This window comes from Botrimarina hoheduenensis (assembly GCF_007859815.1).
Taxonomy (GTDB): Bacteria; Planctomycetota; Planctomycetia; order Pirellulales; family Lacipirellulaceae; genus Botrimarina; species Botrimarina hoheduenensis.
In genome coordinates this window covers 57672-115342 of the sequence record NZ_SJPH01000010.1, presented here as the reverse complement: position 1 = coordinate 115342, position 57671 = coordinate 57672, and the positions used below count along the sequence as shown (strand labels likewise).

General features: G+C 62.2%; 38 protein-coding genes (2 of these 38 cut by a window edge). 24 read left to right on the top strand and 14 right to left on the bottom strand.

Annotated features, from left to right (window positions below; genetic code table 11):
• Nucleotides 1-794 carry the 3' portion of a glycosyltransferase family protein gene (locus Pla111_RS15830; protein ID WP_146575428.1) on the top strand. The gene continues 292 nt to the left of window position 1, outside the view, so only the last 794 of its 1086 coding nucleotides appear in the window; the start codon falls outside the window, past its left edge; the stop codon is at nt 792-794.
• 62 nt (nt 795-856) lie between these two features.
• Entirely contained in the window at nt 857-1300 is a 444-nt protein-coding gene (locus tag Pla111_RS15825; protein ID WP_146575427.1) for a hypothetical protein, read from the top strand.
• A gap of 248 nt (nt 1301-1548) precedes the next feature.
• Here Pla111_RS15825 and acnA read toward each other — a convergent pair whose 3' ends face one another.
• The gene (acnA, locus tag Pla111_RS15820; RefSeq protein WP_146575426.1) at nt 1549-4260 is read right to left on the bottom strand and encodes an aconitate hydratase AcnA; all 2712 of its coding nucleotides are present in this window, start codon (nt 4258-4260) and stop codon (nt 1549-1551) included.
• A 242-nt stretch (nt 4261-4502) separates the two neighbouring features.
• On the opposite strand from acnA, the gene Pla111_RS15815 reads away from it, so the two are divergent.
• A complete protein-coding gene (locus Pla111_RS15815) occupies nt 4503-5165 on the top strand; it encodes a tellurite resistance TerB family protein (protein WP_146575425.1) in 663 nt (220 codons plus the stop codon).
• Between the two features lie 27 nt (nt 5166-5192).
• On the opposite strand, the gene Pla111_RS15810 is transcribed toward Pla111_RS15815, so the two are convergent.
• Genes Pla111_RS15810 through Pla111_RS15800 form a run of 3 tightly spaced genes read right to left on the bottom strand, consistent with a single transcriptional unit; the run spans nt 5193 to nt 9797 of the window.
• Complete coding sequence (locus tag Pla111_RS15810) at nt 5193-6779, bottom strand: glycoside hydrolase family 3 protein (protein WP_146575424.1); 1587 nt, start codon at nt 6777-6779, stop codon at nt 5193-5195.
• Nucleotides 6776-8179 carry an MFS transporter gene (locus Pla111_RS15805; RefSeq protein WP_197525085.1) on the bottom strand — a complete coding sequence of 468 codons (1404 nt, stop codon included), beginning with the start codon at nt 8177-8179 and terminating at the stop codon, nt 6776-6778. The genes Pla111_RS15810 and Pla111_RS15805 overlap by 4 nt, the downstream gene beginning before the upstream one ends.
• A gap of 19 nt (nt 8180-8198) precedes the next feature.
• A complete protein-coding gene (locus Pla111_RS15800; protein ID WP_146575422.1) occupies nt 8199-9797 on the bottom strand; it encodes a glycoside hydrolase family 10 protein in 1599 nt (532 codons plus the stop codon).
• A 563-nt stretch (nt 9798-10360) separates the two neighbouring features.
• Between Pla111_RS15800 and Pla111_RS15795 the strand changes: the two genes are divergently transcribed.
• From Pla111_RS15795 to Pla111_RS15760, 8 genes are all read left to right on the top strand, one after another.
• Nucleotides 10361-11713 carry an ammonium transporter gene (locus Pla111_RS15795; RefSeq protein ID WP_146575461.1) on the top strand — a complete coding sequence of 451 codons (1353 nt, stop codon included), beginning with the start codon at nt 10361-10363 and terminating at the stop codon, nt 11711-11713.
• An 856-nt stretch (nt 11714-12569) separates the two neighbouring features.
• Nucleotides 12570-12908: a P-II family nitrogen regulator gene (locus Pla111_RS15790; protein ID WP_146575421.1), complete on the top strand. Its 339-nt coding sequence runs from the start codon at nt 12570-12572 to the stop codon at nt 12906-12908.
• Nucleotides 12909-12994: 86 nt separating this feature from the next.
• Nucleotides 12995-13873 (top strand): 16S rRNA (adenine(1518)-N(6)/adenine(1519)-N(6))-dimethyltransferase RsmA, encoded by an 879-nt coding sequence (gene rsmA / locus Pla111_RS15785; RefSeq protein ID WP_231931096.1) that lies wholly within the window; start codon nt 12995-12997, stop codon nt 13871-13873.
• Nucleotides 13874-14054: 181 nt separating this feature from the next.
• Complete coding sequence (locus Pla111_RS15780) at nt 14055-14282, top strand: hypothetical protein (RefSeq protein WP_146575419.1); 228 nt, start codon at nt 14055-14057, stop codon at nt 14280-14282.
• Nucleotides 14283-14896: 614 nt separating this feature from the next.
• A complete protein-coding gene (gene hisB, locus Pla111_RS15775; RefSeq protein ID WP_146575418.1) occupies nt 14897-15490 on the top strand; it encodes an imidazoleglycerol-phosphate dehydratase HisB in 594 nt (197 codons plus the stop codon).
• Between the two features lie 479 nt (nt 15491-15969).
• Nucleotides 15970-16932: a DUF6807 domain-containing protein gene (locus tag Pla111_RS15770; RefSeq protein ID WP_197525084.1), complete on the top strand. Its 963-nt coding sequence runs from the start codon at nt 15970-15972 to the stop codon at nt 16930-16932.
• Nucleotides 16933-17067: 135 nt separating this feature from the next.
• The gene (locus tag Pla111_RS15765) at nt 17068-18516 is read left to right on the top strand and encodes a Gfo/Idh/MocA family protein (protein ID WP_146575416.1); all 1449 of its coding nucleotides are present in this window, start codon (nt 17068-17070) and stop codon (nt 18514-18516) included.
• Nucleotides 18517-18673: 157 nt separating this feature from the next.
• Nucleotides 18674-20332: a cytochrome c peroxidase gene (locus tag Pla111_RS15760; RefSeq protein ID WP_146575415.1), complete on the top strand. Its 1659-nt coding sequence runs from the start codon at nt 18674-18676 to the stop codon at nt 20330-20332.
• On the opposite strand, the gene Pla111_RS15755 is transcribed toward Pla111_RS15760, so the two are convergent.
• Together Pla111_RS15755 and Pla111_RS15750 are read right to left on the bottom strand one after the other, a co-directional pair.
• Nucleotides 20280-20894 carry an inorganic pyrophosphatase gene (locus Pla111_RS15755; RefSeq protein ID WP_146575414.1) on the bottom strand — a complete coding sequence of 205 codons (615 nt, stop codon included), beginning with the start codon at nt 20892-20894 and terminating at the stop codon, nt 20280-20282. The genes Pla111_RS15760 and Pla111_RS15755 overlap by 53 nt on opposite strands.
• 90 nt (nt 20895-20984) lie before the next feature.
• Complete coding sequence (locus Pla111_RS15750; protein WP_146575413.1) at nt 20985-22313, bottom strand: 6-phosphofructokinase; 1329 nt, start codon at nt 22311-22313, stop codon at nt 20985-20987.
• A gap of 431 nt (nt 22314-22744) precedes the next feature.
• Between Pla111_RS15750 and Pla111_RS15745 the strand changes: the two genes are divergently transcribed.
• The 7 genes from Pla111_RS15745 to Pla111_RS15715 all read left to right on the top strand — a co-directional run bounded on the left by Pla111_RS15745 (nt 22745) and on the right by Pla111_RS15715 (nt 36291).
• Nucleotides 22745-24220 (top strand): circularly permuted type 2 ATP-grasp protein, encoded by a 1476-nt coding sequence (locus tag Pla111_RS15745; RefSeq protein ID WP_146575412.1) that lies wholly within the window; start codon nt 22745-22747, stop codon nt 24218-24220.
• A gap of 96 nt (nt 24221-24316) precedes the next feature.
• The gene (locus tag Pla111_RS15740) at nt 24317-25309 is read left to right on the top strand and encodes an alpha-E domain-containing protein (RefSeq protein WP_146575411.1); all 993 of its coding nucleotides are present in this window, start codon (nt 24317-24319) and stop codon (nt 25307-25309) included.
• A gap of 150 nt (nt 25310-25459) precedes the next feature.
• Nucleotides 25460-28900, top strand: coding sequence for a transglutaminase family protein (locus tag Pla111_RS15735; RefSeq protein ID WP_146575410.1), 3441 nt, complete (start codon nt 25460-25462; stop codon nt 28898-28900).
• Between the two features lie 52 nt (nt 28901-28952).
• Complete coding sequence (locus Pla111_RS15730) at nt 28953-31532, top strand: circularly permuted type 2 ATP-grasp protein (RefSeq protein WP_146575409.1); 2580 nt, start codon at nt 28953-28955, stop codon at nt 31530-31532.
• A 39-nt stretch (nt 31533-31571) separates the two neighbouring features.
• Entirely contained in the window at nt 31572-32465 is an 894-nt protein-coding gene (locus Pla111_RS15725; RefSeq protein ID WP_146575408.1) for a transglutaminase family protein, read from the top strand.
• A gap of 204 nt (nt 32466-32669) precedes the next feature.
• Complete coding sequence (locus Pla111_RS15720) at nt 32670-34745, top strand: Ig domain-containing protein (protein WP_146575407.1); 2076 nt, start codon at nt 32670-32672, stop codon at nt 34743-34745.
• A 259-nt stretch (nt 34746-35004) separates the two neighbouring features.
• Nucleotides 35005-36291, top strand: a complete 1287-nt coding sequence (locus tag Pla111_RS15715) for an Lpg1974 family pore-forming outer membrane protein (protein ID WP_146575406.1) — start codon at nt 35005-35007, stop codon at nt 36289-36291.
• A 7-nt stretch (nt 36292-36298) separates the two neighbouring features.
• On the opposite strand, the gene Pla111_RS15710 is transcribed toward Pla111_RS15715, so the two are convergent.
• Both Pla111_RS15710 and Pla111_RS15705 read right to left on the bottom strand, forming a co-directional pair.
• Nucleotides 36299-38011 (bottom strand): DUF1559 domain-containing protein, encoded by a 1713-nt coding sequence (locus Pla111_RS15710; protein WP_146575405.1) that lies wholly within the window; start codon nt 38009-38011, stop codon nt 36299-36301.
• A gap of 115 nt (nt 38012-38126) precedes the next feature.
• Complete coding sequence (locus Pla111_RS15705) at nt 38127-41501, bottom strand: peptidylprolyl isomerase (protein ID WP_146575404.1); 3375 nt, start codon at nt 41499-41501, stop codon at nt 38127-38129.
• A gap of 289 nt (nt 41502-41790) precedes the next feature.
• On the opposite strand from Pla111_RS15705, the gene Pla111_RS15700 reads away from it, so the two are divergent.
• The 4 genes from Pla111_RS15700 (at nt 41791) to Pla111_RS15685 (ending at nt 45922) form a co-directional block, all read left to right on the top strand.
• Nucleotides 41791-42273: a dihydrofolate reductase gene (locus Pla111_RS15700; protein WP_146575403.1), complete on the top strand. Its 483-nt coding sequence runs from the start codon at nt 41791-41793 to the stop codon at nt 42271-42273.
• Nucleotides 42274-42423: 150 nt separating this feature from the next.
• Nucleotides 42424-43878, top strand: a complete 1455-nt coding sequence (zwf, locus tag Pla111_RS15695; RefSeq protein ID WP_146575402.1) for a glucose-6-phosphate dehydrogenase — start codon at nt 42424-42426, stop codon at nt 43876-43878.
• Nucleotides 43879-44005: 127 nt separating this feature from the next.
• Complete coding sequence (locus tag Pla111_RS15690) at nt 44006-44611, top strand: riboflavin synthase (RefSeq protein ID WP_146575401.1); 606 nt, start codon at nt 44006-44008, stop codon at nt 44609-44611.
• A 78-nt stretch (nt 44612-44689) separates the two neighbouring features.
• Entirely contained in the window at nt 44690-45922 is a 1233-nt protein-coding gene (locus Pla111_RS15685; RefSeq protein ID WP_146575400.1) for an amidohydrolase family protein, read from the top strand.
• Between the two features lie 149 nt (nt 45923-46071).
• On the opposite strand, the gene Pla111_RS15680 is transcribed toward Pla111_RS15685, so the two are convergent.
• From Pla111_RS15680 to Pla111_RS15655, 6 genes are all read right to left on the bottom strand, one after another.
• Complete coding sequence (locus Pla111_RS15680) at nt 46072-47280, bottom strand: type III PLP-dependent enzyme (protein WP_146575399.1); 1209 nt, start codon at nt 47278-47280, stop codon at nt 46072-46074.
• A gap of 329 nt (nt 47281-47609) precedes the next feature.
• Complete coding sequence (locus tag Pla111_RS15675; protein WP_146575398.1) at nt 47610-49526, bottom strand: DUF4914 family protein; 1917 nt, start codon at nt 49524-49526, stop codon at nt 47610-47612.
• 150 nt (nt 49527-49676) lie between these two features.
• Nucleotides 49677-51119, bottom strand: a complete 1443-nt coding sequence (gnd, locus tag Pla111_RS15670; RefSeq protein WP_146575397.1) for a decarboxylating NADP(+)-dependent phosphogluconate dehydrogenase — start codon at nt 51117-51119, stop codon at nt 49677-49679.
• Between the two features lie 71 nt (nt 51120-51190).
• Nucleotides 51191-53053 (bottom strand): hypothetical protein, encoded by a 1863-nt coding sequence (locus Pla111_RS15665; protein WP_146575396.1) that lies wholly within the window; start codon nt 53051-53053, stop codon nt 51191-51193.
• Nucleotides 53054-53096: 43 nt separating this feature from the next.
• The gene (locus Pla111_RS15660; RefSeq protein ID WP_146575395.1) at nt 53097-54764 is read right to left on the bottom strand and encodes a hypothetical protein; all 1668 of its coding nucleotides are present in this window, start codon (nt 54762-54764) and stop codon (nt 53097-53099) included.
• Nucleotides 54765-54913: 149 nt separating this feature from the next.
• Entirely contained in the window at nt 54914-55915 is a 1002-nt protein-coding gene (locus tag Pla111_RS15655) for a PEP-CTERM sorting domain-containing protein (protein ID WP_197525083.1), read from the bottom strand.
• A 677-nt stretch (nt 55916-56592) separates the two neighbouring features.
• Between Pla111_RS15655 and Pla111_RS17720 the strand changes: the two genes are divergently transcribed.
• Nucleotides 56593-57462 carry a type II secretion system protein gene (locus tag Pla111_RS17720; protein WP_197525082.1) on the top strand — a complete coding sequence of 290 codons (870 nt, stop codon included), beginning with the start codon at nt 56593-56595 and terminating at the stop codon, nt 57460-57462.
• Nucleotides 57463-57653: 191 nt separating this feature from the next.
• On the top strand, nt 57654-57671 hold the start of the coding sequence (locus tag Pla111_RS15645; RefSeq protein ID WP_146575393.1) for a hypothetical protein. It continues 2343 nt past the right edge of the window; only the first 18 of its 2361 coding nucleotides appear in the window; the start codon lies at nt 57654-57656; its stop codon lies off the right edge, out of view.

The following is a 57671-nucleotide window of genomic DNA, read 5'->3' as shown; positions in this document are numbered from 1 at the left end:
TTCGTTCCGAGCTGCCGGCGCTGGCGATCTGCGACTTCGAGCCGCTGCTGCCGCGCGCCGCGCGCCGCGCCGGCGTGCCGCTGGTGAGCCTCGACCATCAGCACTTCATGTCGACCTACGACCTGACGTCGTTGCCGGCTCGGCTTCAGCGGTGGGCATGGCGAATGAGTTGGGCAACCTGGGCCTTCGGCATCAACGCGCAAACAACCGTGGTTTCGGCGTTTTACCAACCCCCTTTGCGAAGGGGCTACGAGCACGTGGTGCAGGTTTCTACCCTGCTGCGCGATGCGGTTCGGCACCGCACGCCCACGTTCGAAGGGCCTTTGCTCTCGTATCTGCGGCGGGCCACACCGCCCCGGGTGATCGAAACGCTCGCCGCGCTTCCACGCCCCGTCCGCATCTACGGTTTGGGCGAACGCCCGCCGCAAGGGGCCGCCACGTTTCATGCGATCGACGAGACCACTTTCGTTGATGATTTGGCGTCGTGCGAGGCGTTGATCTCCGCTGCCGGGAATCAACTTCTGGGCGAGGCCTTGCACCTTGGCAAACCGATCCTGGCGCTGCCCGAGCGGAATCACCATGAGCAGTGCATCAACGCCTGTTTCTTGGAGCAACTCGGCGGCGGCGAGTGGAGCCACATCGAAAGCGTTACTTCCGCCGCGATCAACGGCTTTCTGGAGCGTATCCCGGCACATCGGGAACGGATCCAAACGGACGCCCGCAGCTACGACGGGCTCCCCAAAGCGGTCGAGGCGGTCGAGCAAGCCCTGGCCAACGCCACTCGGCGTTCCTAAGTTACCCCCGAGTTGTCACCCTCAGCACGCCTGCTGACTGCCTTACGAGGAAGCTACCGACAATGGTGCCCGCGCTGCTCTACGCTCAGCTCTTCGCGACGCTCTACATGACAGGCGTGATCTGGTTCGTGCAGCTGGTGCACTATCCGATGTTCGCCAACGTGCCCGCGGACAGCTTTGTCGAGTATGAGCGGATTCATCAGGCGCGCACCTTTTGGGTCGTGGGCCCGCCGATGCTGGTGGAACTCTTTACCGCCGTGGCGATGCTGGCCATGCGTCCGCCCGGCGTGCCGGCATGGGTTCCGCTGGTGGGCCTTGCGCTTCTGCTACTAGTCGATGGCTCGACGGCACTCTTCTTCGGCCCGCAGCACGGCCGCCTCTCCGCCGGCTTCGACGCGACGCTGCACCGCCAGCTGGTCGCCGGGAACTGGCTCCGCACGTTCGGCTGGACAGCGCGCGGCGTGCTGCTGGTGTGGTGCGCCTGGCGGATGGGGCCAGCCACCTAACATCGATTAATTTTCTTGAGGCAGCGATTCAGAACCGAAGGTTTCCAAGTGAAAATTCACTGCCGATCGTGCATCGGCAAGGGCTGCTTCTTCTGTGTCGCCTTGCCCTATCACGACGCTATTAAGTCCGAGAGGGCATGCGATGAAGCCGTCGGTAGGTGCTTTTTAAAGCTGATTCGTTCGTGCGGAGCGTGATTCTATTGCGTACCCCGGTACACGTTTGCTAGCTTCTGGTGTTTCTGGCTGCCTTAGGCGAGCAGCTTCCGCAGCACGAACGCCAGAATGCCGCCGTGGCGGTAGTAGTCCAGCTCCACCGGCGTGTCGATCCGCACCGTCATCGGGATCTCTTTCGCCTTGCCATCGGCCGAGGTCGCCTTGACCGTGATCGTTTGCCGCGGCTTGAGGGCGTCGGTCAGCTCGGGGATGTCGAACGTCTCTTCGCCCGTCAGGCCGAGCGATTCACGCGTCGCGCCGCCCTGGAACTCCAGCGGCAGCACGCCCATCATCACCAGATTGCTGCGGTGAATGCGCTCGTAGCTGGCGGCCAGCACGGCGCGGACGCCCAGCAGATAAGTTCCCTTGGCAGCCCAGTCGCGGCTAGAGCCCGTGCCGTACTCGGCACCGGCGATCACCACCAGCGGCGTGCCGTCGGCCTGGTACTTCATCGAGGCGTCGTAAATGGGCATCACCTCGCCGGTCTTCAGGTAGCGGGTCACGCCTCCTTCGGTGCCGGGTGCCAGGTGATTGCGGATACGGATGTTGGCGAACGTGCCGCGGGTCATCACCCGGTCGTTACCACGCCGTGAGCCATAGCTATTGAAGTCCTGCGGGATAACGCCCGCCTTTTGTAGGAAAAGACCTGCCGGCGAGTCTTTAGCGATCGCACCGGCCGGCGAGATGTGGTCGGTAGTTGTCGAATCGCCCAGCACCGCCAGACAGCGGGCACCCTTGAGCGGTGCGATCGGTGCAACCTCTGGAGTGATCGATGCCAGGAATGGAGGCTCTTGGATGTAGGTGCTGGTTTGCTCCCACTCAAAGAGCTCGCCCTCGGTGATGTCGATCGCGTTCCACTTTTCGTTCTTGTTCCAGACACCGCCGTACTGGTTTTCAAACATCTCGGGCAGCACCGAGGCATCGACCGCGGCCTGCACTTCTTCGTTGGTCGGCCAGATCTCTTTGAGCATCACCGGTTTGCCCGCCGGGTCGTGCCCGATCGGTTCGGTGGTCAGATCGATATCGGTGGTGCCGGCCAAAGCGTAAGCGACCACTAGCGGCGGGCTCGCCAGGTAGTTGGCCTTCACGTGAGGGTTGATGCGACCCTCGAAGTTGCGATTGCCCGACAGCACTCCCGAGACGATGAGATCGGCCTCGGTCACTGCTGCGGCAACGGGTTCGGGGAGCGGACCGCTGTTGCCGATGCACGTCGTACAGCCGTATCCGACGGTATAGAAGCCGACCGCCTCGAGCGCCTTGTCGAGACCCGCTTTCTCAAGGTAGTCGGTCACCACACGCGAACCCGGGGCGAGGCTCGTCTTGACGTACGGCTTGGCCTTGAGCCCTTTGGCAGCCGCTTTCTGTGCCACCAGTCCCGCGGCGATCATCACGCTCGGGTTGCTCGTGTTGGTGCAACTGGTGATGGCGGCGATCGTCACGGCACCGTGGGTGATCTCGCTCGAGTGGCCGTTGTCCTGGACCTTAGCCGAGCGCTTGAGGGCTTCGTCCGAAAGCCCGAAGCCTTGCGGCCCGACCGGTGCGGCAAGGGCCTCGTTGAAGGCCTGCTTCATGTGAGTCAGCGGCACGCGGTCTTGCGGACGCTTGGGGCCGGCCAGCGACGGGACCACGGTCGAGAGGTCGAGCTCAAGCACCTTGGTAAATGTCGGCTCGGGGGCGTCTTCCGTGCGGAAGAGCTGCTGCTCTTTGCAATAGGTTTCGACCAGCTTGATCTCGTCCGCGGTGCGGCCCGTTTGGGCCAGATACTTGAGCGTCACGTTGTCGACGGGGAAGAAGCCCATCGTGGCACCGTACTCGGGGCTCATGTTGGCAATGGTAGCCCGGTCGGCGAGGCTCATTGTCGAAACGCCCGAGCCGAAGAACTCGACGAACTTGCCGACGACTTTCTCTTTGCGGAGCACCTCGGTGACGGTTAGCACCAGGTCGGTGGCGGTGGCCCCCGCCGGCAGCTTGCCGATGAGTCGCATGCCGACCACCTCGGGCATGAGCATATAGATTGGCTGGCCGAGCATGACCCCTTCCGCCTCGATACCGCCCACGCCCCAGCCGACGACCCCCAGGCCATCGATCATGGTGGTGTGGCTATCGGTGCCCACGAGCGAGTCGGGAATGGCAACCGGGCCCTGCTGATCCTCACGGACAAAGACGCACTTGGCGAGGTACTCGAGGTTCACTTGGTGAACGATGCCGGTCCCCGGAGGAACCACGCGGAAGTTGTCAAAGGCCTGCTGTCCCCAGCGAAGGAACTCGTAGCGCTCTTTGTTGCGCGAAAATTCTAGCTCGATGTTCAAGTCGAGCGCCGAATCGCCCAGGAAGTGATCTACCTGCACCGAGTGGTCGATAACCAGATCGACCGGAACGAGCGGGTTGATCTTGGCCGGATCACCACCGAGCCGCTGCATCGCCGAACGCATCGCCGCCAGATCGACAACACACGGCACTCCGGTGAAGTCTTGCAGCACCACCCGCGCGGGCGTGAAGGGCACCTCGACCGGCTTGGTACCTTTGCTGTCGGCCCACGCGGCGAGCGCCTTCACGTCGTCCTGGGTGACGATATAGCCATCGCAGTTGCGTAGCACGCTCTCCAGCAGCACGCGGATCGAGTAGGGCAGCGCGGCGACCTTCGTCAGCCCCAATTGTTCGAGCTTGCTGAGCCGGTAGATACCAAGCTTGCCCTCGGGTGCTTGAAACGTATCGCGGGCAGAGAACGGATCGAAGACAGTGGCCATGGCAAGAACAGATTGCGGAAAACTGGTAGGAATCGGAATCGGCGTAAGCCCCGTCATGGTAGCCGATTGCGTCGTGTGACGGGAGACCGGCAGCGGGTGCCGGCCGCTAGGAAAACGCCGCTCGGCTGGCTCGTCTCGAACCTTCTGAGAGCTCTACCGCGCCAATTGTTTTGTCGAGCCCCGCCGCTGCGGTAAACTTGCGGCCTCTTCGAACTCGGTTACGTCTCACGGTAGGGGTCTCCATGGACGCGATTCAGTTGCTCGGCACGCTGCTTGGGGGCCAGCAGGTGGTCTCACCGAGCGGTCAGCGGGTTTTGCGAAACAACCATCCGGCCTTCCGCACGGCACCCGCCCCGGCACCCCGCGCCGCGGGCGGTTTGAGCGGTGTCCTCGGAGGGGCGGCGACGCAGTACGGGACTAGGCAGCGGCGTGCTCCCGTTGCGCAGCCCCGGGCAGGACACGCGCACCCGGATCATGCTCACCAGGGGCACGGCGGTTTCAACGCGGGCCACTGCGACGATGACTTCGGCGGCTTCGGCTACCAGGACGCTCATGAGCGTGCGCTGCTGCTGATCCGTGCGATGATTTACGCCGCCCGTGCCGATGGCCGCATCGACGATTGCGAAGAAGCCGAGATCACGCGGCGCTTCGGCCCCCATCTCTCGTCGCAAGAGGTCCGCTTTGTCCACGGCGAGATCCGTCGGCCGATCACTCCGTGCGACTTTGCACGCGAGATCCCCCGCGGTCTAGAAGAAGAGGTGTACGCCGCCTCGCTGATTGCGATTGATGTGGATAACAACGCCGAGGCCCGCTACCTACACGACTTGGCCCACGAGTTGGGGCTCTCTCATCAGGACTGCAACCGACTGCACCGTCACTTCGGCGAACCGCCGCTGTTTCCCTAGGGATTCCCGCTTAGCAATCGGCCCGCTTCAACCGGTAGCCGTCGCCAAGCGCTCCGCCAGCGCAAGCTGGCTCGCTGGCACGTCGCTGTGGGTGACGAGTCGGACGGCCGCTTCGGGGTAGCGCTCCAGCGCGTTCTCGACACCCAGGCAGGCGAGCACCACCGGCCGTGAGTCGAGCAGGCGGCGGATGAGCGCGTCTTGATCGGGGCTCAAGCCAAAAGCGTGCCAGGCGGCCGGCTTCACGATCATTGCGACAACGACCGACTCCCCCTCCGGCACGCCGGCCAAAATGTCATCCGCCAGGGCGGAATTCACCTGGGGACCCGTTTCAAAGTATCGTACCGCGGCGAAACGCTCGCGCAGCGCCGCGGCAAGTGGCTGCTCCTGCGGATCAGTCGGCCGATGATGGGGTTTAAGCACCACGGCGGTCAGGCTCGTCCCCGTTGGGAGCGGCAAGACCTTGCGATGGTCGCCGTCCAGCGTGCGAGTCGCGCTGAGCGCGATCTGCTGGGCCTCGCGATTGCCTTGTTCGCTTGTCAGCGGCGACGCTGGTAAAGGGCGTTCAGAAAAGGCCCGCTCTTTAAGAAGCCAGACACGATCGAACGCCTGCTCGACCCGTTCGGTCGAGACACGCCCCGCATCCACGGCAGCGGACAACGCGTCGATCACGGCGACATGGTCAGCGACATCCAGCAACAGATCGACTCCGGCGTTGAGCGCGGCGATGGCGAGCTCTCCCTCGTTGGCAAAGCGCTCGCGGACGCCGCTCATAAGCAGGCTGTCGCTGCAAACGACCCCGTCAAAACCCAGTTGGTTGCGGAGCAGTTCGATCAAGATGGTTGGCGAGAGGGTCGCGGGGGCACCGCTGGCGTCGAGTGCTGGATACTCCACATGCGCGGTCATCATCATCGAGACGCCCGCCGCGATCGCCGCGCGGAAGGGTGCCAGCTCGCGTGCTGTGAGCGTCTCGGTTGAGACCTCGACACGGGGCATCGCGTCGTGCGAATCCTGGTGCGTATCGCCGTGACCCGGAAAGTGCTTTGCACAGGTCAGCAGCCCGGCGGCTTCCGCGGAACGCACATAGCTGGCGACGAGCTTGGCGGCGATCTCCGGCTGATCGCCGAACGCGCGCGTGGCGATGATCGGATTGCGGGGGTCGGTGTTCACGTCAGCCACCGGCCCGAAGGTGGCGTGGATTCCGACAGCGTGGGCTTCGGCGGCGGTGATACGGCAGAACGTGTCGATCGCTGCGGGCGCTTGGTCCAGGTCCACAAAAGCGCGTTGGTGCGGGAAGACCGTGAGGCCCGCCACTTGCTGCCCGGTTCCGCGTTCGATGTCCGAAGCCACGAGCATCGGCGTGGGGGCCGCGGCTTGCAGTCTGGCAAGCGTGTCGCGTGTTTCGGGCCAGCTTCCGTTGAACAACAAGAGACCGCCAACCGGGCAGCGCTCCAGCTCGGCCGCCACGCGCTGTTCGTCTTGGTGCACGAGGGTGATCGGAGGCAGGTTCGAGCCGATACGGATCATCAGCAACTGTGCGAGCTTGTCACGCAGCGCTGTCGGCCTCGTGAGCTGGGGCGCGGCGGCTGGAGAGACTATCGTCACGGGAGTGGTCATCCGTTCGTTTCCGAATCGCGGAGCGGTGCCAGCAGGGTAATAATCAGGCTGGGGATCGTTGCCGCAAGCACCCAGTAAAAGAACCGCTCGTAGCCGAGCCACTCTTGGATCGCGCCGGAGAAACCCATCGGGATCTGCATTCCCAGAGACATAAAGCCGGTGCACAGGGCGTAGTGCGCCGTTTGGTGCTCGCCGCGCGAGAGCTGGAGCATGTACAGCATGTACCCCGCGAAGCCAAAGCCATAGCCGAACTGTTCGACAGCGATCGCTGTGCCGATCGCTGCGATCGACTCGGGCTGGGCAGCTCCCAGATAAACGTACGCGGCGTTCGGCAGGTTGATCGCGAGTGCCATCGGGAAAAACCAGCGTCGCAGTCCGTCGCGTGCCACGATCAAACCGCCAACGATTCCGCCGATTGTTAGCAGCGCGATCCCGATCGTGCCGTCAAGAAGCCCGAGCGTCTGCAGCGAGAGGCCGAGCCCCCCCTCTTCACGCGGGTCCAGGAGAAACGGGGCTTTCATTTTCGCCAGCTGCCCCTCGCTGAAGCGATAGATCAGCAGATAGGCGAGCGACGCCACAATGCCCGGTTTGCGAAAGAAAGAGACAAACGTATCAAAGAACTCGGCAACGATGCTTCGTGCGGTGCGTCCGCTACTGCGCTGGGGGGCTGCGGGCCGCGGCAGAATGACTTGGTGGTACAGCGTGAACACCAAGAACAGCGTCGCGATGGCGTAGAAAACCAACGACCACGCCTCGCCGATAGGCATCCCCTGGCTGACGCTGCCGAGCAAGGTCTTGAACGCCTCTTCCGCCCCGGTACCCAGCACACGCCCGATGGCCCTTGCTGTTAGCTGGAGCCCGCTGGCAAGGTCTCCGGCGAGGGTGACAAGCAGTCCGGATCCGACGATCATCGAAAGCCGATAGAACGTGCTCCTGATGCCCACGAACCAGGCCTGGTCGCGCTCGGGCATACTCGCCATGTAGAAGCCGTCGGCGGCGATGTCATGCGTTGCCGACGCGATCGCCAGCAGCCAGAAACCGGCCAGCGTCAGCATCAGAAAGTTTTCGGCGGGCGCTGCCGCCGCGATCGCGAACAGCCCCGCAGCGATCAATGCTTGAGCCGCGATGATCCAGCGCCGCTGGGTGCCGATGAGCTCGACGAGCGGGCTCCACAGCGGTTTGAAGGTCCAGGGCGAGAGCAACGCGCTGGTGTAAGCCGCGTTGAGCGTGTTCGAAACGCCCAGGCTCTTGTACATGGCGGTTGCCATGCTCACGACCACTACGTAGGGCAATCCCGAGGCGAAGTACAGCGTTGGAATCCACCCCCATGCGGCGCGGCGTGCGCTGCGGCTGGGGGCGGGAGGCTGATCGGACGCGTCGGCATCGGTAACGCTAGACAAGTGGGCCTTCCTTGAGAAATCAGTCCGCCGCCGGCGGGGCGATCGTGACCTGAACCGGATCACTGGCCCGGCCGAACGCATCGATCGCCGTCACCACGGCCGCGGTGGCGGGGGCCCCCTCGTCGCTCGGGCCCAGCACAGCAATCACGTTGGGGCCCCGATAGGGACGCAGCTTCGTGATCCATTGTTCTCCGCAACGCTTCTGCACCAACCACCACTTGGGCGCGGGTCCCTCGCCCGGGGCGAGCTTGAACCGATTCGGTGCCAAACCGGTTGGCGTTACGCTCGGCGTGCCCGGCCGGGGCTGATCGCCCGCCAGCCAGGGGGCCGCCGGCGGGATTGCGGGCGTTGCGTACTCAAGCTTCAGCCGATCGGCGATCCCCGCGGCATTCGCGGCAATGGCTTTCATACTGAAGTGGATATGGCCATTCGCCCGCTCGCCCAGCCCGCGTGCGACAGCGATCTGATTGGGAATCTCTTCGAGCGAATAAGTCGGGGGATTGAACGACACTTTAGAGGTGTACAGGCCGGGCCACACGCCGCGCTCCTGGGGGTTTTGTGTGACCCACCAGTTGAGGAGCGTGGTAAAGCTCTGCGGCTTCTGCTCGATGGGCCAGTAGAGTTGCGGCGCCAGGTAATCGACCCATCCTTCGCGCAGCCATAAGCGGGCGTCGGCGTAGAGCTTGGCGTATTGATCGAATCCCTGAATGCCTTCGGGCGTGCCCGGCCGCCAGATGCCGAACGGGCTCACGCCGAACCGCACATGGGGCTTCTCTTCATGGATGATCTGTCCACAGCGTCGGATAAAGCCGTTGACGTTCTCTCGGCGCCAGTCATCGCGCACGAGCCGTTCCGACTCAGGCGTGTCGGCCCGATACTTTTCCCAGCTCGCGTCGTCGGGGAACGGTGTCTCTACCTTCTTGCCAGAAGGATCGCCAGCGAGCGCGTCGCTCACCGGATAGGGGTAGAAGTAATCGTCGTAGTGGATGGCATCAACGTCGTAACGACGAACGATGTCACGCACCACCGCGAGCGAGTGTTCGGTCGCCTCGGGCTCGCCCGGATCAACCCAACCGTAGACCCCGTACTGACGCACAAGGTCGGGGCGACGCTTAGAGATGTGGGTCTCAGCGAGCTCACCTGAATAGGCCGGGTGGGTTGCCCGGTAGGGATTCAGCCAGGCGTGCAGCTCGAGGCCGCGGCGATGGGCCGCGTCGCATGCCCAGGCCAGCGGGTCGTAGCCATCATCAGGGGCAACCCCTTGTGTGCCGCTCAGGAAGGAGGACCACGGCTCGAGCTCCGAGGCGTATAGGGCATCGCAAGCGGGCCGCACTTGTAGCACCACCGCGTTCATCCCTAACTCAGCCACTTGATCCAGCAGAGCGGTCAGCTCGGCGCGCTGGGCTTCGGCCGACAGTCCCGGCTTGGAGGGCCAGTCGATATTAGCGACGGTGGCGATCCAGACGGCTCGAAACTCGCGTTCGATCTTAGGAGCGTCATCAATACGGGCTTCGGCGGCGAGGGCAGCGCTTAGCGAGAACGGTGCCAAGACGATGGCGAGTAGCAGCCCCCGAAGTGCTAGCGGGGGGGAAGGTTTCGCAGAGGCTTGAAGGGGCATCGTGAAAACCTGAGTCCTAGGTGGCGAATTGTGGCGCAAGTCGATGAAAGGGATCAGCTTAGCCGAAGGCCCGTTCACTTACCGCGGGTAAAGGCAGCGCAGTTGGCTCTTGCGAATGCGCAGCGCGTGGGAGGACGGCAGGCCTGCGTCTCCCTTGGGCAGAGCGAAAGGGTCGGTGCCGAAGAATGAGGCACCATCTCAAAGCGAGGTGGTTCTCTGGGGACGCGATAATTGGCGCAAGTCTTTTCTCTGTTGAGGTTAAGTGTGATCATCGGCGGACGTCAGCTCCGTGCTGGCACGCTTTGTGCTGCACGGTGGCCGGCGGTTCCGTAGCCGTTTGAAGAGGCACGGTATGCCGGAATGGCCAAGGGGTCGGCTTGTGTGGGCCGCACCCACGGTCGAACTTTCGGCCACCCGGCGTGTTGGGGGCTTAGGTGGTAACTAGCAGCGCCCCCACGGCACGGGTTTTGAACATCCTTCTGTGACGCGAGGTAACGATGACGTTGTGTGGAGCCCTTGAGGGCCGCCGGTGGGGAGTTTTGCTCCTCGCCGCAATGATTTCGCTGTCGTCTGTCGGGGCGACCTACGCCCAAGACGCCGCTGCCGACGAGGCAGTTGCTGAGGAAACCGCTGAGGCCGAGGCCCCAGCCGAAGAAGCCGCGGCCGAAGAAGAGGCCGCCGCTGAAGAAGCGCCCGATCTGGGCATCGGCTACGCCTTTGACAATGCCGTGCTGTTCTTCTGTGCGGTCCTCGTGTTCTTCATGCAGGCCGGCTTCGCGATGGTCGAGGCGGGCTTCAACTCGTCGAAGAACGCGGTGAACATCATGTTCAAGAACGCCATGGACATCTGCGTCGGCGTGCTCTTGTTCTATGCGATCGGCTTTGGGCTGATGTACCCGGGCTCATACGAGGGGGTCTCTTACGCTAAAGAGGGCTACCTTGGCTTCGGTGGCTGGGGGCTAGAAGGCTACGCAGCCGCCCCCGATCGGACCTTTAGCCCCGAGTGCGACTGGATCTTCCAAGCGGTGTTCGCTGCCACCGCGGCGACGATTGTTTCAGGTGCTGTTGCCGGCCGCATGAAAGTGGGTGGCTACCTGATTTACAGCGCTTTGCTGACCGGTATCTTCTACCCGATCAGTGGCTACTGGAAATGGGGCGGTGGCTGGCTCAATGAAATGGGCTTCGCTGACTTCGCTGGGTCCGCCGTGGTGCACGGCATGGGCGGTTTCGCTGGTTTGGCGGGGGCGATCGTGCTCGGACCGCGGATCGGCCGCTTTGTCGATGGCCGCAGCGTTCCGTTCCCCGGTCACAGCATTCCGCTCGCTGGATTGGGAGTTTTCATTCTGTGGTTCGGCTGGTTCGGCTTTAACCCGGGCAGTCAGCTCGCCTTCCAAGGCACAGGCGACATCGATACGACGATGCACTGCGCCGTCACCACGATGCTGGCTGCCGGTGCCGGCGGCATTGTTGCCACGCTCGTCAGCTGGATGATGTTTGGCAAACCCGACCTGTCGATGGGCCTCAACGGCATCCTCGGGGGTCTGGTCGGCATCACCGCCTGCTGCGACTGCATGAGCAACTGGCAAGCGATGATCGTCGGTGCTGTTGCAGGCGTCTTGGTGGTTGTCGGCATCCTGATGCTCGACAAGTTCAAGATTGACGACCCCGTAGGTGCCTGGCCGGTCCACGGCTTGTGCGGCATCTGGGGCTGTCTGGCGATCGGCATCCTCACGCCCGAAGTTTCTTCGCTTGCCGTGCAGGCTTGCGGAGCCGCTTCGATCTGTGCGTGGTCGTTTGTCACCATGTTCATCCTGTTCAGCATCCTCAAGGCAATGGGTCTCTTGCGAGTCTCCGCCGAAGAAGAGCAGCAGGGTCTGGATATCAGCGAGCACGGCATGGCGGCTTACACCCACTGAGCCAGTTCGCTAACGGGCCTCGATCTTCTCCCCCGCGATTGATCGAACGCCTTAAGAGAGTGGAGTGAGTGTGTGGGGGTGTGTTCCGCGAGGGATGGCGGAGCCAATTGCTCAGGAAGGGCAAAGCCGACGAAGCAGTGATCCGTCAACGGCCCGGGGTGGTTACCGCCTGGCTGCTCCGGGCCGACGGGTCCTGCGATCGCACAGCACACGCACAGCTGACTGGCAGGGTTTACGCCCAACCACCAGCCACGCGTCTGGTGTGACGGGGTCGCTGCTGACGAACAGGCGGTTTCAAACCAACCAGATGCTCCCCTGCCTCGGCGGAACGTTCCGCCTGGTCTCGCCGAGGCGGGGAGTGTTTTTATCGAGGAGCGGGCTGGCGTGGATCGCCAGATTCCGATGCCCGAACTAAGCCAGAAGGATGCCCCATATGGCTTGGGTGGGCTTGCCGCCTAGCCTGCCCAAGCCGGGGTGTCCTGCTCTTTTTCGTTGACGGCACCGGGCATCTCTGAGCTGCTCCACCACAGCTTCTTCCCACGCGGGACGGCTTTTTCGTGACGGATCTCGCTTCTGGCGGGTTGGGCCAGGCCTAGGCCGCCCCGCGATCGAGATGGCTTTCCACGCGGCTCATTCAAGCCCAAATCGCTTGAGAGTTCATGGGAGCCTTCCTTTTGGCCACATCTCCCTACGTCTTTCGGGCCGTCTTTCGAGGGCGGACGAATGAGACCGGCTTCAATCGGGCCAGTTTTCCTAGTAGGCTGTTCGCAATTGTCGCCGGCCTATTTTCTCAAGCGTCCGTGAATATGCGGTCACCCGCGCGACGCCCTGCCTCAGCCCGGCGTTGTTGCCTGCTATGAAGCTCATTATCGCAATCATTCAGCCGAGTCGCCTGGAAGACGTCAAAGGCGCGCTGTCTGAGGTTGAGGTCGTGCGGCTGACCATTATGGACGTCCAAGGTTTTGGACGGCAAAAAGGCCAGACCGAGCTCTATCGGGGAGCTGAGATCTCGATGAACCTGCTGCGTAAGGTTCAGTTGCAGATCGCGGTGAACGATGAGTTTGTCGAGCCGACCGTCAACGCCATCATCAAGGGTGGTCGTACGGGTGAGGTTGGCGATGGCAAAATCTTCGTCTTGCCGATGGACGATTGCGTGCGGATCCGTACGGGCGAGCGCGGCCCCGAAGCGATCTAAGGCCGATCAGGCCCTTCTCTCGATCGCTGACCCAAAACGGAACCGAACCCAGCATGTTGCCCTCTCGCCAGACCAAATCATTTTTGATGCGACGCCTTCGTGAGATCGGCGTTGAGCCCGATTCACGGCACGGTCAGAACTTTTTAATCGATCTCAATCTGGTCCGGCTGATCGTCGATTCGGCCGAACTGGGTCCCCGCGATGTGGTGCTCGAAGTCGGCACCGGCACGGGCTCGCTGACGACGCTGATGGCACCGCATGCGAGCCATGTCGTAACGGTTGAGATCGACTCCAACCTGTACGAGCTGGCACGCGAAGAGCTGATCAACTTCGACAATGTTACCCAGCTGAAGTGCGACGCTCTTGCGAACAAGAATCGTTTTGCCCCAGCCATTATGGAAGCGGTCGGGACCGCCCTGGCAAGCACCCCCGACAGCGAGTTTAAGCTCGTCGCGAATCTGCCCTACAATGTTGCCACGCCGATCTTGTCTAACCTGCTGTTGAGCGAGCACACGCCGACCACGATGGTCGCGACGATCCAAAAAGAGCTGGCGGACCGGATCGTTGCCGAGCCTTGGACCAAGGACTACGGCGCGCTGAGCGTGTGGATTCAGTCTCAAGCGCGGGCGGAGATCGTGCGGGTGATGCCACCAGGAGTGTTCTGGCCGGCTCCCAAAGTGACATCTGCCATCGTGCGGATTCAGATCGATCCCGAGCGCCGCGCCGCGATCCCCGATCTGCGGTTCTTCCATCAGTTCGTTAAGTCGATTTTCCTGCACCGCCGGAAATTCTTGCGAGCGAACGTTATCTCGGCCCTTAAGCGGCATGCCACGAAAGAACAAGTTGACGAACTGCTGAGCGGCATGAACTTCCCGGCAGATGCCCGCACCGAGCAGGTCAGCATCGAAACGCTGCTGGAGTTTACTGAGCGGGTACGGGCCGTCGCGCCGGATTGGAAACTGTGAGTTTCCGATTAGCACTTGGCGGCCGGGGCACAGGCAGCTGACTTGCTTGACTCCGGGCGATCTCGGCAAGAGGCAGCTAGGAGCCCGTGCTCAGTTCGGTTAGCCTGCGAAGGCAATGGCAGAGCGAGGAGCACGCGGTACGCTTCTCTCGATTACCTCTCAGCGCGCACCAGGCGGTACGATGCCCTTCATCGAAATGACAGGCGAAACGCTCGATCGACTTCTTGTCGAGGACGAGCTGCACCACGAAGATCTCGCCTCCGCTCACGTGGATGATCGCACGATTGTGCGTGTCAATCCGGAAGGAGACATCGAGGTCCGTCGTCCCGAGGGGTGGGACGTTATCGGTGGTCTGCTCGGAGAGTTCGAAGAGCGTCTCAAACGCGAGACTGGCCTGGACTGGGCATAGTCCCTCGCATCCAGTCCCTCGCATCCAGCCCCTGGGATCTAGTCTCTCGGAGCTAGCCCTGCCGGACGACTCCTTGCGATAGCCCACGGCGTCCGGTTTGCGTCAGATGTCCGGCGCTCAGGGCCGCGCTGCAACCCACTCCCACGAGTGTTCAACAAGCTTGCGGGGCAAGCGGATACGCCCCGCGATTTGCACGAAGGGCACCCTTCCGGAAGCCACGAGGCGGCGTACCGCCCGGCGTGGAACACCCCATGAGGCTGCAGCTGCAGCGAGCGAGACGGATCCCTTAAAGGGGCCGCTGGGGCCCTCGATCCCCATCCGCGGGGCACGACGCATCGGCATACTAAGATCCTCCCCAAAGAGGTTTTCGGGCGGGGGTGACACCCCGCCCTCACGCCACCAAGTTACCCGGTTCCGCGTAGGCGTCGCAATCGGCCCGCCATTTTATGTCGGTTTGGTGCTTGCGTAGCATCCGCCGACGGCTAGGGTTCTTGGCGGGGTATAGTAGGGTGGTGCCCCGCGAGGCTTAGCTAGCGCCGGCAATTGCAGCGACCCTTCACGACGATGCCGAGCTTCCACCCCGCACTTCCGAACCCCGACCGCTCTCGCGCAGCATGTCACGAACCGCGACGATTGAACGCTCTACCCGCGAGACCCAGATCCGGCTCAGCCTGGACCTCGACCCCCCGGGTGGGGGAAGCTTTGCTACCGGCATCGGATTCTTGGACCACATGCTGGAATTGTTCGCCAAGCACGGCGGGTTCGGGCTGAAGGTCGAAGCGACGGGCGATCTGCACGTCGACCAGCACCACACGACCGAAGACATCGGAATCTGTCTGGGGCAAGCCTTTCGACAGGCCCTGGGCGATAAGGCTGGTATTTATCGGTATGGTTCGATCACGCTCCCGATGGACGAAACGCTGGTCACCGCCGCGGTTGATTTCGGTGGACGTTCGGCGTTTCACTTCGGAGTTGAACTTTCTGACGGAAAGATTGGTGAATTCGACGCCGAACTGATTGAACACTTTTGGCAGTCGTTTGCGCCCAATGCGGAGTGCAATCTGCATTTCATTCAGCACCATGGCAAAAACCGTCACCACATCGCCGAGGCGGTGTTTAAGGCAGCGGCTCGTGCGATGGCACATGCGGTTTCGCCAGATCCGCGCGCACAGGGGGTGCCCAGCACTAAGGGCACGCTCAGCGGCTAGGAGAAGTGGGGCTAGCAGAAGTGCGGCCAGGAAAGTGGGGCCAGAGAGGTCTGAAGCAGTAGTATTGAGAGGCGGTGTTAAGCACGCCGGGCAGTCGAGGCGTTAAAAGGGACGTAAGCGTCGGTGCCAGGCGACCGAACCGCGGCTGCCTAGCGCAGGCGAGATACCTCTCCGAGACCGAATCTCGCTCGACAGGGGCACACGATTATTTTGGGTTGAAGCGACATATCGAGCGGTCAGCGAAGCATCTTTTCACCAGCGAAGCCATGGTTCTGCGGCATCCTTCCTCTTGCTTGCTCGTGCTGTTTTTGTGCGCAGTCGTGGGGGGGGCCAATCACTCCCGAGCCGAGGAACGCAACGGGAACTCCCAAGACGCGGCAGCGACAACGGCTGATACGCCCGCATGCTGTTTGTTGGGCGGGCGGGCCGCTCAACTTATGAGGGCCACAAAGACTCCCTCAGCGGAGTCGAAATCAAGTATGTCCGACCCGGCGGAAATCGTTACCGAACGGACCGGTGACCGCGTGCGGGTGTTGATCGACGGATTGCTGTTCGCCGAGTACCAAGCCGACGATGTTCACCAGCCCGTGATCTGGCCGATCCATAATGCCGCGGGGAACGCCGTCACGCGTAGCTATCCGCTTGGGCCAGCTCTGGCCGGTGAGGCCAAAGACCATCCCCACCATCGGTCGCTCTGGTTTGCTCACGGCGACGTGAACGGGCACGACTTTTGGCAATTGAAATCAGGTCCTACCGCCTTGCCAGTCAACCGGATCGTTCACCAAGAGTTTGTCGAGGTTCATTCCGCGGCCGAACCCGGTATGCCAGCCAGCATCATCACCCGCAATCAATGGCAGGCTGCCGATCTGCCCGTGCTCAGCGACACGCGCACGATCAGTTTTGGGCAGACGAAAGATGGTTCCGAGGCCCCTGTTCGGTGGATCGATTTTCAGATCACGCTGCAAGCCACCGAAGGCCCGGTGACGCTCGGCGACACAAAAGAGGGAACGTTTGGTGTGCGTGTTGCGGGGCCAATGAAGGTCGATTCGCGGCTTGGCGGCCGACTTGTCGATACCGCGGGTGCCCAGGACGCAAACGCCTGGAGCAGCTTGCAACCTTGGACGCTTTATTCGGGGCCGACTAGGCTTACCGATGCGGACAAGGAACCCGTCGATATCGCAGCCATCGGCATGATGAATCACCCCTCGTCTACAGGCGGTGCTTGTCGATGGCACGTGCGAACCTATGGCCTGATGGCTGCCAATCCTTTTGGTGAGTCCGATTTTAATGAACCCCATCGCGGCGGGCGTCCTCGCCTGCTCGCTGCAGGCGATTCGTGGACCTTCCGCTACCGCGTTCTGGTGTTCGTGGGATGCCCGGATGTCTCGCGTATGCACGATTTGTACAATGACTACGCAGCGACTAAGGTTGCTACACCCTGATCCGAAATCATTTCCTGGATTCTATCGAGTCGAAAGACGGTGCCTTCCCTTGGTGAAGGCGAACCCGATGACGCATCTTTGTTGCTTTGACGCCCGCAGCACTTTGATCCTTCCTCAATCTCTCTAGTAATAACGATGCTTGATCGTCGTCGATTTATCTCCACCGCGACGTCGGCAGCCGCTGTCGCGACGCTCGCTTCAACACGTCTGGCGTGGGGCGATGTGATCAACACCCGCCCGCGGGTTGCGCAGATCGGTGTCCGGGGACAAGGCAGCAGCCACCTGCAAGCACTTGGCGATTGCGTTGTTGCGATCTGCGACGTGGATCAAGAGATCGGTGCAGAGCGCGCCGCTAAGCACAAAGAGCGGCACGGCAAGTCGGTCGATGTGCTGACCGACTACCGGCGTCTCGTGGAGCGCGACGATATCGATGCGGTGTCGATCGCGACCCCGAACCATACGCACGTACAGCTCGCGATCGCCGCCATGGAGGCCGGCAAGCACGTTTATCTAGAGAAGCCGGTCTCGCACAATGTTTGGGAAGGGCGTCAGCTCGTTGCTGCGGCGCGGCGTCACAATCGCATTGTGCAGTGTGGCACTCAGTCGCGTTCGAGCGAGGCTTTGCAGGCAGCGGCCAAGTGGGTTCACGGTGGCGCTCTCGGCGCGATTCAGTACGCGATCGGCACTTGCTACAAGCCACGCAAATCGATTGGCAAGCTCGACACGCCGCTCCTCATCCCCAGCACGATTGATTACGACCTGTGGTGCGGACCGGCCGCCATGGTGGACCTTTATCGGGCACAGCTGCACTACGATTGGCACTGGGACTGGAATACTGGCAACGGCGATATGGGGAACCAAGGGATCCACCAGATGGATATCGCTCGTTGGTTCCTGGGCGAAGACCGGCTGCCAGCGCGCACCATCAGTATCGGAGGAAGACTCGGGTACAGCGACGCGGCTAATACCCCTAACACCCAGGTGGTCTACCACGATTACGCCGCAGCCCCGTTGATCTTCGAGACCCGTGGGCTACCACGCTCTAAAGCCGCGCAAAAGAACTGGGGCGATCAGATGGATCGCTTCCGCGGCTCGGGCGTAGGAGTCATCGTGCAATGCGAAGAGGGGCACGTGCTCATCCCCAACTATGGCGAAGCCATCGCTTACGATCGCAACGGTACCCAGATCCAGCAATGGAAACACTGGGGCAAGCACCATGACAACTGGCTCGCGGCGATTGCGGTTGGCGATCGCGGCTTACTCTCGGGTGAAATCCAAGAGGGCCATCTCTCTAGCGCGCTGTGCCATGTGGGGGGCGTTTCTCATCTGGTGGGCGAAAAGCTGCCCGCTGCCGACATCGCCGACCGGCTTAAGAGCTATCCGCTATTGAGCCAATCCGTCGAGCGGATGTTCGGTCATCTGCGGGCGAACGACATCGATATCGACGCGGAGGAGATGCTGACACTTGGGCCGTGGATCACGATCGACCCGGAGACGGAGCGGTTCGTTAATAACGAAGCCGCCCAGGCACTCTGGTCACGCGAGTGTCGAAAGGGGCATGAGGTGCCGGACTACGGCGTGTAAGCCCGCGTAGCGCTCGCGTAGCAGGGCAGTCGGATCTCGTCAAACTTTCCTTTCCGTCGATTTTCGGCGGCACCCTGTACGTGGCTCGGGGTTGATGGCGGCGTAAGGTTGCCCGTGTGGGGCGACCCTCGCGTCGGTCCACCGCCAGGGCAAGCACATGAGCGTCCTCAATCAGGGACGGCTGAACTGCGGCGTTCAGCACGATGGTGTTCAGCACTATATCGTGCAGCTAGGTCTGCTCGCCGCAGCGCTGACGCTAGCGAGCAAAGTCGGGGCCACCGGCGTGGTTCCCGCTCTGCCAGCGCAGGGCTTCAGCTACCAGGATGCGCTGCCCGCTTACCTGCTCGACCCCGACCTGTCGTTTGGTCCGATTATTACCTCGGACAACACGCCGGCCGATAATCCCACCACCGACAACGGTGCCACGCTCGGGCGAGTACTGTTCTATGACAAGCGGCTGTCGCACAACTACACGACAAGCTGTTCTTCGTGCCATCAACAAGAGAAGGGCTTCTCGGACACCGCCCAGCTGAGCGAGGGCTTCGACGGAGGACTGACGGGGCGTCATTCCATGCGGCTAGCAAACGCACGCTTCTTCGAGAGCGGGCAGATGTTCTGGGACACGCGCGCCGAATCGCTGGAAGAACAGGCGCTGATGCCGATCCAGGATCCCGTTGAGATGGGGCTTAATCTGACAACACTCGTCGAGCGGCTGCAGGCGACCGACTATTATCCCAAGCTGTTCGAAGCCGCGTTTGGCGACGCTCAAATCACGGCCGAACGTGTTGGCAAAGCGATTGCGCAGTTCGAGCGATCGATGGTCTCGTATCGATCGAAGCACGACGAAGCGACAGCGGCGCGAGCCGCGGTTGTCGCTAACAATCCTGACGCCAACGTTATCGCCGCGCTGAGGACCGTCTATACCGATCAAGAGCTGCTCGGCATGGCGCTGTTCGAGCCGCTCGAGGGGAGCGGACCGGGGGGGTCGCAGACGTTTGTTATCGACGGGCAATCTCGGGTCTACGCGAATCTGCATTCCGCATCGGCCCAGTGCAATCAGTGCCACGCTACAGCAGCGCAAACCTTGGGTGCCTCAGCCGATACCGCCAGCGGGCAAGAGGCTGGTCCGATAGTCGCAAATATCGGGCTCGACCCGGGAACCCCCGATCCGGGGGCCGATGGTGAGGGTGCCTTCAAGGCTCCATCCTTGCGTAACGTGGCCGTCAGCGGCCGTTTTATGCACGACGGGCGCTTCGACTCGCTTGACGCGGTGGTGCGATTCTACAGCCGCGGCATCCGCAATCATCCGAACTTGCACCGCTTTCTACGAGTCGGCGATTTGGAAACCGGAGCGGCGGAGCAGTTCAACTTTGCGCCCTTCGAGATTGACGCCCTTGTCGCGTTCCTGGAAACACTGACGGACGAAGCCCTGCTGGCCGACATCCGCTTTGCCGATCCATTTGTCACGCTGCCAGGTGACTATACCGGGGATGGCATCGTGGATGACCGAGATTACGTCTTGTGGCGCGACGCCTTTGGACAACAGGGCGGCATCGATCTGCTAACCGGGGCCGACGCCGATGGTAACGGTGACGGCGTCGTGGATCTGGCGGACTACACGGTGTGGCGCGACAACTACGGCACCACCTGGGAGACGCTCGGCGAGGGACTCTTTGGCGTTGCGACAGCCGTCCCCGAACCGGCAACGCTGGGAGGATGGCTGTGCGCGGTTCTCTGCACTCTCGCCGCGACGCGCCGTCGAGTTACTCGCCGTATTCTTCGATGTAGTCGGCCATCGCCGCTTCAACGACCATGAGCGCCCGTTCGCGTCCGTAGGGGGCATCGATACGGGTCGGGACGGCCTCTTCCGGCGTCAGGGCTTTGTAGATGCTGAAGTAGTGTCGCAACCGATCGACCAGCACCTCGGGCAGCTCGGTGACGTCGTTGACACCGCTCCACATGGCGTCTTTATCGAGGACGGCGATGATCTTGTCGTCCGCCTCTCCCTCGTCGAGCATCGGTAGTCCGCCGACCACGCGCGCGTTGACGATCGTTTCTGGATTGGTGATTGGTCGTTCGCTGATGACGCAGATGTCCAGCGGGTCGCCGTCGCCGGCAGAGGACTCCGGCATGAGCGAACGCACCCGCTTGCCGCAGAACGTTTGTGGGATGAACCCGTAGAGCGTCGGCGCGAAAGCAGAGGTCCGATTCGGCCGATCAACGCGGAGGTAGCCCGTTTTTTTGTCGAGTTCGTACTTAACGCGGTCGAAGGGGGTCAGCTCGATGTAGGCGTGGACCACGCTGGGGGGATTCGGCCCCACATCGAGCCCGTGCCAGGGGTGGGGACGCCAACGGAAGAACGGTTGCGGGAAGCTCATGGATCCGGAGACTGCTCAGCGGTTGGCGGGGAGGACGACGGTGCAGGCCGGTAGCGTTTAACCGCTTGTCGCTGCCCCGCGAGGACAGACCTAGCCGACGAGGTCTTCTTCGTTGACGTAAGTCTCGAGGAACCGAGTCAGCTTGTGGAAATCGCTCTCGGGGTCGATGTAGCGAACCACGGTCACCAGGGTTTCGGGGTCGACCAGATCTTCAAAGGGTACATACAGAAGCTGCAGCTGCCCCTCGACCGAGACCATCACGCCGTCACGCTTCTCCTCAACCAAGGCACGGTAAGCGCCGACTCCCAGCTGGCTGCCGAGCATGACGTCAAACGCATGCGGAGCCGAGCAGCGAGCTTCGTAGCCCAACTGCACGGGCTTCACCGACCGGCTCTTGCCGGTCTGCCGCTTGTATTCTTCGGCGATTAACCGGCTGAAGATGTCGTACAGCGAGATGTCGGAGATCTTGATGTGGCCGTGGTCGTCCCGTTTGGCCCCTTCGAGGTACTTGAAGGGGAGCAACTCGGCGAGACCCTCGGCAACCACCACCACGCCGTACTGCTTTCCTTCGCGCTCGCGCGTGGTCATGGTCAGCACGATGCGTCGGATGACCTCATCTAGGTTCATGACCTCACGGGTGTGAGTTTCTCCCGAGGCCGGGTCGGTGTATTCCTCGGTCGTGCGGTAGTTGCCCGCGATGTCCTCGACGCTGATGACAAGGCTCGCTTCGCCGGCAATGGCGACACCGTAGGCGAGCCAGCCTGCGCTACGCCCCATCGATTCCACGAGAAAGTAGTTGTTGTTGGCCTCAGCGTCAGCCAGCAGGTTGCGAACCGACTTGGCAAGAAAGTCAACCGCGGTGAAGTAACCGAACGTAAAGTCGATGCCCCGATAGTCGTTGTCGATCGTTTTCGGCAGGTGGACGACCGGGATGCGTGGGGATCCCTCGGGCAGGCGATCCTGGTACATCTTGAATTTGTTGGCGGTCTTGAGCGTGTCGTCGCCACCGATCGACACCAAGGCATCGACGTCGAGTGAGCGCAGGGCCTCATAGACGTTCTTGAGTGGTTGTGCCCGCTCGACGTCCTCTAGGTGCGCTGGGCTGGCGATGCCCTTGCCCGGGTTAGCGCGGGCCGTGCCGATCATAATACCCTGCCGGTTGCGGGTGCGGCTGAGCATGTGATGATCGATCATCACGTAGTCGGCTCCCTCGACCAACGGCTTGGCGGTGTCGAAATCGATGAGGTTCGAGTAGCCGTGCTTAACGCCTACGACCTTGATGTCGTTGCGCAGAAACGAAACGGCTGCCGCCGAAATCACGGCGTTAGCCGCCGGGGCGGGTCCACCGGCGAATAGGATCGCGACCTTCTTGATCCTTGACTCGTGCTTCTTGGGGCGGGAAAGGCTGCTGTCGGGCATGGCGACGCGGGGCGTTTAGCGGTGAAGGAAGGGTCAGCGGTAGAATCACAGACCAAGAGTCTACCGGCGCGTTCGCCGGGCGACAGTGGGGCATGTCAGATCCGAAGGGGCTTGTCAGATCCGATTCCCGCTGGGGGAGGTGCCTCCGCGGCTGAGTCACTGAAGAACAGCGCCCGGAGTTTAGTGACGGGGTGCCGCGGTAAGCGGGATAGGAGACTGCGGCACGCAGGTTGCAGTTATCCGCTGACATGCAAGATGAATCTTCGCCTTCGACTTTTGAAGTCGTCAATAACGGCTCGAAAAGCTACGCTAACGCACGGACGCCAAGCCCCTTGGCACCCTACGCTAGTTTTTTAGGCGCCTGGCGTGAGCGAATCGCTAGTGTTTCGCGTCCAACAGCTCCTTGCTCGCCGCAACTTTTGATTGCTTGTATGCCTTACGAGACTGCAACTTTTGACGAGATGTTCGTCGCTCCCGGCCAGCCCCGCCCCGGCTGTGCGGCATTTGTGGAGCGGCTGGGAGGCTTCTCGGTCGATGAGCTTCGCAATCGGCAGTACGCCGCCGAACTGCATCTGAATAACATGGGCATCACGTTTAACGTTTACGGCCACGAGGCGGGGGTCGAAAAGGTGTGGCCGTTCGACGTTCTCCCGCGGATTGTTAGCGACTCCGAATGGGTGCGGATCGATACCGGGCTCCGCCAGCGCGTGAAGGCGCTCAATCTCTTCATCGACGATATCTACAATGACCAGCGCTGCCTGGAAGACGGCATCGTCCCGCGGCACATGGTCGAGTCGGCTTCCGCATATCGGCCTGAGCTGCGGGGCTTTAGCCCCGCGCAGCGCGCCTGGTGCCACGTCAGCGGCGTCGATCTCGTCCGTGATCGCGACGGCACGATCTACGTCCTCGAAGATAATTTGCGGTGCCCCTCGGGCGTTTCGTACGTGCTCGAGAATCGCGAGATCATGAAGCGGACCTTCGCCACGGTCTTTAAGGGAATGGCCGTGTCCCCGGTTGAGCAGTATCCCGAGCAACTGCTCCAAACGTTGCTCGATTGCGCTCCGCCGAACGCCAACGATCGGCCCTGTGCGGTGGTGCTAACGCCCGGTGCCTATAACTCGGCTTACTTTGAGCACACGTTCCTGGCCCAACAGATGGGAATCGAGCTGGTGCAAGGGGCTGACTTGGTCGTGGTCGATGACGTGGTCTACATGCGAACCACACGCGGCCGGCAGCGTGTGGACGTGATCTATCGGCGGATCGACGATAATTTTCTCGACCCCGAGTGCTTCCGTCCGGACTCGATGCTCGGCGTGCGCGGGCTGATGCGGGCCTGTCGCGCCGGCAACGTGACCTTGGCTAACGCGCCGGGTACCGGTGTGGCAGACGACAAAGCGATCTATGCCTACGTGCCGGAGATCATCCGCTACTATTTGAGCGAAGAACCGATCATCGAGAACGTGCCCACCTATGTGTGCGATGATCCGCAACAGCGTGCGCACGTGCTGAGTCACCTCGCGGAACTCGTGGTCAAGCCAACGAATGAATCGGGCGGTTACGGCATCGTGCTGGGGCCCCGGGCCTCGCGCGAAGAGCTGGATGAGCTAGCGCTGCGGATCCGTGCTAAGCCCCGTGAGTACATCGCCCAGCCGATGCTTGAGCTTTCGACAGCCCCCACGCTTGCCGAGACAGGTCTTGAGCCGCGGCACATCGACCTACGCCCCTTTGTGCTGGCGGGCAAGGACATTTATGTCATGCCGGGGGGGCTGACGAGGGTTGCGTTGGTGAAGGGCTCGATGATTGTCAACTCGTCGCAAGGAGGCGGCAGCAAAGACACCTGGGTCATGTGCGACCCCTACGCTACAACGCCTCCCGTCGGGCAAGCGGCCGGGTTTGCGTCCCTGTAAGCTCTGCGGTCAAGCTTTTTGAAAATGCCAGCCCGTTCGGCGCTCTGCTGGCAGTTAGGCTCCTGGTGTCCGTCGCCCCCTGCTCCCCCTGCCCCTATGCTCAGCCGCGTTGCCGATTCGATCTACTGGATGGCGGTTTATGTCGAGCGCGCTGAAAACGTAGCGCGTTTTATCGATGTCAACGACAATCTGACCCTTGGTGAAGGGACCGATCTCGCCGAGCAGTGGGCCCCACTGGTCTACACGACCGGAGACCAAGAACTCTTCGCCGAGCTGTACGGCGAGCCCCGGCGCGAGGCCGTGCTCCGCTTCTTGGCGTTCGACCCGCGCAATCCGAACTCGGTCCTGTCGTGCGTGGCCGCGGCGCGGGAGAACGCCCGCAGCATTCGCGAGTCGATCACAGCTCCGATGTGGGAGCAGATCAACACGTTTCACTTGATGGTGAAATCCGCAGTGCAGGACCGTCGCTTCCTGCAAGAGCCGACCCCTTTCTGCGACATGGTCAAGCACGCCAGCCACGCCCTGGTCGGGACCACTTATACGACCATGTCGCATGGAGAGGCTTGGCATTTCTTGCGGTTCGGCGCGATGCTCGAACGAGCCGACAAGACCTCGCGGATCGTCGATGTCCAGTACTACCACCTGCTGCCTAACGTCGAGGACGTCGGCTCGGCGCTCGACGTGGTCCGCTGGAGCTCGCTGCTCAAATCGGCGAGTGCCCTGACCATGTACCGACGTATCCACGGCCGGATTACGCCCGAACTGGTGGCGGATTTCCTGTTGCTGGACCGCGATTTCCCGCGTTCGATGCGTTTTTGTGTGTCCCGAGCCCAGGAATCGGTCAGCGAGATCACCGGCAGCCGGCCGGGTACTTTTAACTGCGAGACCGAGCAGCGGGCTGGCCGGCTCCGTTCCGAGATGGATTACACGGCGATTAGGGATGTCGTTCAGCAGGGTATGCACGAATACATCGATCAGTTTCAGCTCCGCCTGAACGAAATTGGTGAGTCGTTGCAGAAGGATTTCTTCACGCTGGAAACGGAAGCCGATACGCTAGGGCAGACGCAGAGTCAGCGCAGCTTCGCCTGACCTCCCAGTCAGCACACCCGCGCCAGTCGCGACAAGCCAGCCAGCCCTCCCCCCCATCCTTCGACAGACCCCGCGGCACGGATTTGCCCGACAGGTTTGCCGCCCCATGGCCCCCACCGCTGGTGGACGGCCCGAACGGTCGATCACACGATGAGTATCCGCGTTGCGCTGAATCACCAAACCCGCTACCGCTACGATCGTCGGATCGGGGTTGGCCCGCAGATCATTCGACTGCGTCCCGCTCCGCACTCGCGGACACCGATCGAGGCTTATTCTCTCCGGATCGGTCCGGCGGGAAACTTCATCAATTGGCAGCAAGACCCGTTTGGCAATTATCTGGCCCGGTGCGTGTTCTCCGAGCCGACGACCGAGCTGAGTATTGAGGTCGATCTGACGGCGTCGCTCTCGGCGATCAATCCGTTTGATTTTTTCCTCGAGCCCGACTCCGAAGAGTTCCCCGCCGTCTACGACGCGGAGACGCGCGCAAACCTCAAGCCGTACTTTGCCAAAGACGAGATCGGTCCGCTGCTACATAAGCTGCTGGCGACCATCGACCGCCGACCGCGGAAGATGATCGACTTCTTGGTCGAGATCAACCAGCGGCTGCAGCGAGACATTAGTTACACCGTGCGTTTAGAGCCGGGGGTTCAGACCTGTGAGCAAACCCTCGAGAAGCTGAGCGGGTCGTGCCGCGACTCGGCGTGGCTGTTCTGCCAGGTGTTGCGCAACCTGGGGTTCGCGAGTCGGTTTGTATCCGGCTATCTGATTCAGTTGACCGCCGACCAGAAATCGCTCGACGGTCCCTCCGGGCCGGAAACCGACTTTACGGACCTCCACGCCTGGACCGAGGTCTATCTGCCCGGGGCGGGTTGGGTGGGCTTGGATCCAACCTCGGGCCTGTTTGCCGGTGAGGGGCACATCCCGTTGGCTTGCACGCCGCAGCCAACCTCCGCAGCGCCGATTACCGGCGGCCATGAGCCCTGCGAGGTCGAGTTTGACTTCAGCATGTCGGTCGTTCGGGTCCACGAAGACCCCCGCGTAACAAAGCCGTATACCGAAGAGCAGTGGCAGCAGATCGATGCAACGGGCCGCTTGGTCGATGAGCACCTGGTGCGCGGTGATGTGCGGCTCACGATGGGGGGCGAGCCGACCTTCGTATCGATTGATGATATGGATGGCGAAGAGTGGCAGACCGCGGCGGTGGGTCCCAACAAACGGCGTTTGGCCGGCAGTCTGCTGCAGCGTTTGCGAGCGCGTTTTGGCAAAGGGGGCCTGCTCCACTACGGCCAAGGCAAGTGGTATCCGGGCGAACAACTGCCGCGCTGGGCGCTGGCCTGCTTCTGGCGGGCCGATGGCGTTCCTGTCTGGGAGAACGAAGCCCTGCTGGCTCAAGACGGTGAGTCTTATGGCCACACGATCGACGACGCCCGGCTTTTCGGCCGCCGGCTCGCAGAGCGCTTGGGAGTGAATGCCGAGCACGCGATCGACGCCTACGAAGACGTTTTCTATTACGCATGGCGCGAGCGCCGTTTGCCTGCGAACGTTGATATTCGCAACGCGAAGCTCGAAGACCGTGAGGAGCGTGAACGGCTTGCACGGGTTTTTGAACAGGGCGTGACGAGCGCGGTGGGGGTTGCCTTGCCGCTTCAGTTCCGGTGGTGGGAGGCTGAGCCTCGCTGGCAGAGCACTGCTTGGGTGGTTCGTTCTGACGAGATGTTCTTGGTTCCTGGCGACTCGCCCATGGGGCTGCGGCTGCCGCTCGAATCGCTGATTTACGAGAACGTGCCCGCACACGCAACGGCTTACCTGCAGGCTGATCCCTTCGATCCGCGTCGTCCGCTATCGGTAAAACGACGCCATCAAATGGCGGCCCCGATGCCAGCCTATACGGGCGTGGGGGGCTACGGGGCGGTTGCGCGGAACGAAGCGCGCACGAGTTGGGCCGCAGCGGGCAGCAATGGCAGCGGCTACGACGGCAACGGAACGGCCCCGGCCGAGCAGCAACCGCGCGCAAATCGCGGGGACACCTGCAGCGATCCCTTCAAAGCAGACGTGCGTTACACCGGCTTGCCGGATGTGGTACGGACGGCACTCTGTGTCGAAGCACGGGGCGGCACGCTCCACATCTTCATGCCCCCGATCGATCGGCTAGATGTGTTTCTTGATCTGATCGACGCGGTCGAGGATACCGCCGACGAACTCAACACGCCGGTGGTGATCGAGGGATACCTACCGCCGCACGACAGTCGTTTGAAGCACATCAAGGTGACGCCGGACCCCGGTGTGATCGAGGTCAACGTTCAGCCAGCCGAGAGCTGGGACGAGCTGTCAGCCATTACCACCGGCGTCTACGAGGACGCGCGCCAAAGCCGTCTGGGGACAGAAAAGTTCGATCTTGATGGCTCGCACACGGGCACGGGGGGTGGCAACCATGTGGTGATCGGCGGAGCCACGCCCGCCGACAGCCCCTGGTTGCGGCGCCCCGACCTGTTGAAGAGCTTCCTGGCCTATTGGAATAACCACCCGTCGCTCTCGTATCTGTTTTCGGGCAAATTCATTGGTCCAACGAGCCAGGCACCGCGTGTCGAAGAGGCGCGGGGCGATTCGCTCTATGAGTTGCAGATTGCCTTCGAGCAAGTCCGTCGTGATCGTCCTTGCCCGCCGTGGCTCGTGGATCGCATCTTCCGCCACCTGTTGGTCGATGGCACCGGAAACACGCACCGGGCCGAATTCTGTATCGACAAGTTGTTTTCGCCGGACAGCAGCTCCGGTCGCTTAGGGCTGCTTGAGTTTCGAGCGTTTGAGATGCCCCCGCACGCGCGGATGAGCCTCACCCAACAGCTGTTGATCCGCGCACTGGTCGCGCGCTTCTGGGAGACCCCTTACGAGGGTCCGCTCGTTGCGTGGGGCACCACGCTGCACGATCGCTGGATGCTGCCCCATTTTATTTGGCAGGACTTTGAGGACGTGATCGCCGAAACCTGCCAAGCCGGGTTCCCGATCGAAGCCGAATGGTTCGCCCCTCACCAGGAGTTCCGGTATCCGTTCATCGGCTCGTTCACCCAACGGGGTGTCCATGTCGAGTTGCGCCGCGCGATCGAGCCCTGGTACGTCCTGGGAGAAGAGGGGGCCGCGGGCTATACGGCTCGCTATGTCGATTCCTCGGTTGAGCGGTTGCAGGTGAAAGTCTCGGGCATGACCTCGCCGCGCTACGCGCTGGCCTGCAACGGACGACGCGTGCCGCTGCACCCCACAGGGGTTGAAGGGGAGTACGTGGCGGGAGTGCGTTTCAGGGCTTGGCAGCCACCAAGCTGTCTGCATCCGACGATCACGGTAGACGGCCCGCTGCGATTTGATCTGGCCGACGAGTGGATGAACCGTTCGGCGGGCGGTTGCGAGTATCATGTGGGGCACCCGGGCGGCCTGAATCCAACTACCTTCCCGGTGAATGCACTTGAGGCGGAAACCCGCCGGGCGACGCGATTCTTCGCCTTTGGTCACACGGGCGGAAGCCTTAAGATTCCCCCGATTAGCAGGAGCCCCGAGTTCCCGCTGACCCTCGACCTCCGCCGCGGTCGATCATCAGTCTGACAGGAAGGCTCGGGATTCTCTTCTTATTCGACGTCACCCCCTGATTTTATCGATGCCCAGCCAGGCTCAAACCAACAGCCAAGCCATGGCAGGCTTGCCGGAAACGGTTGAGCAGCAACTGCTATCGACCTACGTGCCGCCGGCAGGAGCTTACGACGAGCTATACGATGCCCAGCGGGTGGCCCGCGCGCCCTGGCTGGCCTTGCTCGAACAGGTTGAACGGCTGGGAGGAGCCGAGGTCGAACGTCGGTGGACGCAATCCCAGCGCTTGATCCGTGAAAACGGCATTGCTTACAACGCTTTCGGCGACGCCGATGCCCGACCGCGTCCGTGGGCACTCGACCCCGTCCCGCTGCTGATCGCTGAGGCTGAATGGCGGGGCATCTCGGCGGGCCTGACCCAGCGTGCCAAGTTGCTGGAACTGGTGCTGCAGGACCTGTATGGCCCGCAAGAGCTGCTGCGTTCGGGCTTGCTGCCGCCGGCGCTGGTGTACGGTCATCCGGGCTACCGCATTGCGCTGCACCAGACCGATCGGTTGCCCACCGCGGCACCGATGCTTCAGTATTACGCAGCGGACCTCGGCCGCGCGCCAGACGGCAAATGGTGGGTTTTGGCGGATCGCACCGAGGCCCCTTCGGGAGTCGGCTTCGCGTTGGAAAATCGCGTTGTCACCTCGCGCATGCTGCCCGAGGCGTTTCGCGACAGCCAGGTTCAGCGCTTAGCGCCCTTCTTTCAGCAGCTTCAGACCATGCTGCGGAACCATGCCCCCACGCATCGGCATAACCCGAGCATCGCGATTCTGAGCCAGGGCGTGGGTCACCCGAACTACTTCGAAGACGCCTACCTCGCCCGTTATCTGGGTTGCTTGCTTGTCGAATCGGGGGACCTGACGGTTCGCGACCACAAGGTGTGGATGAAAACGCTCGACGGTCTCATGCCGATCGATGTGCTGCTCCGTCGTCCCAACAGCGAGCTGTGCGACCCGCTCGAGTTGCGGGGAGACGGAATTTCGGGCGTTGCCGGGCTCTTGCAGGCGGAACGCGCAGGAGCCGTCTTGTTGGCTAACCGCTGCGGCAGTGGGCTCGTCGAGTCACCTGTTTTCATGGCCTTTATCCCGCGCCTCTGTCAGGCCTTGCTAGGAGAGCCCCTCAAGCTGCCCGGTGTCGCGAGCTGGTGGTGCGGCGAGGCGGTTTCGCTCGACTTTGTGCTCGCGAATCTCGATCGGTTGGTGTTGAAGAAGGCGTATCGCAGCCGGGGCGAAGAGTCGCTTCTGGTGCACCAACTCCAACTGTTGTCGCGTGAGCAACTCATTGAGCTGATACGGGCTGCGCCCCATACCTTCGTTGCGCAAGAGCAGGTGAATCGCTCGTCGGCACCGGCCTATCGGAACGAGCGGATCGAACCCACGCATATCGCGCTGAGGGCCTTTGCGGTCTCCTCGTCGGGCGGCTACAGCGTCATGCCGGGGGCTTTGGCGCGCACGACTTCTGACTTCGGTCCGCTCGAGGCATCGACCCTTTCCGGAGAAGGGAGCAAAGACGTCTGGATCGTAGGCGATGAGCCTGTCAAAGCCGTTACGCTGTTATCGACGGAGCAAGAACCGCTCGAGCTTGTGCGGATCGGTGCCCAGCTGCCCAGCCGCGTTGCCGACGATAGCTTCTGGTTGGGCAGGCACCTGGAACGTGCCAACGCCGCCGCGCGACTTGTGAGGCTAGTTGCAACGCGACTAACTAGCGAGGGAGAGCTGTCCGATTTTCCAGAACTGCGCGCGCTGGTGCGCGGACTCGTTGAACAGGGGCAGATCGAACCCGGTTACGCAGTCGAGCCGCTCCGCACACTCTTACCGCAGGTCGAGGAAGCGCTCCCGAGTCAGGTGCTCGACACCCACCGCGCTGGGTCACTGGCGTTCACCATCGGGAGGCTCTATTCGGCCGCATCGCAGGTACGAGACCGACTCTCACGCGATACCTGGCGGATTGTGCTGGGAATCAATGAAAAGCTCTTGGCGATCGACTCAGACAGGGCCAATCTCGCCGATCTCTTGAATCTTACCGATGAGCTGATCGTTGATCTTGCTGCGGTTGGAGGGATGGTGGTCGAGAGTATGACACGCACCCAGTTCTACCGCTTTCTGGATATCGGCAGACGCGTTGAGTGTGCCAGCCAATCGGTTGACCTGTTGAAGACCTGTTTGATCGACTGCCGTGACTCTTCAAGGCCGCTGCTGGAAGCGATGCTCGAATCCGCCGACAGCCTGATGACCTATCGCTCGCGTTACCGGGCAAGTGTTCGGCTCGCTGCGGTACTAGACCTCTTGGTGACGGACGAGACCAACCCACGGAGCATCGCGTTCCAGATCGACACCTTGGAACGACACGTCAGAAAGTTGCCTCGCACCGGCGACGGCGCAACGGCCGCCTCCGACCGCGAGCAACGGATCGCACTGTCGCTGAAGCACGCGATGCAGATGATCGATATCGTCCCCTTGAGCGATGCCTACGAATTAGGGCAACCTGAGCCGCTGGCTAAGCTGCTGGCGGGGATCGCACACGATTTACCGGTGCTTGCCAGCGCGGTGTCGCTCAAATATTTGGCGCATTCGGGGCTGCCACAGCAGCTCTCTCCCTCTTAGCCACTGTTGCCTCGCCGAGATTGCTCCGCCGAGTCGCCCATGCGTTACCGCATCCGCCACACTACAAAATACGCCTACGACGACCCTGTTGCGGTGTGCCACAATCTGGTGCGTTTGGCTCCGAGGACGTCTGCCAGACAGACCGTCAATTCTTATCGGCTTGTGGTCTCTCCCGATGCGATGCTGATCGGTGAGCGAACCGATCTGTTCGGAAATCGGGTGCAGTATTTTTCTATCGACGAGTCCCACCACGGCCTCTCGCTGACCGCGATCAGCGAAGTTGGTGTTGAACCGAGCAGCGAGCCGCAGGCGAAAAGCCTTACGTGGGAGAGTGTTCGCGCTCAGATTCATAGTGCCGCAGCTCCTTTACCGCTTGCCGCATGTCGCTTTGCCTATGCTTCGCCCCATGTCCCCTTAAACGACAAAGTGCGCGAGTACGCGGCCCCCTCGTTCACTCCGGGCAGGTCGATCCTCGAGGCCGCCAAGGACTTTACCGCACGGCTGCATAATGACTTCGATTATGACCCGCGCGCCACGACGGTCAGCACGCCGATCTCGGTTGCGCTAGAGCAGCGTGCCGGGGTTTGCCAAGACTTTGCTCACGTTCAGATCGCGGGGCTACGTGCCATGGGGCTGGCCGCGCGGTACGTGAGCGGCTATCTGCGGACACTCCCCCCGCCGGGGAAAGAGCGGCTTGTCGGTGCCGATGCGTCTCACGCGTGGCTCAGCGTTTATGTGGGCGACGGCGCGTGGGTTGATCTGGATCCTACCAATAACTGCGTGCCCGGCACCGACCATGTGACGGTTGCCATCGGTCGCGATTACGGCGATGTCTGCCCGATCCAGGGAGTTTTTGTTGGAGGCGGTTCCCATACGATGAGTGTTTCGGTCGATGTGGCACCTCTGACCGCCAAACCGACCACCACGCCGTAGCGCCAGATCTCAGCGCCAGAACGACAGAGAAGCGTTCCACGGGCGCGCGAAACCGCACGATGAGACGTTGCTGTGCGGGTTCCCAGCGGCTTGCCTGATCGTTACAATCCGCCATCTTTAACACGTGGCGTGAGGCTTGCCTGCCGCGTGTTTCTCGCGATGGATCTCTAAGCCTTATGGGCTTCACTCTCCGGGAGCAACACCATGTTTCTGCGTACACTGCTGTTTGGCGCTCGCCCTGCGCGACGTCGTCCGTATCGGACACGGACGTTTTTCGGTCGTCGGCCGGTTCACGAGATGTTGGAGGCGCGACGCGTTCTCTCCGCGGCAGGGTTCGCCGGTAATGACTGTGCCCCCGAGCTCGATCTCTCAGCGATCGTTGCGCTCAGCCCCGTGGCGATCGAGGGCCAAGCCTTCACCCTCAATCTGCAAGATCCCGACGGCAATCCGGCAACCAACGATGGTGCCACGCTCATCGATCTTGATGTGAACGGCAACCCGACGGGCGATCGTCTTCGCTGGCTCGCCGACCCTGACACGGGTGTCGACTTTCCCAGTGGGGCAACGCTCACGACCGACGGCGTCTTTCAGTGGACTCCTCCGAGCGTCAGCGAACCAACTCAGTTTGTCGTAACCATTCTGGGAATCGATCGTGGCGTGCCTGCTCTGGCCGACGCGGCTCAGTTCACGCTCACGGTGCTGCCAGGGATCGATCTGGTGGACCCCGACGTGGATGTTCCCGCGGAAGACTTCGAGGTCAACGTTGGCGATCAGGTTGCCTTCACAGCACGAACGACCGAAACCTTTCCCGCCGGAGAAGTTCAGTATTCGATCGCCAGCGCGACCGTTGGCGGTACACCTGTGACACTGCCTGCCGGCACGCTTAACCCAACAACAGGGGCCTTCGATTGGACGCCCGACGCGAGCGTTATTCCTGCGGGACAGCGCACCGCTGAGGTTGTCATCACCCTGACGGCCGCTTTCTCGGATGCGGGTCTCGGTGGCTCGGTAGGAGACTCAGAGTCGTTTACCGTCACGGTGCACGAGATCAATCAGTTCCCGAATCTGGCGAGCATCGCCGACCTCGGTGCGGCCATCGGAGTTGAGCAAGTCATTGCGATTACTGCCACCGATCCGAATGCCCTCGACACGCTCGAGTACTACCTCGACGACAGCTCGCCTGACAACGCTACGATTACTAAGCTCACCAACGGTTCGGCCGAGATCCGGTGGACGCCGACGGCCGCTGATTTTGCCGCCGCGACGGACGGCCGCGTGCCGTTCCGCGTGATCGTGGTCGATGATGGCTTCTTGCCGCTCAGCGACACCGAAGACTTCACGGTCGGTGAAGTGAATTCCGCCCCGACCATTGATGCGATCACCCCCAAGACGGTCGCTGTGGGGACAACCCTGCAAGTGAACGTGACCTTTGGCGATCCCAACAGCGGGCAATCGCTGACCGCTTCGCTTAGCCCTGGGGCTCCGGACGGTGTCCAGATTATCTCAACCGGTGCGAATTCGGCGCAGGTGCGCTGGGCACCCACCGACGCTCAAGCGGGCACCAGCACGATCGGTGTGACCGTGACGGACAACGGGGTGCCGATGCTCGACGCCAGCACCACCTTTGATGTTTTCGTCCGTAGCCTGCCCGTCCTGGCGACAATCTCTGACCAGTCCGCAACCGTTGGGCGGCAACTCAGCTTTGGTGTTTCGGCAACCGACACGAACGTTGGCGAGGAGCTAACCTTCAGCCTCGATGCGGCAAGTCTCGCGGCAGGAGTCGCGGTAGCGCAGACCGCCGGCGAGCGAACCGCTGGCATCACCTGGACCCCCGCTGCCGGTGATATCGCCGGTCGTTCGGTGACGGTAACCGTGACCGATGCGACAGGCCTGGCCGATTCGCAGACGATTAACATCGCTGTGGCCGAGGCCGATCCTCCGTCGGTCCTGACGGCTCCATCAGGCACCCTGACCGAGGCTTTCACATCGATCGCCGTCTTGTTCGACGAGCCGATGGGTTCTTCGGCCTTTAATGTCAACAATTACGGCCTAGAAGTCATCGGCGGTCCGAACGACGGGCAAATGATCTTGTTGCTCTCGGCTTCGCAGGTAGATAGCACCACGGTGGTTCTCGCGATCAGCGGCGGTCAGCTGCCGAACGGCACGTATCGCCTGACGCTCGACAACACCGATCCCGATGGAATCGCCGATGTCGATGGCGACTTGCTTGTCGGCCAGCGGGCGTTCGCCTTCATGGTCGAAATTACGCCGGTGCTTTGATCGAAGCGCGATCAGAGTCCAGCGCTATTGAAGACCGTTAACTCTCGAAGCGTCCCGGGCATAGTACCCGGGACGCTTTTTTTCTAGGGCCATGGCAGCCCGCGCCGCACATGCTGGCGCTGCAATCGCACGCGGTAGTGACTGCGTACGGTCGCAAGCAGCCCGGATAACCCGAATAACTGGATTCCCTTACGCAGCTTGCCGATCACCCCTGCAGGCGAGAGTTTTCGCCCGAGTCAGTGCCTGAAGGGTTTGCGCCATGCGTTACAAATCACGTATCTTGGCTATCGCGTTGGCGGTCAGCTGCGCGTTTGCCGGGGAAGAGTCGGAGGCCCGGCGGCCGCGGATGGTCTACAACCCGGTGACCAACCAAACCGAGCCTGAGATGCGGTCTGTCGCGAGCCCGCTAAGCAAAACTTCATCCGCTGCGGTGGCAAGCCATCCGTTGGCGGCGATGGCGAAGGGCGCTAGCCCGGTGGTCGCAGCGACCGCTACCAGCCCGATCACCCCGGTGAGCTATTCGGCCGCCAGCTGCGGATGCGGCGAGGCGGGGTGTGCCGATGGTCTCTGCGGCTTGGGACCCGCTTGTGGCGATGGCTGCTGTGGAGACATGGTTGGCACACCGATGTGTGGTTGCGGTGATACGCTTTGTGGTGGTTGTGGGATTGCGCCGGCGTGTTTCTACACGGGCGTCGAGTTCACCATTCTCAAGCCCCGTTTCTCTGACAATATTGCTTACACGTTTGTTGATGGGAACGTGACCGGCGACCAGGCCATCACCGACGTTCAGTTCGATCACGACGCCGAGTTTACGCCCCGCGCCTACTTCGGCTGGCGACACGCCGATGGTGTCGGCTTGCGCGTCACCTGGTGGGGTTTCGATCACAAAGCCAAGGCCGCTAGCGCCAGCCCCGAAGATGGGTTCGACGAGATCCGTCACCCGGCATTCGCTGGCATCGATCTTTCGACCGTCTTGCCAGGCGATCTGTTTGTCGCCAACTCCGATCTCGAAGCGCACTCGATCGATATCGAAGCAACGCACGATGCCCATCTGTGCGGCTGGGAGATCGCGGTTGGCGGGGGGGTTCGCTACGCCGAAGTCGAACAGGGCTATAGCGCGCAACTGATCGATACGACCGCCTCGGTTAATCCGGTGCGGGGCGCGATCAACTATCGGCAGTCGATTGAAGGCTTCGGACCCACGATCTCGCTAGGGGCGTCACGACAGCTGGGCTGCGTGACGCGGCTCTTTTGCAAGGCGCGGGGTTCAGTGCTGTTTGGCGATGGCGAAAGCTTCCTGTCGGGCAGCGAAAACACGCCCGCCGTGAGCACCACCCGCACCACCTCACGCGACGATCTGATGTCGATCGGTGAGATGCAGGTGGGCCTCATGTGGCGCGGTTCGGGACGCCGGGGACTTCCTTACCAGCCGTTCCTTTCGCTTGCCCTGGAAGGCCAGGTCTGGAACGGCGTGGGCAGTGCCACGAGTGAAGAGGGCACGCTCGGCTTCTTCGGATTCAACTCGGGGGTCGGACTCGAGTGGTGATCCGCCCCTAGGGCAGTTCGATTCGTTCGCCACCATCGATCGTCAGCATCGCGCGGAGCAGTTCGATATCGACATCTGAAGCGATGAAGCTCACGTGCCCGTCGCAAAATGCGGCGAGGAAGCCACCGGGGTGGAGGCTGCCGATCCCCTCGACCGGATTACGATCGTAGGCGGCGACATCGTAGTCGGCGGGCCGGGTCCATTCGACCGCGTGCTGGTCGTCTACCTGTATAACGGCGATTGTTGGTGAGGTTCCATCGCGGATGTCGCGAAAGCTTTTTCCTCGGCTGCCGCCATCGCAGACGGCTGCGGGGCCGAATGCAGCCAGATAATGAGTCTTGCCATCCTTTCCGTCAAAGCTCCCGCTTGGATCAATAAAATACTCAGGCATCAGCGGGAGCAGCGATAAATTGTGTGGGCTGTCCCAGGGCTCATCCAAGTGGAACTGATCGTAGAGCGCTTGCTTCTCAAGAAACGGCAAAATCGCTACACGCCAACTCAACAGAGGCTGGCCTTCATCATCGGTAATCGCCTGAGCTGGCAGATTTCCATATGCTCCTTCATAAACTAGTAAAGCCACTATCAATTTCTTGAGATTGTACATTGATGAGTTCCGCCGCGCCGCCTCGCGGGCTGCTTGCACGGCCGGGAGCAGGAGGGCGACGAGAATGCCGATGGCGCTGATTTGCAGCATGCTATTCACCTGCAGAGAGTCGGCCATCTCCGTCGGGTGATAGCCGAACACGAGTCCGTCACGCTGAGGTACAAGCATCTGCTGATACTGCGGCAGCGTGCGACGTTGATAACGAATCATCGCCTCTTGTAGGGGATCGGTCGGATCAAGCTGAGCGATCGACTCCTCGGACATGCGCTGTTGTAGTGCGAGCAGCTCATTGACCACGCCAGCCAGACGATCGGCGGCCGCGTCGTCCTTCGCTTCGATCGCGACTTCGCAGTCAGGTTGGTTGAAGAGCCGCAGCCACGCTTTGGCGTAACGAATGTCGTTCAGGTGCTTGAGATACGGCCGTACCGTATCGGGAATCTCGTCGCCGCCGGCAGCGAGGGCCGCATCGACGAGCGGTGCCAGCGGCTGGTAGTTCACGGTCACATGCAGATCGGCGTCTGCTTCCTGATTGGCGATCCAGTCGGTGAACGCTCCCTCGGTAGGCCGCCCCGCGCGGCGCGTGAGTTTCTTGAGCATTCCCTCCGAGGCCGCCAGGGCCGTCTTGTCATCGAGCATCACGAGCGTTGGGCCCTGCGGATCGGTGGCCTCCAGCCGCACGATGCTGCCCTCCTCTTCCGTCAGCTGGAAATGCTCAAGCAGCTTTGCAGGGATTTGATCGAGTGCAAAGGGCTCACTGAACCGCGCAAGCACGGCATAATACAGCCGCGTGCCCATGGGTGGCTCGACAACCACCTCGAGCGATTCGAGGGTCGTGGGGTCGAAGCCCAGCTCTTGCAGGCCCGCTGCGGTGACGACTTCGATCGGCATGAGCGACAACTCCGGCGCGAGCAGCACCCGCCGCGGACGCAGCTCCACGCGTACCAGCGTTTGCGGTGTGGCGATCGAGGTGAGCTTCGCCAGCTCACCAAGCGCGGGCGGGCTCGTCGGCTTGGCCACCGCCTGAGCGCGGGCGTGCGCAAGAGGTGCCAGGACGACCGCCGCCGTCAGCACGCTGCGATACGCCGCCGCTTCAACCCACTTCTGGTAAAGCCCCATGAGAATGATTCCTTGAGAAGATCAAGATTGCGAATCGGCCGGAGCGTGAGCGCTTGGCTTACGCTGACTGTCGGTGGGATTCTAGCAATACACGCCGCGGGTTCGCAGCGTATTCTCAGGTGAATTCGATCCACAGCGTCTGAAAGTCGTCGGCGTTTTCAAAGCCCAAGTTGCGCGAGCCGACGGCCACTTGCACCTGGACCATGCCGACAAAATCGGTGGGGGGTGTCACCGTGAGCACCCCCGTACTGCTGACCGATGACGTATAGGGGACAGTTCCTATCTGTCGGCGAAAGTAAAAGACCGGATCGCCTTCAACATCGATGCCGGTGAGCGGGACTATGGCTGGGGTGTTTCGTGGGGTCGTGATCGAAGCGATATCCGCCAGGAACGGATCGCTATTGCTGAACAGATCGCTGGTGTCCGGCGCGAGCGTCACCACGAACGTGCGATCCATCGTGTTGCCATCTTCATCGGTCACCGTCACGGTGAGGGTCGAGGTCCCCGTAGCGCCGGGTGCCGCTTTGAGGAACAGCACACCATTCTCGTTGTCGGTGAAGATGTCGATCGTGTCGATCGCTACGTCAAACACGGGCCGATCACCGGTGATCTGGCCATTGTCGAAACGGGGGTCGGTCGGGGGCAGTTGACGCAGTCGCTGGACCTGGCTGATCGCTTCACGTACCGGCTCCCCTTCGGTCATCACGCCGAAGATGGTGTGTTGGAAGTCAAGGCTCCGCGTCGCGACTTCGGTAATGAAGAACTGAGAGTTGTTGGTGTCGTCCGCAGATTTCGCCATCGAGAGCAGTCCCGGCCGGTTGTGCTGCAGATCGGCATCAAACTGGTCGTCAAAGTTGCCCAGCGCAGAGCCCCCCGTGCCATCGCCGTCCGGATCGCCCCCTTGGATGACAAAGCCATCCACCACCCGATGGAACAGGATGCCGTCGTAGAAGTCGGTCGCCGCCAGATTGATCATCCGATCAGTCGCCCGGTCGGCACGATCCTCGAAGAGCTGGAACACCATCTCGCCGTAGCCTTGCACGTCGATGTGTGCCGAGCGATTACCCGTGAGGATCTCGGCAGATACGTCCGGATTGCTACTCGTGACGCTGTAGGAGAGAACCCCGCCGTTGGGGTCGTAGCCGTCCAGCGATACGTGCAGCGGCGAGCCGATCAGCAGCGTGGTGTTCGCGAGCGAGGCCAGCCTTGGTTGGTCCGAAGTCGGAATCGCAACTCCCGAGCGCTGGCTGATTTCTTGGAGGCTCAAGGGGCCGACCGCGCGTGTGCTATCGGGGAAGAACCAGGTGCCGAGTTCCGTAATGCCATTGGTACTTGCGAAGGTGTTTAGTTGCCGATTGATATCGGTTACGTCCGTGAAGGGCAGCAGCGGAGCGCCGTCCTCAAACAATTCGCGTTGCGCGGTCGTGTCGGCATCCCACACGGCACCGTAGAACCGCGTGGTGGTTGCGGCGAGCCCCTGAGCGAAAGCGATCAGATCGGGTGCCACCGTGCTGAGATTTACGCGCGAAACGCTAGCCGCGGATCCCCCGGCGTTGGCCAGGCGGATCTCGACGATGCGATCGCCTGCCGGCGCGCTGGCGACGTTGTCGTAAGCCAGGGTCCGCAAGACGCGTGCGTAGTCGGTGGCGGGGGCTGAGCCGGTAAGGGTTAGCGTGCGCGTGGCTGTGCTGTAGGCGGAAGAAATGCCGGTGCCGAGCGTATCGACCACCAGCGACTCGGCCGCCCCGTCGGGCGTGGCGAGCAGCTCGATGCTCGCGCCGGTAAGCACCGACCCATCACCGCCGACAATCGCTAGTGACGAGGAAACGATGCTTGCCGCCCCCGCTCCGCTCACAAATTCGGCTGCCGCATCAGAGCCCGACTGGCTCGTTCCGTTCAGGTCGGCGGTGAGCGGGGCTTCGCCCACCGTGATCGCAAAGCGTTCGGAGTCCGCGAGCGGCGGCTCGCCGTTGTCGGTCACCAGCACGCGGACCGAGACGACCTGATCAAGGAACGCGTTAGTCGGGGTCCAGCGGAAGATGGCGGTCGTGTTGCTGGTTTGCGTGAGTGTCGCGCCAGCGGGGGATTCGTTGGGATCGAGTGCGAAAGTCAGTGTATCGCGCGCGTTGGGATCCGAGGCGGTCAGGGTGATTTCTACCGCCGCGCCGACCTGACGCGTGAGATCGGCAATCGGTGCCAGGTTTGGCGACTGTTGGGGATCAATCGTCACGCCGTCTAGGGTGAGCCGCTGGGCGTAGACCCCCTTTCGATCAGGAGAGCCATCGCCCCACCAAGCAATCCAGCCGGCATCGCCTTCGATTCCGACGCCGCCCAGCCACTGATGCCCCGAGTTGGCTCCCGAGACGCCCACCAGGGTCTCGACTGCGTCGGAGATGCCCGTGCGATCGAAGCTGCGGGCGTAAGCTTCCCAGCCCGCGTCTCCAGGGACGCCAGAGTTCCACGCCGCGACCCAACCGCCATCGGCGGCAACCGCGATGGAAACACCGCGCTGAACCCCCGCGGTGAGGCGGTTGAGCACGACCTCACCCGTGCGGGCGGCACCGCCCGCTGAAAATGCTCGTGCGACGAGATTGCTCGTACGGTCGCCGGCTTGGTATGCACGCCATGCCGCGACGATCCCGCCGGTCGGATCCGTTGCCAGTTGAACCTCGGTCTGGCTGGCAGCCGTGGAGACGGAGAGCAGCGTTTCACCGCTCGCGACGCCTCCGGTAGCCGGGAACCGACGGCTATAAACGCCCCACTCCGAGCCGTCTTGATGAAGGCTCTGCCACGCAACGATGAGGTCGCCTGCGGTTTCGTAGGCTAGGCTCGGTTGCGTCTGGTGATCGGCCAGCGTGGTGTTGACCCGGATCTCCTCGCCCTGCTCAGTCCCGTCGGCGTTGTAGCGGCGCAGGAACACGCCGGAAGGGTCCTCGACTCCGACGCCGCTCCAAGCGATCGCGAACGAGTCATCAGCAGCAACCGCGACAGCTGGCGTGACTTGGCGGCCGCCGATTGTTTGATTGACAAGGGTTTCGGTGGTTGCAACCGGTGTCCCGTCTGCGTTGTAGCGGCGGAAGAACACGCCGTGATTATCTCCGCTGCCCCTGCCGGACCAGACGACAATAAATCCGCCATCAGCAAAAACTGCGACCTGGGCCTCGCCCTGCTCGCCCGTAACGGTTGAGTTGACCAGCCCTGTGGAGAGAGATACGCTTCCGTCGGCGTTCGTCAAATCGAAGTAAACGCCCGCGCGGTCGATCGGGCCACGACCCTCATAGACCACGACCCGCGTGGTCGGCGTGACCGCGATTGCGGCCGGCTGCTCAGCGAGTGACTGCTCGCCAGGTGTGAACGTGTTGACGAGGCTCACTTCGCCGATTGGCTGGGCGGCGAGCAGCAGCCGGGGTTCCAACTTCTCGCTCTTTAGCCTGAAACCACTCCCCCGCGACTTGTTGCGGGGGGCGAGCCGTTTGATAAGACGCTTCATCGGCTCTCTCAGTTGCGGGGGCGGGCTCTCAGCCGATAGGACGGCGGGGCCCGGTAAAGTGCATCCGGCATTATGAACCGCGACAGAGGAGCGGGCAAACGCCGCGGATCTGTTGAGGAGCGGCCTGCTGGGGGAGGGGCAAACTCGCGGGCGGACAATTTGTTGTCGCAAATCGCGGCAAAACGGCTCAACTAGGCGGCGAAACGTATTTCGTTAAGCTGCGAGCCAACCGCGCCGCGGCACGATTGAAGTACGGCTTCGCGAACCCCCTGCATTGCCAGCGTCCGACATGAGCAACCCCTCCGTCACAGCCCCTGTCGTCCTGATCGCGGCGATGTCTCATGACCGCGTGATCGGTTCCAAGTCCGGCATGCCGTGGAGCCTGCCCGAGGAGTACGACCGCTATCTTGCCACGGTCCGCCAAGGGGTGGTTGTGATGGGGCGCAAGTCGTACGAGATCTTCGGTGCTGACCTGGACCCCCACCGCTGTGTGGTTGTCACGCATCGTGAGAAGTGGGGCTCGGCGTGCGTTGCCCCATCGGTCGAGGGGGCGTTGCGCCAGGCTGCTGTGACCGGAGAAACGATCTTTGTTGCCGGCGGCGCCTCGGTTTATCAGCAGGCTTTGCCGCTGGCCGACCGAATGTATCTGAGTGTCATTGATGGCGACTTCCAGGGCGACACATGGTTTCCCGCTTTCGATCCAGCCGATTGGCGGATTGAACGCCAGGAACGCCAAGCTGGTTACTCGTTCTTCGATTATCGACGAGTCTGACCGTCCGCGAGTCCCTCCGACGGTCGGCAGCGCCGCCGCCCCGCTCGACAGCTGCCAGCCAGATCGGTCAACTAAGCGAGCTGATGGTGTCTTCGGCTACGCCCCCCGGCGATTTTCCCCTCCCCCCACCGATCGCGACGGATCGAGAGCATGACGCACACCTTCGTAATCTTCGGTGCCTCGGGAGACCTGACCAGCCGCAAACTGATCCCCGCGCTGTACAACCTGCATGTCAAGAAGCGGTTGCCAGCGGGCACGCGGATCGTGGGCTTTAGCCGTACCGAATTCAGCCACGAGGCGTGGCGTGAGAGCCTCGCCGAATCGACGGCGGCATTTGTTGGCAAACGATTCGACGCCGCGGTTTGGGCGGATTTTGCTTCGCGTATCTTTTATCACGCCGGCGATATCGGAGACGCGGCTGCTTTCACCGCACTGGCTGAGTTCTTGAACCAGCTGGAAGGCGAGGGCCGGACCTCGCGCGTTTACTACCTATCAACGGCACCCCGTTTCTACGGCCCGGCATGCGAGCACCTCGGCACGGCCGGCCTGGCAGAGGAATCGAACGGTCCCCGGCGGGTTGTGATCGAGAAGCCCTTCGGGACCGACTTGGCTACCGCCCGCGCGCTCAACAAGACCGTCCACCTGAGTTTTGCCGAGCATCAGGTGTATCGGATCGACCATTACTTGGGCAAAGAGACGGTCCAGAACTTGATGGTGCTCCGCTTCGCCAACGCGATTTTCGAGCCGATCTGGAACCGCAACTTCATCGATCACGTGCAGATTACCGTAGCCGAAGAAGTCGATGTCGGCTCACGTGCCGGCTACTACGATACCGCAGGGGTCATGCGTGACATGATCCAGAATCACCTGATGCAGCTGCTGATGGTGACGGCGATGGAGCCCCCGGCCCGGTACGCCGCGGACCCGGTTCGCGATGAGAAGGTCAAAGTGCTCCTTTCTGTCCGCAGCAAGACCCCGGAAGACATCGCCCACGACACAGTGCGCGGCCAATACGAGGGATACTTGCAGGCAAAGGGGGTCGCCCCGGGGAGCCGCACCGCGACGTTCGCCGCCATCAAGCTCGGCATCGACAACTGGCGCTGGCAGGGCGTGCCGTTTTACTTGCGAAGCGGCAAGGCCATGAGCTGCCGAACCACGCAGATTGTGATCCAGTTTCGCGAGCCGCCCCACATGTTGTTCGACAAGGGGCCGCGCACCATGGCGGGTGCCAATCGGCTCGTGATCCAGGTCCAACCGGCGGAAGGAATCCAGTTGCACTTTCAAACGAAAGTGCCCGATGCCGGCATGAAGATGCGGCAGACGGATCTCGACTTCAACTACGGCAAAGAGTTCAAAGGGCAGATGCCCGAGGCCTACGAACGGTTGTTGCTGGATGCGATCGAGGGAGACGCGAGCCTGTTCGCCCGAGCGGACGAAGTGGAAGCGGCCTGGAATATCTGCGATCCGATCCTCTCCACCTGGGACCAAGCCGACGCGCCCCCACTGCACCCTTACGAGCCCGGCTACTGGGGCCCCACGGCAAGCTCCGACTGGATGGCGGCCCAGAACCGCAATTGGTTCGACGCGTGCCCGGTGCTCCGCTGAACGGCTATCCCGCACAACCCCTCCGCAGCCGATAGCGATCCACTCGGGTTCGGGTTAGGGTGACTTTCTGAATCAGCAGCTCACCTGAATCAGTGCCTCTGCCAGCGCTAGTTTCGCTCAACGCGTTATGTTTACCGGATTAGTCCAGAGTCTTGCCGAAGTGCTGGCCGTCGAGCCCGAGGGGCCCGGCGTGCGACTCACGGTCGGCGATGCTCCGCTGGCCCGTATCAGCAAGCTGGGCGACAGCATCTGTGTCAACGGCTGCTGCTTGACCGTGGTTAGTGTTGAGGGCTCGGCGATCGGCTTTCAAGCCGGCAGTGAGACACTTACGCGCACGAATCTAGGGCGGCTCACTGCGGGCGACCGGGTCAACCTGGAGCCTTCGCTAGCGGTCGGCGATCTGCTGGGCGGGCATTACGTCACCGGCCACATCGATGCCCTGGGCGTGGTTGACCAGCGTAACGAAGACGGTGAATGGGCCGAGTTCTGGTTCCGAGCCCCCGCCGCCCAGGCCAAGCAGATGGCGAGCAAGGGGTCGGTCGCGGTCGATGGCGTGAGCCTGACGCTCGTTGCTGTAGAAGACCTCTCCACCACCGAGGGCCGCTTCAGTGTCGCCCTGATTCCGCACACGCTGTCGGTCACAACCCTCGGCTCGCGCTACCCGGGCGACACGGTCAACCTGGAGACCGATGTGCTCGCAAAGTATGTTCAGCGGCAGCTAGGCAACCGCTAAACGGGCGGGCTAAACGCCAGGCCTAAAGAATCGACTGCCGACCCATCGTCGGAGAGACGCCGGACCGGCGGGGTAACGATGAGCACCGAATCCGTACTTTTCGCCGGCCAGCTCTTGCTGCCTGAGGGCGACAATTCGGTCCGCTTGGCCGAGGGCGTGCTGCGTGTCGAAAGTGGTGTGATCGTCGGAGTCGATGAAGGCCCCCTGCCCCGTGCATATAACCATGGCGGCCCCGCCTGTCTGATCACGCCGGGGTTTGTCGATACGCACGTGCACCTACCGCAATTTGACATGATCGGGGCCCACGGCGCGACCCTGCTCGACTGGCTGCAGGGGGTCACCTTTCCCTCCGAGGCCAAGTGGTCGGATACCGACTACGCAACGGCCATGACCCACCGCGTTGCTGATCAGCTGATCGCGCATGGCACCACCGCGGTCTGCGCGTACGCCTCGGTCCATGCCCCGGCGACCGCCGCCGCGTTGATGGCGCTTGAGCAGCGTGGCATTGGCGGAGTGGTAGGCCAAGCGCTAAGCGAACGTTTTGCCCCCAGCGAGCTTGTCGGCTCGGCGGACGAATTGCTCGATCAAACGGCAACGCTGCTCGATCGCTACCCGCCGTCGGGCCGGCTGGCGGCGGCCGTCACGCCACGCTTTGCGGTGTCGTGCGGCGAAGCGTTGCTCGCCGGTGCCGGTCGTCTGGCTGCCGAGCACGGTGCCGTGATCCAGACGCATCTGAGCGAGACACGGCAGGAATGCGATCTGGTGCGCGAGCTCTTTGGCTGCGACTACGTCGAGGTTTACCGCCGGGCGGGTCTGCTCACCGAGCGTTCACTGCTGGGCCATGGCATTTATCTCGAGGCAGACGACTGCGTGGCGCTCCGCGAGAGCGGCTCTGTTGTTGCGCACTGCCCGACGGCCAACTCGTTCCTTCGCTCGGGAGCCATGCGGCTTGCCGACCATCTTCATCGTCAGTTGCGTGTGAGCCTCGGCAGCGATATCGGCGGCGGGTACGAGCGATCAATGGTGCGCGTGGCGCGAGCGATGATCGAGACCGCTGCCGCGGTTGGCGAGAGCTTCCCGACCGCCAAGCAAGCCTGGAGCCAGATCACGGCGGGTAACGCCTCGGCCGCCGGCTTGCGTGACGCGGGCGTGCTTTGCGAAGGAGCCCCCGCCGACCTGTTGCTCATCGAGCCCGACGTGCCCTGGCAAACGCTTCCCGTCGATCCCCTGGCGACGCTGCTGTGGTCGTGGGATGACCGCTGGTTGCAGGGCGTTTGGCTCCGCGGCCAACGCAGCTACGCCTCCGCTTAGCGTGCCCTTTTCGCCGATGTCGGACGGAGCCAGCTCGGATTGCTGGCTCTCAGCTCGGGTCTCGCCGAAAAATAAGAGCCGGTGACGGGAGATCCCGGTCACCGGCTCTTATGAAATTCTTGCCGCTCTAATCGCGCTCTTAGGCGAGCCTAGATGTAGTGCTCGGCGAGCGGGGCGAAGCCGTTGAAGCCGATGCTGGCGTAGGTTGTGGTGTACGCTCCCGTGGAGAGAATGTCGATCTTGTCTCCCTCGCTCAGGGCGATCGGCAGACGGTAGTCGGTTTTCTCGTACAACACGTCGGCCGAGTCGCACGTGGGGCCGGCCAGGATCACCGCACCGGTGGGGGCACCACGCCGGACCGCCTCATCGTGAGGGGTCCGAAGGTGGTACTTGATCGACTCGTCCATGGTCTCGGCCAGACCGCCGAACTTGCCGCAGTCGAGGAAGACCCAGCGCTTTTCGTCCTGCTCGCATTTGCGGCTGACGAGCACCACTTCCGTGCGGAGCACGCCCGCGTCGGCGACCAGATAGCGACCGGGCTCGGCAATGATGCGCGGCATCCAGCCGCCTGTCTGAGGCGATCCGTAGAGCGGCGCGAAAGTCCGTTCGAGTGCTGAAGTGATCGAATCGCCGTACGCGCCGATCGAGGGCATCTGTCGCTGATAGATGCCGGGAAAGCCACCGCCTACGTTCACCACATCGAGCCGAACGGGTTCCGACCGACCGTAGAGCGAGCGGGCCAGCTGCCCGGCGGTTTCGATCGCGGTATCCCAGGCGGCAATATTGCCTTGCTGGCTGCCCACATGAAACGAGACGCCAACCTTCATGCCCCGGTCGGCAGCTAGGTGCAGCAACCGTTCGGCCTCTTCCGGCTCGCAGCCAAACTTACGGCTTAGCGGCCACTCGGCACCGGCACCATCGCAGAGAACGCGGCAGAAGATGGTCGCTTCGGGTGCCAGCTCGGCCAACTTTTCTAGCTCGGACTCGGCGTCGAACGAGAACAGCCGAACGCCCTTCTCGTAGGCGTAGCGAATGGCGTCGCGTTTTTTGATCGTGTTGCCGTAGCTGATGCGGTCCGTTGTGGCTCCCGCGGCTAGACACAAATCGATCTCGCCGGGCGAGGCGACATCAAAATGGGCACCGCGTGCTAGCAGCAGCTTGAGGATCGGCGGGGCCGGATTGGCCTTCACCGCATAAAAGAGATCGGCCTGCGGCAGAGCCGCTTGCAGCGAGTCGTAGCGCTCGCCAACGACTTGGGTGTCCACGACGACAAACGGAGTGGGCAGAGCGTTGCTATCGGCCAGAAAGGCTTCTAACCGGGCGCTAATCGCGCCGACCTCGCCTTCGTGTTTCTCCATACCATCATCAGCCAACCGTTTCGCGGTGCAAGCGGCAGTGACCGGGCAATTCAGCTTCCAAGTGCTACCAGATTGGGGTTCCGATCCGGTGGTCAGCTCAAGAAAGGAGTCCGCTGAGGGACGGTAGGGGTCTGACAATGAAGGAGTACTCCGAGGCGGGTCCAAGTTTCCGTGACTGCGCGTACGCCGCGCGACGCAGAACTATCGTAGCTCTTATCCCCTAGGGGAAGACCTATTCTGCAGCCAAAACCGCCAAATCGCTTGTGAGGCCATTTTTTTGCCTCACGAGCGGCTGCGTGCTGTCGGCGCTGTCGCCCTCGGCGGGGGCCTTAAGCCTCGGTGAACGCTACATAGTCGTCGTAGGTCGCCCCCGCGAGGCACGCCTCGATGATCTGGCGACCGCGCGGATCGAGGTCTTCGTGCAGGAACTGACGGACCTGGGCGTGGAAGAACACGGTGAGCTGGCGGGCCCCCTGGTCGTAGGCCTCGGGGCCGACCTCGGGCTGCTGGGAGACGTCGAGGAACCACTTGCCGATAGTCTGCCCCTCGACGGTCAGCGTCTCTTTATGGGCTCCCAATAAGGGGCAGCGGGCCGGCATGAGCTCGTTCGCTCCGAACGGCGCCGAGCCACGGCGGGCCAGATACTCGCGAGCAACCCACTGGGGCGCAAACCCGACCTTCCAGCAGCCGATGTGCTGGTTGGGGATCAGTACGAACCGGGTGGCGGTCGTGTCGAGAATCTGGTCCAGCAAGATGTTGGCTTGGTCCACCTTGCGGCCGGTCGCAAACGGCCAGAACGAACCGACCCCTTCGGACTGCATGCCCCCCTGATCCACGATCGACGGATTGCCGTGGCCCCGCGGTGCCACCAAGCGCCACAGCCATGCCAGCGAGGGCGGCAAGACGTGCATCAGCCCCAGGATGCCGTAGGTTGGCAATTGCTTGGTGCTTGGCGGGCAACGGACTCCGAAGCTGCGAATGTCGACCGTTACGGGCCCTGACACGACACCGTGGACGTAGCGTCGGGGGACGATCACCCGCGGATTGGGGCACGGTACGCCCGGCTCGTCTTCGGTATGCTCCCAGATGAGCGATGTAGCGCCGGGTTGGGCCTCGATGTTCAAGAACAGCAGCGGTCCGGGCGGATGGACCGTGATCGCTTCCAGGTGCGGGTCGGTGCCGTAGCTATCGATGTGATTGACCCGCACGAACCAAGCGTTCTCGGCATCAATCAGCGAGAGCTTGCCGACCGATCCGTTTTGTTGCAGCGCTGGGTGGCAGAGCGCCATGTCATCGGTCACGGGGAGCAGATCGCAACCACGCGGGAGCGTCAGCGTGCGGGCGTCGCCCGTCACGGTGTTGGTACCCAAGAGCAGCGTGCCGTCCGCTTCGCGGTGCATCTGCTCGAGCATCTCGCTCTTGCCGCCGCCGGATGCCCCCTCGTGCATGATCGTGGTGACGTTTTCGTAGGGGGTCACTACCTGCACGGTCGAGCAGTGGGCTGTGGTCCACGGCTCCTCGGCCCGCTCGCCGAGGGTCAGCAACATCCCGTATACGCCTTTCTTGGCTGAGGGGCCGGGATACAGATTGTAGCTGAACAGCTCATGCAGCCCCGCTTCCTCGAAGCGGCGATTGTGAACGACAACCTGCTTGCCTTCAAAATGTGTGTGCCGAAAAGGCGGAGCAACGTACACCACGGCACCGTGGAAGTAGTTGGCTCCGGCAGCGCGAACCTTTTCGAGGGGCACAATCCCTTGCAGCATCGCCAAGCCGAGGGCAAAGAACCCGGCGTTTGCCGGGCAGATCGCTACGGCACTCAGCGGATTCGAGGGCAAGCCGGTCTCGAAAAAGAAGCAAGCAATCGGCTGTTCTTTGAGCCAGTCGAGCGTCTCGGTACGGAGCGGATCGAACGAGGTTCCATACCGAGAGGCGTAGGTCGGTTTGTCGGTCGCCCGGTCGTCTCCCACCAGCATGCAGTCGGGGTCGCGCCGCCGCATGTAGGCTTCGAGATAGTTCGCGGCGATGCCATTCTTGGTTCGGCATACCTTTGCTTCGGCGAAGTAGCCCATGCCCTGGGCTTCGTACCCTACCTCATAGAAGCCGGCCGGATCGACTTCGGGCGTCGCCAGTTCGACGAGTTCTTCGACGCTGCCAACGAGGGTCAAGCGACCGGCCGCCTCGGCGGCTTCCAGCACCGACATGGCGGAGTGCGAGAGTGTCAATTCCGGAAGGGATTTCAGGGACATGGCAAACTTGTTGGGCTGTACATTGAGAGTTGGAGGGGACAACGATTGTCCCGCGAAAATCTTCTCCTGCCGCCAAACAGATTGGAGCCCGAGGGCACACCGCTAGGTTGAGCTCGTGTCCTTTAGTATCGCGATGGCGAGCGTGCTGTTTCAACGAGGATCACGCCGCTTGCTCAGCCAGTCAGTATGGAACATCTCGCCGCGCGGCTTGTCGGTCCGCTCATAAGTATGTGCACCAAAGTAGTCCCGCTGTGCTTGGAGCAGGTTGGCGGGGAGCGTTGCCCGGCGGTAACCGTCGTAGTAGGCCAGCGCCGTTGCAAAGGCCGGTACGGGCACGCCCTGCAGGGCGGCCGTGGACACCACGTGTCGCCAAGCACTTTGGGCCTGATCGACCGCGGTGGCAAAATACGGTGCCAGCAGCAGGTTCTCCAGCTGGGGGTTCGCATCGAACGCTTCTTTGATGCGGTCGAGGAAGACGGCCCGAATGATGCACCCGCCCCGCCACAGCATCGCGCAATCGCCGTAGTTAAGCGGCCAATCGTGCTCGACCGCTGCGGCTTGCAGTTGCACGAAACCTTGTGCGTAACTGACGATCTTTGAGGCGTACAACGCTTGGCGTACCTGTTCGACAAACGCTTTTTTGTCTCCTGCGTACTTTGGCGAGGGGCCCTTGAGAAGCTCGCTGGCCCGCACACGTTCTTCTTTGCGAGCGGACAACCCGCGGGCATAAACCGCTTCGGTAACAAGCGTGCTGGGAACGCCCAGGTCGAGAGCGAGCTGGCTCATCCACTTGCCCGTGCCCTTCGCGCCAGCGCGATCGAGCACTTTGTCTACCAGGTGTGTGCCATCGGTGTCTTTCACGCTGAAGATGTCGCGTGTGATCTCGATCAGATAGCTATCAAGCACTCCGGTGTTCCACTCGGTGAAGACGTCGTACAGCTCATCGTTCGATAGGCCGAGCGTCTCCTTCATCATCGAGTAGGCTTCGCAGATCAGCTGCATGTCGCCGTACTCGATGCCGTTGTGCACCATCTTGACGTAGTGTCCGGCACCACGCGGCCCCACCCACTCACAGCAGGGGATGTCTTCGTTGGGGCCAACCTTAGCCGAGATCGCTTGAAAGATCGGTTTCAGGGCGGGCCAGCTGTCGGTGGAACCCCCCGGCATGAGGCTCGGCCCCTTCAGAGCACCTTCTTCGCCCCCCGAGACGCCGGTGCCCGAGTACAGGAACCCGGCCGCCTCGACCTCTTTGGTACGCCGCTCGGTATCGGCGTAGTAGGTATTGCCGCCATCGATGATGATGTCGCCCGGTTCGAGGTGGGGCGTCAACTCCTTGATGACAGCGTCCACGGCGGGACCCGCCTTGACCATCATCATGACCTTGCGCGGCCGCTTGAGGCTCTTGCAGAGTTCAGCAACCGTTTGGCATCCGACGAAGGCTTTGCCTTTCGCGCGTCCCGCGATGAACTCTTCCATCACGCTCGCGGTGCGGTTGTAGACCGCGACACGATAGCCTCGGCTCTCAACGTTGAGGGCCAGGTTCTCGCCCATGACCGCGAGGCCAATCAAACCAAAATCGCAGGGTTCGCTCACTTCGTGATGGCTCCGTTGTACGCGTGAAAAGTCGCTGCAAAACGGAGCCTAAGGCCGGGTGGCCGCAGCGGTCAATCCACCCGGAACGAAGCGGGTGCCTGGTGGAGCGCATCCAGTTTAAGGCTGAGCGGGCGATACGGAGGCAGAGCCTCAATCCCACGATCGATTTCACCGATAACGGCTTGGAACCGCGGATCTCCCTGTCCGCCGTATTCTTTCATCATTTTTTCAATCGGAAGCCCCTCGGAATACCCTTCGAGAGCTGGCACAAAATTGTTGCCGCGGAACTCCTCCGCAAGCCACGCCAGCGGTGCCGTGCCAGCCAGAACGGCTTCGGCGAAACGGATCCCGGCCCGATCGGCTGCGAGATCGGCGAAGCTGAAGCCGCTCCCTCCTTGAGCGTCGATCGCCTCCTTGGCAAAGCCCAGCGCATGCGCTTCGGTGCTAGAGGTCATTGCTGCCAGGGCTGCCGAGACGGCAAAGTGCTTCAGCGTATCGTTGCGGCCGCGTACCGTTGGTTGCTGAAGCACGTTGATCCGTGCCGACCGAGCGGCATCCGATTCGGTGGCCAGCGCTTCCGCGCGGGTGCGGGGGTTCTTACGCAGTGTCTCCGAGTCATCCAGCCCCAGCCCTAATGCAACAAGAAACCGGCGGCGTGAGTCGATCGAAGGATCCTCCATCGCGGCCTTTGCAGCGCTGCGGACTAAGGCGTCGGTAAGATCGTCGCCCACCAGCCGCGCAGCCTCGCCCCGCTCAGGATCGGCGCTGAGCGGAAGTTTCCGATTGGTGGCTGCCGTAGCGGTCAGTGCCGCGAGCGGTTCGGTTCGGATCACCGGTTTCACTGGCACCCCCACCGCGCCGGCCCGGCGAGCTTGCACCCCCGCCGCGGGGTCCTCGGGCAGCGTGGCGGAGAGTATCGCGTAGATTGCGGCGAGTCGGTGCCGTGTCCACGGCGTGAGTTGGTTGGCATCTGTGACACCTCGTGAGCGGATCTCATCGCCCACGAGCGCGAGGATCAGCGTGTTGGCCACGTCGAATCTTATCTTGACGGCCTTCAGCCGCTGCCGGCGATCGCCCAGCAAGGCACGCATGACGCTCTCGGTCTCGGGGCTGTGAGCGGCCCCGAAGTGGTGCCCTAGTTCGTGGACCAGCAGTTGCAGACGCTCGTTCTCAGTCACTTGCGGTGACCACTCGCGGAGCATGACATGGCGACGCAGTGAGCCCCGTGTACCCCCCAGTTTACGGGGGCCCTCCTCGAACACGTATTGGCTCGTAAAACCAATCGCGACATGCCCCTCTGGGGGGTCAACCGACCGCTGGAATTCATCGAACGAGCGGAGGAAGTCGGTCGTGCGATCCTCGGACTGCCAGCGACCGAAACCCGCCACCCGCAGCGAGACACCGGCGTGCTGTTGCAGAATGGTCGAAGCCGCTTCGATGCGAGCAGTAAGCCGCCGCTGCCAGATCGCATCGCGAGTTGGCTCTTCTTCATCAACATACAGTACGACGGGAATGCTCCACCGAGCGGCCCCCACTACCGTTTCGGGCTCACCACGCCACAGGGGTGTCGGCTTGTCGGGTTGTTCACCAAAGCCGATCTGCTTGAGCATCACGCTGCCCGGCAGACCGCTGGAGACAATGCGGTAGGCCGCGCCATCGGCAAGCCGCTTCGACTGCGGACCGATGGTCGTTGTCAGACTGGCGTGCAACGGAGACGCTGAGAAGAGCGGCCTTGAGAAGCCGGGCTGAATCGCCACAGCGCTCGAAATGCCCGACTCGGCCGTGACCTGCACGGTTTGGATCGCCGAGGTGTGGTTGGCGATAACCGCCACCCCCGCCCAAGCCGTGCAGGAGAGCGCGACCGCAACAACCGCCAGCAGCAGCGCGGCTCTGCTGGGTCCGGAGAACGACTTAGCGCGGAGACGAATCGTCATTCAACGATTGTACACCCGTGGAGCCGTAGGCACCCGGTTGCGATTAACAGGCTGCTTCACGCCGATTGGCTGGCCGAGCCGCGATCAAGCATCCCGTCAGCAGCAGAAAGGCCGAAGCCGGCTCGGGGATGGCAAGCGAAGCGACATTCCCAAACGACGCTGCCCAAAGAGCATAGTCGTCTTGATCGATGACGTGATCGCCATCGCCGTCAGCGTCCAGCAACACGGCTGAGCCAAGTGAGTCGCGCCACACTGTGTAGTCAGCAACATCGACGACCCCGTCGAAGTTGTAGTCACCGGTGATGGAGGTGGCCGGCTTGAGGCGGAAGAACGTATCCACCGTGCCGGGCACGCCCGGTACCCCAACCGCTTCGCCCGCGACATAGACGACCGGCAGGTTGTCACCGCCCGCGGCGGTCAGATTGGTGATCTCGAAGCGGTTTAGCGCGAGCCCCGTGCCGCCAAGCGTAGCGTCGGCAAGGCCGTCGCCGTCGGTGTCAACGGGCGTTCCGAGCCCCGCAATCTTCAGGCCGTTGATGAACAGCGTATCGTTCCAGGCAAAAGCCAGATCGCCCCGGTCGTTCAGCCCCACGCCTTGGATCTGGCCGGTGAGCGTTACGCCATCGACAATCTGCCCCTCGCGGTAGGCGATCTGCCCGTTAACGATCAGCACGTCGTCTTGGCCCGCACCGCCGGTGTCGGTGAAGGCACCAACCGCCCATTCGCCGGCCTCGTTGACATCGAATCCCTGGAAGCCCTTAAAGAACTCGCCGGGAAGGCCGCCATCAATGGCGGGGATGGTCAAGTTTTCTTTCAGGATCGCCCCGCTTAGCAGGGTCAGGGCAGATCCGTTGACGACCGGCGCGTCATCGAAGGTCGGATCGCCGAAGTTATCAACGCCGCCATTAGGGATGCTTACGCTGGTCAGATAGTTTGTGCCCAGCGCCGACCAAACGATGTTGCCGCTGACCGTGGAAGAGCTGGGATGAACGCCGATCGTGCCCAGACCCGCGATGGTATCGCCCGACCGTAGGAGGACGTCGTTGGTTGCCAAACCGCGCATCAGAGCCGTCCCGGTATTGGTACCGAGCGCAGTCGTGGTGTAGTTGCTTACCCAACTAGTTACCCCCGAAGGACTCCGATAGAGGCCGCCTGGCGAATCGTAGAAGAGGCCGGCGAGCGGACCGCTGGGGATTGCATCGCCCTCGGTCCATTGAACCGTGTCGTTCACCCACAGGCTGCTGAGCCGTGACGGCCCGGCACCGGGATTGGGGATCGAGGCCGAGTAGGCGACGTTCCCCGCGTAATCCAAAGCTGCCGCACTCCCAAGTGTGATCTGCTGCAAGCCGCTCAGGGTAGCCTCGCGCCGCAAGGCAACGGGATTGAGGCCTTTAGCCTGCTGTGTTCCGAACAGATAAAAAACGCCGGCCGAGCCCGTGTTGTTGCCGGTGTCGCCCGTGTTGACGGGTGTTGCGAACGCGCCGTTGGGTAGGGCGAGCAAATCACGCTGCCCGTTGCTACGGACGATATCGCCTAAATTGGGGAAGACGCCCGTTCCCGCATCAAAGCCCGGCAGCAGGCTTGCGCCGGGCAGGAACTTGCCCTGGAGATAAATGCCCTCGATCACCGGTGCCGCGCTCGCCGAGACAACAACAGCCTGCAACAAGCAGGCGATGAGCAATCGTGACAAAGACTTTTTTGAAGCGGCCACGGTGGTACTTGCAGGGGACAAGGAAGGAAGGCAACGTGTTGTCAGGCAGCGTCTAAGGTTCGCTGCTGAGCACCATCCTAGCGAAAACGGCCCCCGCCCAGGATGAGCGGAGGCCGTTTTCTGTCTTGAAACCGTGAAAAGCTCCGCGACTAGCGACGCCGGCGGAGGCTCACGCCGCCCACAACCAGCAGTGCGGCCAGAGCCGAGGCCGGCTCGGGCACCACGGAGTAGAAGCCTTCGCTGGTGTCCGTAAAGGCGATGCTTCCGTTGTACCAAGCAAGTTGGTTGATCGTGTCCGAGCTCGGACCGGCCAGGAATTGAGCCTCCGAAACCAAAACGGACAGCGTGCCCCCGACATCGGCCGGATCGAAAACCAGCAGCGAGTCGGCGGTGCTCTCGTAGAAGTAAACCAACCCGTCCGGAGCGGCGAAGATGTCGCCGAAGCCGGCCGAAGCAGCACCGGTGACCGCGAGGATCTGAGCGGTCGAGACGACCGTCGAGGCTACGTCGTTCACGGTGTCCCAGCCGACGATGGCGTCGAAAGTGTTGGTGCCGACCAGAATCGTGTCACCCAGCACGCCGACACCACCGACCGTAGTGCCGAACGAGGTGGCGAAGTCCGCCGGCGGGATCTCGATGCTGACCGCGTTCGCGGGTGAGATCGAGACAATCTGACGATTCGCGCTGAGGGCGTCGTAGGCGTAGATTTGGCCCGAGGAGGTCACTTCAAAAGAAGCGACAAGGCTGGCCGAGCTGCCGATGGCGGCGTTGATCGTTGCGGCGCTAACGACTTCCGTTGCGGTGCCCGTGCCCAAATCGATCTCGTAAACACTGTTGTCGAGGCTGCTAACAAAGCGAACCACTCCGCCCACATAAGCGGCTCCATTGCCGGCAGCGGGGTCGTTGGTCGAACCGGTGGCCTGCCACTGGGCTACGGAAGAAACCGTGGTGAAATTCGTGCCGTCATAGGCGACCACGACACCGGCGTCGTCGGCACCATCGAGGTCGCGGACTACCGCGTAAGCTGTCGAACCATCGACAACCACGGTGTCGAGGAACGGATTGTTGATGCCACCGGCCGCTTCGGCCTCGGTAAACACCTCCACAATCGTGATCGCCGAAGCGGAGGAAACGCTCAGCGCAGCGGCCACAGCGGCCGCGAAGGGTAGAAATCTAAGTTGCCGGATCATTAGCTCTCTCACTAGGGGCAGAAAACGGAGGGGGGAACAGTTCGTGATCGGAAAGTTCGGGGCAAGGCCAAGCTTCTAGACAAGCTCGGGGCTCGGCGAGCCACGGTAGCTTGGCTACGGTAGCTTGGCCACGTTAGCTTGGGATGACGCCCAGAGCCTTGCCTGACCGTTGCCGCCAGCCCCGCTGTGGCAAGCGTCGGTTGGCAGAATTCGGTTGATCGCCCTTAACAATGTCTTAATACTACCCGACGCTATCTGGCCTTGCCGCTGTCGTCAAGCAATCACTGTGCCGATTGCGTTGACTTTTCGCACTTTCGCGGGGCGGAGCTGGCTAGGAAGCGCCGCAACCTGCCGCTGCGTCGGGAGTCCGTTCGGCCTAACGCCGTCCGGCGATTCCGACTCGGTTGGCGTCGTATCCCGGTATGCCCCGCCCCCTATGCCCTGCCCCCATGCCCTGCCCGCCGTTTCACGGCCCTACCCGTGTTTCACGACCGCCATGCCTCGCCCCCGGTCGTCCGCCAAAGGAAGAGTCTTGAGCGTGCTGTATGGTGGCAACTGGTAACTGGCAACGGGCAAACGAGCTGCAAAGCAAGTGTGAGTCGGCAACCGCTTTCTGTTCCAAAACTCGAGAGGCGTCCATGAACTTGATGTCCATTCGATCAACCTCGTTGGTTCGAGTCCCTCGATCTCCCCGCCGATCAGCGACTGGTTTCACGTTGGTCGAGCTGCTCGTGGTGATCGCGATCATTGGCATCCTGGTGGCGATGCTGCTTCCGGCGGTGCAGGCCGCTCGTGCGCGGGCGCGTTACACCCAGTGCATGAACAACCTGCGGCAGTGCGGCTTGCTGACGATCATGTATCGTGACACGCACAAAGGCCGCTTCCCGCACCCCGTCGATGATCTGGGGGGATGGGAAGAAGTCGATAATCCCGAATTCGATCAGCCCGATGGCCCCGACGAAGAGGACGAGCTGGAGACCGTCGGCGGGCTTGAGTACAGCACGAAAGTTATCGGGAGCAATAATTTCCGCGTCTCCCCGAACCGCAAATGGGCTCGGAGCACCAACGAACGCGATCTGCGTAAAGTTTTGCCAGAACGTTTTGGTGTCGAAGCGGCGATGGTGCTCAACAACTACATCGAGCCTTATTCGGGCATCTTCAACTGCCCCGATCTTGTTGAGATGGCGGCGGCGTGGGGCAATACCTATTCCTTCTCAGCTCGACCTTCCAGCATGCTGCTGAAGCCCCCGGTGGCTGACCCCGATAAGATGAAGAACACCTGGTGGATGTGGTGCAATGTGATCGATATTCCGCCGCTAAGTGGTTGGCGTGGCTTTGCGCTAGACAGCTCGATCACCCGGATCGGGAAAGCTGATCCGATGTACGACTACTACAAGGGGTTGTTCCAGCCTGCCCACGCCCTGATGAGCGACCGCGGCTGTGGCCGCAATGTGCTCTTTTTCGACGGTCACGTCGAGTACCACAGTGAAGGCTGCATCGATTGGTAGTCGATCACGGTTTTGCCCTAAACTGCATGACACTAACGACGTGACGCGGCCAGAGCGAGTGATTCTACTAGAAAGAATATTGCCCTGACCGCTTCAAGCGTCCCCCCGCTAGGCCTGCAACCGTGCTCTTGAATCTTTACCGAACCCTTCGCCCGGCTTTCCTGCTCTTAGCTTTCTGCATGACTCTGGCAATGCCGGCTGTCACCCGA

Excerpts from the sequence above, each read along its gene's own strand:
- Pla111_RS15825 (WP_146575427.1), top strand. The coding sequence starts at position 857 with ATGGTGCCCGCGCTGCTCTACGCTCAGCTCTTCGCGACGCTCTACATG.
- rsmA (WP_231931096.1), top strand. The coding sequence starts at position 12,995 with ATGCGACGCCTTCGTGAGATCGGCGTTGAGCCCGATTCACGGCACGGT.
- Pla111_RS15730 (WP_146575409.1), top strand. The coding sequence starts at position 28,953 with ATGCCCAGCCAGGCTCAAACCAACAGCCAAGCCATGGCAGGCTTGCCG.
- Pla111_RS15685 (WP_146575400.1), top strand. The coding sequence starts at position 44,690 with ATGAGCACCGAATCCGTACTTTTCGCCGGCCAGCTCTTGCTGCCTGAG.
- Pla111_RS15815 (WP_146575425.1), top strand. The coding sequence starts at position 4,503 with ATGGACGCGATTCAGTTGCTCGGCACGCTGCTTGGGGGCCAGCAGGTG.
- Pla111_RS17720 (WP_197525082.1), top strand. The coding sequence starts at position 56,593 with ATGAACTTGATGTCCATTCGATCAACCTCGTTGGTTCGAGTCCCTCGA.
- Pla111_RS15780 (WP_146575419.1), top strand. The coding sequence starts at position 14,055 with ATGCCCTTCATCGAAATGACAGGCGAAACGCTCGATCGACTTCTTGTC.
- Pla111_RS15750 (WP_146575413.1), bottom strand. The coding sequence starts at position 22,313 with ATGCCCGACAGCAGCCTTTCCCGCCCCAAGAAGCACGAGTCAAGGATC.
- Pla111_RS15740 (WP_146575411.1), top strand. The coding sequence starts at position 24,317 with ATGCTCAGCCGCGTTGCCGATTCGATCTACTGGATGGCGGTTTATGTC.
- Pla111_RS15800 (WP_146575422.1), bottom strand. The coding sequence starts at position 9,797 with ATGCCCCTTCAAGCCTCTGCGAAACCTTCCCCCCCGCTAGCACTTCGG.
- hisB (WP_146575418.1), top strand. The coding sequence starts at position 14,897 with ATGTCACGAACCGCGACGATTGAACGCTCTACCCGCGAGACCCAGATC.
- Pla111_RS15710 (WP_146575405.1), bottom strand. The coding sequence starts at position 38,011 with ATGGGGCTTTACCAGAAGTGGGTTGAAGCGGCGGCGTATCGCAGCGTG.
- Pla111_RS15690 (WP_146575401.1), top strand. The coding sequence starts at position 44,006 with ATGTTTACCGGATTAGTCCAGAGTCTTGCCGAAGTGCTGGCCGTCGAG.
- Pla111_RS15665 (WP_146575396.1), bottom strand. The coding sequence starts at position 53,053 with ATGACGATTCGTCTCCGCGCTAAGTCGTTCTCCGGACCCAGCAGAGCC.
- Pla111_RS15770 (WP_197525084.1), top strand. The coding sequence starts at position 15,970 with ATGTCCGACCCGGCGGAAATCGTTACCGAACGGACCGGTGACCGCGTG.
- Pla111_RS15790 (WP_146575421.1), top strand. The coding sequence starts at position 12,570 with ATGAAGCTCATTATCGCAATCATTCAGCCGAGTCGCCTGGAAGACGTC.
- acnA (WP_146575426.1), bottom strand. The coding sequence starts at position 4,260 with ATGGCCACTGTCTTCGATCCGTTCTCTGCCCGCGATACGTTTCAAGCA.
- Pla111_RS15700 (WP_146575403.1), top strand. The coding sequence starts at position 41,791 with ATGAGCAACCCCTCCGTCACAGCCCCTGTCGTCCTGATCGCGGCGATG.
- zwf (WP_146575402.1), top strand. The coding sequence starts at position 42,424 with ATGACGCACACCTTCGTAATCTTCGGTGCCTCGGGAGACCTGACCAGC.
- Pla111_RS15680 (WP_146575399.1), bottom strand. The coding sequence starts at position 47,280 with ATGGAGAAACACGAAGGCGAGGTCGGCGCGATTAGCGCCCGGTTAGAA.
- Pla111_RS15720 (WP_146575407.1), top strand. The coding sequence starts at position 32,670 with ATGTTTCTGCGTACACTGCTGTTTGGCGCTCGCCCTGCGCGACGTCGT.
- Pla111_RS15765 (WP_146575416.1), top strand. The coding sequence starts at position 17,068 with ATGCTTGATCGTCGTCGATTTATCTCCACCGCGACGTCGGCAGCCGCT.
- Pla111_RS15745 (WP_146575412.1), top strand. The coding sequence starts at position 22,745 with ATGCCTTACGAGACTGCAACTTTTGACGAGATGTTCGTCGCTCCCGGC.
- Pla111_RS15675 (WP_146575398.1), bottom strand. The coding sequence starts at position 49,526 with ATGTCCCTGAAATCCCTTCCGGAATTGACACTCTCGCACTCCGCCATG.
- Pla111_RS15705 (WP_146575404.1), bottom strand. The coding sequence starts at position 41,501 with ATGAAGCGTCTTATCAAACGGCTCGCCCCCCGCAACAAGTCGCGGGGG.
- Pla111_RS15810 (WP_146575424.1), bottom strand. The coding sequence starts at position 6,779 with ATGACCACTCCCGTGACGATAGTCTCTCCAGCCGCCGCGCCCCAGCTC.
- Pla111_RS15755 (WP_146575414.1), bottom strand. The coding sequence starts at position 20,894 with ATGAGCTTCCCGCAACCGTTCTTCCGTTGGCGTCCCCACCCCTGGCAC.
- Pla111_RS15760 (WP_146575415.1), top strand. The coding sequence starts at position 18,674 with ATGAGCGTCCTCAATCAGGGACGGCTGAACTGCGGCGTTCAGCACGAT.
- Pla111_RS15725 (WP_146575408.1), top strand. The coding sequence starts at position 31,572 with ATGCGTTACCGCATCCGCCACACTACAAAATACGCCTACGACGACCCT.
- Pla111_RS15735 (WP_146575410.1), top strand. The coding sequence starts at position 25,460 with ATGAGTATCCGCGTTGCGCTGAATCACCAAACCCGCTACCGCTACGAT.
- Pla111_RS15715 (WP_146575406.1), top strand. The coding sequence starts at position 35,005 with ATGCGTTACAAATCACGTATCTTGGCTATCGCGTTGGCGGTCAGCTGC.